41 protein-coding genes, 1 tRNA gene and 1 rRNA gene (1 of these 43 running past the window's edge) are annotated in these 46,123 nt (G+C 63.5%); 14 read left to right on the top strand and 29 right to left on the bottom strand.

What is annotated here, in order from left to right; all coding sequences use genetic code 11:
* Positions 1 to 978 carry the 3' portion of a calcium:proton antiporter gene (locus tag ACEUCR_RS16565; RefSeq protein ID WP_408791498.1) on the top strand. The gene continues 120 nt to the left of window position 1, outside the view, so the window shows 978 of its 1,098 coding nt (coding positions 121-1,098); its start codon lies beyond the left edge, outside the window; the stop codon is at positions 976 to 978.
* A 259-nt stretch (positions 979 to 1,237) separates the two neighbouring features.
* On the opposite strand, the gene hutH is transcribed toward ACEUCR_RS16565, so the two are convergent.
* The 11 genes from hutH to ftsY all read right to left on the bottom strand — a co-directional run bounded on the left by hutH (position 1,238) and on the right by ftsY (position 14,572).
* A complete protein-coding gene (gene hutH / locus ACEUCR_RS16570) occupies positions 1,238 to 2,770 on the bottom strand; it encodes a histidine ammonia-lyase (protein ID WP_408791500.1) in 1,533 nt (510 codons plus the stop codon).
* Between the two features lies 1 nt (position 2,771).
* Positions 2,772 to 4,481 (bottom strand): urocanate hydratase, encoded by a 1,710-nt coding sequence (hutU, locus tag ACEUCR_RS16575; RefSeq protein ID WP_042000600.1) that lies wholly within the window; start codon positions 4,479 to 4,481, stop codon positions 2,772 to 2,774.
* 36 nt (positions 4,482 to 4,517) lie between these two features.
* A complete protein-coding gene (hutG, locus tag ACEUCR_RS16580; RefSeq protein WP_408791502.1) occupies positions 4,518 to 5,441 on the bottom strand; it encodes a formimidoylglutamase in 924 nt (307 codons plus the stop codon).
* Positions 5,434 to 6,669: an imidazolonepropionase gene (gene hutI / locus ACEUCR_RS16585; protein WP_111874354.1), complete on the bottom strand. Its 1,236-nt coding sequence runs from the start codon at positions 6,667 to 6,669 to the stop codon at positions 5,434 to 5,436. The genes hutG and hutI overlap by 8 nt, the downstream gene beginning before the upstream one ends.
* Positions 6,670 to 6,833: 164 nt before the next feature.
* Entirely contained in the window at positions 6,834 to 8,156 is a 1,323-nt protein-coding gene (locus tag ACEUCR_RS16590) for a YjiH family protein (RefSeq protein WP_408791504.1), read from the bottom strand.
* A gap of 208 nt (positions 8,157 to 8,364) precedes the next feature.
* Positions 8,365 to 9,069 carry a histidine utilization repressor gene (gene hutC, locus ACEUCR_RS16595; RefSeq protein WP_408791505.1) on the bottom strand — a complete coding sequence of 235 codons (705 nt, stop codon included), beginning with the start codon at positions 9,067 to 9,069 and terminating at the stop codon, positions 8,365 to 8,367.
* Between the two features lie 11 nt (positions 9,070 to 9,080).
* Positions 9,081 to 9,740: a carbonate dehydratase gene (can, locus tag ACEUCR_RS16600; RefSeq protein ID WP_042000585.1), complete on the bottom strand. Its 660-nt coding sequence runs from the start codon at positions 9,738 to 9,740 to the stop codon at positions 9,081 to 9,083.
* A 124-nt stretch (positions 9,741 to 9,864) separates the two neighbouring features.
* Positions 9,865 to 10,719: an RNA polymerase sigma factor RpoH gene (rpoH, locus tag ACEUCR_RS16605; protein ID WP_042000582.1), complete on the bottom strand. Its 855-nt coding sequence runs from the start codon at positions 10,717 to 10,719 to the stop codon at positions 9,865 to 9,867.
* Between the two features lie 444 nt (positions 10,720 to 11,163).
* Complete coding sequence (gene ftsX / locus ACEUCR_RS16610; protein ID WP_042000579.1) at positions 11,164 to 12,117, bottom strand: permease-like cell division protein FtsX; 954 nt, start codon at positions 12,115 to 12,117, stop codon at positions 11,164 to 11,166.
* Positions 12,117 to 12,785 carry a cell division ATP-binding protein FtsE gene (ftsE, locus tag ACEUCR_RS16615; protein ID WP_042000576.1) on the bottom strand — a complete coding sequence of 223 codons (669 nt, stop codon included), beginning with the start codon at positions 12,783 to 12,785 and terminating at the stop codon, positions 12,117 to 12,119. Before ftsE ends, ftsX begins: the two co-directional genes overlap by 1 nt.
* An 80-nt stretch (positions 12,786 to 12,865) precedes the next feature.
* Positions 12,866 to 14,572, bottom strand: coding sequence for a signal recognition particle-docking protein FtsY (gene ftsY / locus ACEUCR_RS16620; protein WP_408791507.1), 1,707 nt, complete (start codon positions 14,570 to 14,572; stop codon positions 12,866 to 12,868).
* Positions 14,573 to 14,682: 110 nt separating this feature from the next.
* Between ftsY and rsmD the strand changes: the two genes are divergently transcribed.
* Entirely contained in the window at positions 14,683 to 15,291 is a 609-nt protein-coding gene (rsmD, locus tag ACEUCR_RS16625) for a 16S rRNA (guanine(966)-N(2))-methyltransferase RsmD (RefSeq protein WP_408791509.1), read from the top strand.
* A complete protein-coding gene (locus ACEUCR_RS16630) occupies positions 15,288 to 15,587 on the top strand; it encodes a DUF1145 domain-containing protein (RefSeq protein WP_408775418.1) in 300 nt (99 codons plus the stop codon). Before rsmD ends, ACEUCR_RS16630 begins: the two co-directional genes overlap by 4 nt.
* A gap of 43 nt (positions 15,588 to 15,630) precedes the next feature.
* Here the strand turns inward: ACEUCR_RS16630 and ACEUCR_RS16635 are convergent, their stop codons facing one another.
* Both ACEUCR_RS16635 and fabR read right to left on the bottom strand, forming a co-directional pair.
* Entirely contained in the window at positions 15,631 to 15,996 is a 366-nt protein-coding gene (locus tag ACEUCR_RS16635) for a YijD family membrane protein (RefSeq protein ID WP_042000562.1), read from the bottom strand.
* Positions 15,997 to 16,028: 32 nt separating this feature from the next.
* Positions 16,029 to 16,649 carry an HTH-type transcriptional repressor FabR gene (fabR, locus tag ACEUCR_RS16640; protein WP_408791511.1) on the bottom strand — a complete coding sequence of 207 codons (621 nt, stop codon included), beginning with the start codon at positions 16,647 to 16,649 and terminating at the stop codon, positions 16,029 to 16,031.
* Between the two features lie 149 nt (positions 16,650 to 16,798).
* On the opposite strand from fabR, the gene ACEUCR_RS16645 reads away from it, so the two are divergent.
* Positions 16,799 to 17,917, top strand: a complete 1,119-nt coding sequence (locus ACEUCR_RS16645) for a fatty acid desaturase (RefSeq protein WP_042000556.1) — start codon at positions 16,799 to 16,801, stop codon at positions 17,915 to 17,917.
* A 470-nt stretch (positions 17,918 to 18,387) separates the two neighbouring features.
* Here the strand turns inward: ACEUCR_RS16645 and ACEUCR_RS16650 are convergent, their stop codons facing one another.
* From ACEUCR_RS16650 to ACEUCR_RS16660, 3 genes are all read right to left on the bottom strand, one after another.
* On the bottom strand, positions 18,388 to 19,638 hold the full coding sequence (locus ACEUCR_RS16650; protein WP_408791523.1) for a phospholipase D-like domain-containing protein: 1,251 nt from the start codon (positions 19,636 to 19,638) through the stop codon (positions 18,388 to 18,390).
* Between the two features lie 258 nt (positions 19,639 to 19,896).
* Entirely contained in the window at positions 19,897 to 21,321 is a 1,425-nt protein-coding gene (locus tag ACEUCR_RS16655; protein ID WP_042000552.1) for an MltF family protein, read from the bottom strand.
* A 114-nt stretch (positions 21,322 to 21,435) separates the two neighbouring features.
* Positions 21,436 to 21,732 (bottom strand): YfcZ/YiiS family protein, encoded by a 297-nt coding sequence (locus tag ACEUCR_RS16660; RefSeq protein WP_392443523.1) that lies wholly within the window; start codon positions 21,730 to 21,732, stop codon positions 21,436 to 21,438.
* 297 nt (positions 21,733 to 22,029) lie between these two features.
* On the opposite strand from ACEUCR_RS16660, the gene ACEUCR_RS16665 reads away from it, so the two are divergent.
* A complete protein-coding gene (locus ACEUCR_RS16665) occupies positions 22,030 to 22,992 on the top strand; it encodes a LysR family transcriptional regulator (RefSeq protein WP_042000547.1) in 963 nt (320 codons plus the stop codon).
* A gap of 377 nt (positions 22,993 to 23,369) precedes the next feature.
* Here ACEUCR_RS16665 and ACEUCR_RS16670 read toward each other — a convergent pair whose 3' ends face one another.
* Both ACEUCR_RS16670 and ACEUCR_RS16675 read right to left on the bottom strand, forming a co-directional pair.
* On the bottom strand, positions 23,370 to 23,963 hold the full coding sequence (locus ACEUCR_RS16670) for a YhgN family NAAT transporter (protein ID WP_408791513.1): 594 nt from the start codon (positions 23,961 to 23,963) through the stop codon (positions 23,370 to 23,372).
* Between the two features lie 93 nt (positions 23,964 to 24,056).
* Positions 24,057 to 24,302, bottom strand: a complete 246-nt coding sequence (locus ACEUCR_RS16675) for a YecH family metal-binding protein (protein WP_042000541.1) — start codon at positions 24,300 to 24,302, stop codon at positions 24,057 to 24,059.
* Positions 24,303 to 24,507: 205 nt separating this feature from the next.
* Here ACEUCR_RS16675 and ACEUCR_RS16680 point away from each other — a divergent pair, with 205 nt between their 5' ends.
* Positions 24,508 to 25,791: a dicarboxylate/amino acid:cation symporter gene (locus tag ACEUCR_RS16680; RefSeq protein WP_042000538.1), complete on the top strand. Its 1,284-nt coding sequence runs from the start codon at positions 24,508 to 24,510 to the stop codon at positions 25,789 to 25,791.
* A gap of 68 nt (positions 25,792 to 25,859) precedes the next feature.
* Here the strand turns inward: ACEUCR_RS16680 and ACEUCR_RS16685 are convergent, their stop codons facing one another.
* Together ACEUCR_RS16685 and ACEUCR_RS16690 are read right to left on the bottom strand one after the other, a co-directional pair.
* The gene (locus tag ACEUCR_RS16685) at positions 25,860 to 26,174 is read right to left on the bottom strand and encodes a putative signal transducing protein (protein WP_111874362.1); all 315 of its coding nucleotides are present in this window, start codon (positions 26,172 to 26,174) and stop codon (positions 25,860 to 25,862) included.
* Positions 26,175 to 26,183: 9 nt separating this feature from the next.
* Positions 26,184 to 27,086, bottom strand: coding sequence for a LysR family transcriptional regulator (locus tag ACEUCR_RS16690; RefSeq protein ID WP_042000532.1), 903 nt, complete (start codon positions 27,084 to 27,086; stop codon positions 26,184 to 26,186).
* 96 nt (positions 27,087 to 27,182) lie between these two features.
* On the opposite strand from ACEUCR_RS16690, the gene ACEUCR_RS16695 reads away from it, so the two are divergent.
* The gene (locus tag ACEUCR_RS16695; protein WP_111874363.1) at positions 27,183 to 28,247 is read left to right on the top strand and encodes an HlyD family secretion protein; all 1,065 of its coding nucleotides are present in this window, start codon (positions 27,183 to 27,185) and stop codon (positions 28,245 to 28,247) included.
* Positions 28,247 to 29,803: a DHA2 family efflux MFS transporter permease subunit gene (locus ACEUCR_RS16700; protein ID WP_042000526.1), complete on the top strand. Its 1,557-nt coding sequence runs from the start codon at positions 28,247 to 28,249 to the stop codon at positions 29,801 to 29,803. The genes ACEUCR_RS16695 and ACEUCR_RS16700 overlap by 1 nt, the downstream gene beginning before the upstream one ends.
* 14 nt (positions 29,804 to 29,817) lie before the next feature.
* Here the strand turns inward: ACEUCR_RS16700 and ACEUCR_RS16705 are convergent, their stop codons facing one another.
* Positions 29,818 to 30,444 carry a lysoplasmalogenase gene (locus ACEUCR_RS16705; RefSeq protein ID WP_042000524.1) on the bottom strand — a complete coding sequence of 209 codons (627 nt, stop codon included), beginning with the start codon at positions 30,442 to 30,444 and terminating at the stop codon, positions 29,818 to 29,820.
* A 194-nt stretch (positions 30,445 to 30,638) separates the two neighbouring features.
* Between ACEUCR_RS16705 and ACEUCR_RS16710 the strand changes: the two genes are divergently transcribed.
* On the top strand, positions 30,639 to 30,779 hold the full coding sequence (locus ACEUCR_RS16710) for a hypothetical protein (RefSeq protein WP_162625856.1): 141 nt from the start codon (positions 30,639 to 30,641) through the stop codon (positions 30,777 to 30,779).
* A 133-nt stretch (positions 30,780 to 30,912) separates the two neighbouring features.
* Here the strand turns inward: ACEUCR_RS16710 and ACEUCR_RS16715 are convergent, their stop codons facing one another.
* The 6 genes from ACEUCR_RS16715 to ACEUCR_RS16740 all read right to left on the bottom strand — a co-directional run bounded on the left by ACEUCR_RS16715 (position 30,913) and on the right by ACEUCR_RS16740 (position 39,024).
* Positions 30,913 to 33,465, bottom strand: a complete 2,553-nt coding sequence (locus ACEUCR_RS16715; RefSeq protein ID WP_042000521.1) for a TRAP transporter permease — start codon at positions 33,463 to 33,465, stop codon at positions 30,913 to 30,915.
* Positions 33,466 to 33,577: 112 nt separating this feature from the next.
* Entirely contained in the window at positions 33,578 to 34,549 is a 972-nt protein-coding gene (locus ACEUCR_RS16720; RefSeq protein ID WP_111874374.1) for a TAXI family TRAP transporter solute-binding subunit, read from the bottom strand.
* Positions 34,550 to 34,957: 408 nt separating this feature from the next.
* A complete protein-coding gene (locus tag ACEUCR_RS16725) occupies positions 34,958 to 37,123 on the bottom strand; it encodes a S9 family peptidase (RefSeq protein WP_408791515.1) in 2,166 nt (721 codons plus the stop codon).
* Between the two features lie 211 nt (positions 37,124 to 37,334).
* Complete coding sequence (locus ACEUCR_RS16730) at positions 37,335 to 37,778, bottom strand: DUF411 domain-containing protein (RefSeq protein WP_042000515.1); 444 nt, start codon at positions 37,776 to 37,778, stop codon at positions 37,335 to 37,337.
* A 69-nt stretch (positions 37,779 to 37,847) separates the two neighbouring features.
* A complete protein-coding gene (locus ACEUCR_RS16735) occupies positions 37,848 to 38,168 on the bottom strand; it encodes a hypothetical protein (RefSeq protein ID WP_042000512.1) in 321 nt (106 codons plus the stop codon).
* Between the two features lie 133 nt (positions 38,169 to 38,301).
* Positions 38,302 to 39,024 (bottom strand): SDR family oxidoreductase, encoded by a 723-nt coding sequence (locus ACEUCR_RS16740; RefSeq protein WP_408747811.1) that lies wholly within the window; start codon positions 39,022 to 39,024, stop codon positions 38,302 to 38,304.
* Positions 39,025 to 39,156: 132 nt separating this feature from the next.
* On the opposite strand from ACEUCR_RS16740, the gene ACEUCR_RS16745 reads away from it, so the two are divergent.
* The 5 genes from ACEUCR_RS16745 (at position 39,157) to ACEUCR_RS16765 (ending at position 44,157) form a co-directional block, all read left to right on the top strand.
* Positions 39,157 to 39,999: a LysR family transcriptional regulator gene (locus ACEUCR_RS16745; RefSeq protein ID WP_408791517.1), complete on the top strand. Its 843-nt coding sequence runs from the start codon at positions 39,157 to 39,159 to the stop codon at positions 39,997 to 39,999.
* Between the two features lie 39 nt (positions 40,000 to 40,038).
* The gene (gene kefF, locus ACEUCR_RS16750) at positions 40,039 to 40,635 is read left to right on the top strand and encodes a glutathione-regulated potassium-efflux system oxidoreductase KefF (RefSeq protein WP_042000504.1); all 597 of its coding nucleotides are present in this window, start codon (positions 40,039 to 40,041) and stop codon (positions 40,633 to 40,635) included.
* Positions 40,635 to 42,491 carry a monovalent cation:proton antiporter-2 (CPA2) family protein gene (locus ACEUCR_RS16755; RefSeq protein ID WP_042000501.1) on the top strand — a complete coding sequence of 619 codons (1,857 nt, stop codon included), beginning with the start codon at positions 40,635 to 40,637 and terminating at the stop codon, positions 42,489 to 42,491. Before kefF ends, ACEUCR_RS16755 begins: the two co-directional genes overlap by 1 nt.
* Positions 42,488 to 42,874 carry a SirB2 family protein gene (locus tag ACEUCR_RS16760; protein WP_111874369.1) on the top strand — a complete coding sequence of 129 codons (387 nt, stop codon included), beginning with the start codon at positions 42,488 to 42,490 and terminating at the stop codon, positions 42,872 to 42,874. The genes ACEUCR_RS16755 and ACEUCR_RS16760 overlap by 4 nt, the downstream gene beginning before the upstream one ends.
* A 302-nt stretch (positions 42,875 to 43,176) precedes the next feature.
* Complete coding sequence (locus ACEUCR_RS16765; protein ID WP_042000496.1) at positions 43,177 to 44,157, top strand: helix-turn-helix transcriptional regulator; 981 nt, start codon at positions 43,177 to 43,179, stop codon at positions 44,155 to 44,157.
* A 1,678-nt stretch (positions 44,158 to 45,835) separates the two neighbouring features.
* On the opposite strand, the gene ACEUCR_RS16770 is transcribed toward ACEUCR_RS16765, so the two are convergent.
* A tRNA-Asp gene (locus ACEUCR_RS16770) sits at positions 45,836 to 45,912 on the bottom strand.
* A gap of 98 nt (positions 45,913 to 46,010) precedes the next feature.
* A 5S ribosomal RNA gene (gene rrf / locus ACEUCR_RS16775) occupies positions 46,011 to 46,123 on the bottom strand; the annotation flags it as partial.

A 46,123-nucleotide genomic window follows, 5' to 3' on the forward strand; every position in this document is an offset into this window, starting at 1 on the left:
GTGTCACTGGCCCTGCTTGCCATCGTGACCTGGGCCATCTTCTCCGTCGTGCGTCACTCCGACGCCCTGGCCATCAAGCTGGGGGAACCCTTCGGTACCCTGATCCTGACCCTGTCGGTCATCTCCCTGGAAGTGGTGATGATCTCCTCCGTGATGCTGACCGGCGAGCCCAACCCCACCATGGCCCGCGACACCATGTTCGCCGTGGTGATGCTGGTGAGCACCGGGCTGGTTGGCTTCACCCTGCTGTTTGGCGGCTGGCGCTATCACACCCAGAACTTCAATCTGGACGGGGTCAAATCCTATCTGGTGGCCATCATTCCCCTGGCACTGCTCTGCCTGGTGTTGCCGAACTTCACCCAGGGCGGCACCCTGGGCGGGCTCTCCAAGGCCATGTCCTGGATGCTGATCATCATTTCCATCCTGCTCTATGGCGTCTTCCTGCTGATCCAGACCCGCAGCCACAGCCACTTCTTCGTCGACAGCGACCACGAGGATCACGAGGAACACCACGGCCCGCTGCAGAGCAACGTCTATCACACCCTGCTGCTGCTCGCCTACCTGGTGGTGGTGATCCTGCTGGCCAAGACCCTGGCCATCCCCATCAACTACGGGGTCCATGTGATGGAGGCCCCGGCGGCCCTGGGCGGCTTCATCGTGGCCTGTATAGTGCTGGCCCCCGAGGCGGTCGGCGCCATCAAGGCCGCCTTCAACAACCAGTTGCAGCGGGCCATGAACCTCTACTTCGGATCCGTGCTGGCCACCATAGCCCTGACGGTGCCCTCTGTGCTCTTCATCGGCGCCCTGATGGGGCAGGAAGTGCGCCTGGGCCTCTCCCCTGCCGACATGGTGCTGCTCGTCACCACGCTCATGGTGTGCAAGGTGACCTTCAGCAGCGGCCGCACCCACGCCCTGCACGGCGCCACCCATCTTGTGCTGTTTGTCGTTTACCTGTTCTTGATGTTTGAACACGGATAAGGCTGCCAGCACTCACCCCGGTGCTGTTCGTGGTTTATCTGTTCCGGATGTTTGAACACGGATAAGGCTGCCAGCACTCACCCCGGTGCTGTTCGTGGTTTATCTGTTCCGGATGTTTGAACACGGATAAGGCCGTCAATCCCTATCTGCTGCCACTCCGCGCTGCCCGCTTCCGATGGCCCCGACGCGGGGCGCGAGAGACGGAAATGAAAAGACCGCCCCATGGGCGGTCTTATTTATGGTTTGCTCAGACTCGGGTTCAGAGGCTGGGCAGGGTCCCGGCCGGGATCAGATCGTTGTAGCTGGCGGCGCCCAGCAGGGCGGCGGCGGCCTCGATGTCCGGCGAGAAGTACCTGTCCTTGTCGTAGAAGCTGACCTCTTCACGCAGTCGTCCCTTGGCCAGCTCGATGAGCTCGGTGCTGCGCAGGGGCGCGCGGAAGTCCAGGCCCTGGGCTGCGGCGAGCAGCTCGACCGCCAGTATGCCGCGGGTGTTCTCCGCCATGTCCGCCAGACGGCGACCGGCGAAGGTGGCCATGGAGACGTGGTCCTCCTGGTTGGCGGAGGTGGGCAAGCTGTCCACCGAGGCCGGGTGCGCCAGGGTCTTGTTCTCGGAGGCCAGCGCCGCCGAGGTGACTTGGGCGATCATGAAGCCGGAGTTGACGCCCCCATTGTTCACCAGGAAGGCGGGCAAGCCCGACATGCGGGAATCGATCAGCAGTGCCATGCGTCGCTCGGACAGGGAGCCTATCTCGGCGATGGCCAGGGCCAGGTTGTCGGCGGCGAAGGCCACCGGCTCTGCGTGGAAGTTGCCGCCGGAGAGGATCTCCTCGTCCTCGGCGAACACCAGGGGGTTGTCGGAGACCGCATTGGCCTCGCACACCAGCACCTCGGCAGCCTGACGGATCTGGGTCAGGCAGGCACCCATCACCTGGGGCTGGCAGCGCAGGGAGTAGGGATCCTGCACCTTCTCGCAGTTGTGGTGGGACATGCCGATCTCGCTGCCGTCCACCAGCAGGTGGCGATAGCAGGCGGCCGCATCGATCTGGCCGCGCTGGCCGCGCACCTCATGGATGCGAGCATCGAACGGACGGCGGCTGCCAAGCGCCGCCTCCACGCTCATGGCGCCTATAGTGATGGCACCGGCGAACAGATCCTCGGCATGGAACAAGCCTTCCAGCGCGAACGCCGTGCTCGCCTGGGTGCCGTTGAGCAGGGCCAGCCCCTCTTTCGGTGCCAGGGCGATGGGCTCCAGGCCCGCAATCTTGAGGGCAGTGGCGGCGTCGATCAGCTCGCCCTTGTGGCGGGCCTTGCCTTCACCTATCAGCAGGCAGCTCATGTGGGCCAGGGGCGCCAGATCGCCGGAGGCGCCGACGGAGCCCTTCTTCGGCACCACGGGATACACCTCGGTGTTGATGAGGCGCATCAGGGCCTCGAGCACCGTCAGCCGAATGCCGGAGAAGCCGCGGGCGAGCGAGTTGACCTTGAGCACCATCATCAGCCGCACGGTGGCGTCATCCATGTACTCGCCGATGCCGGCGGCATGGGAGAGCACGATGGAACGCTGCAGCTCGTCCAGCTGCTCCACCGGAATGCGGGTGTTGGCCAGCAGGCCAAAGCCGGTGTTGATGCCGTAGACCACCCGGTTTTGCTCGATCACCTTGGTGACCACGGCGGCGGAGGCGTGGATCCCCGCCAGGGCAGCCGGATCCAGGCTGACGTGTACCGGCTCGCGGCTGACACGGCGCAGGGTGGCGAGGCAGAGTTTGCCCGGTTGCAGATTGAGTTCGAACATCTTATTTCACCCCTTTGCCGGTCGCGTCGATCATCGGCAGATCCAGTTTCGCCTCGTGGGCACAGTTGATGGCAATCTCGTAGCCGGCGTCGGCGTGACGCATCACCCCGGTGGCCGGGTCGTTGCGTAGCACGCGGCCGACCCGCTTGGCGGCATCGTCGGTACCGTCACAGACGATCACCACGCCGGAGTGCTGGGAGAAGCCCATGCCCACACCACCACCGTGGTGCAGGGAGACCCAGGTCGCGCCGCCGGCGGTGTTGAGCAGGGCGTTGAGCAGCGGCCAGTCGGAGACGGCATCGGAGCCATCCATCATGGATTCGGTCTCGCGGTTCGGGCTCGCCACCGAGCCCGAATCCAGATGGTCACGGCCGATGACGACAGGCGCCTTCAGCTCGCCATTCTTCACCATCTCGTTGAAGGCCAGGCCCAGGCGCACCCGATCCTTGACACCGACCCAGCAGATCCGCGCCGGCAGGCCCTGGAAGGCGATGCGCTCGCGGGCCATGTCGAGCCAGTTGTGCAGGTGGGGATCGTCCGGGATCAGCTCTTTTACCTTCTGATCTGTCTTGTAGATGTCTTCCGGGTCGCCGGAGAGCGCCACCCAGCGGAACGGGCCAATACCCTCGCAGAACAGCGGGCGTATGTAGGCCGGCACGAAGCCCGGGAAGTCGAAGGCGTTTTTCACCCCCTCCTCCAGCGCCATCTGGCGGATGTTGTTGCCGTAATCCAGCGTGGCGGCGCCGCGGGATTGCAGGGTCAGCATGGCTTCGACCTGACGGGCCATGGAGCGGCGAGCCGCCACGTTGACCTCATCCGGTGCGCTCTTTTGCAGATCGCGCCATTGGGCCACGCTCCAGCCCTGGGGCAGGTAGCCGTGTACCGGGTCATGGGCGGAGGTCTGGTCGGTCACCACGTCCGGCGTGATGCCGCGAGCCACCAGCTCGGCGAAGACGTCGGCGGCGTTGCCGAGCAGGCCGACGGAGACGGCGGTACCGCTGCGTTTGGCCTCCTCGACCATGGCCAGCGCCTCATCCAGGCTGTGGGCCTTCTTGTCGACGTAGCGGGTACGCAGACGAAAATCGATACGGGTCTCGTCGCACTCCACGGCGATCATGGAGAAACCGGCCATGGTGGCGGCCAGAGGCTGGGCGCCACCCATGCCGCCGAGCCCGCCGGTCAGGATCCATCGCCCTTTGGGCTCGCCATTGAAGTGCTGGTTGGCCACCGCGAAGAAGGTCTCGTAGGTGCCCTGCACTATCCCCTGGGTGCCGATGTAGATCCAGGAGCCGGCGGTCATCTGGCCATACATCATCAAACCCTTTTTATCGAGCTCGTTGAAGTGCTCCCAATTGGCCCAGTGGGGCACCAGGTTGGAGTTGGCGATGAGCACCCGCGGCGCATCCTTGTGGGTCTGGAACACCCCGACCGGCTTGCCGGATTGCACCAGCAGGGTCTGATCGTCCTCGAGCCGGGTCAGCACCTCGACGATCTTGTCATAGCAGGCCCAGTTGCGGGCGGCGCGGCCGATGCCGCCGTACACCACCAGGGACTGGGGATGCTCGGCAACATCCGGATCCAGGTTGTTCATCAGCATCCGCAGTGGCGCTTCGGTGAGCCAGCTCTTGGCGGTCAGCTGGGTGCCGTGGGGGGCGCGGATGACCCGGCTCGGGTCATGGCGGGGATCCTGTTTCTGATGATGCTCGGACATGTGACGCTCCTTGTGCGCTCTGGGGCTCTCGCCCGCTTACTTGGTCAATTGGTGGATCAGACGGGCGGCCACGCGGGCACTGATGCCGTCCCGATCCAGACTCGGGTTCAATTCAGCCAGATCGGCGAGGCGCAGCTTGCCGCTGGCACGGATCTCGGCGATCAGGGGTTCTATCAGACTCAGGGCAACCCCATGGGCGGCGGGGGCGCTCACCCCGGGCATCTGGCCCGCGGGCAGCACGTCGAGATCGATGGTGAGGTAGAGGTGATCCACCTCCGCCATGAAGGCGTCCAGACCCAGGATCAGGCTCGGCAACGCCCGCGCCGTCATCTCCTCGTCCTTGACGATCCACACATTCAGATCCTCGGCGCGGGCAAACAACGCCTGGGTGTTGGCGGTCTCGGCCACCCCGAGGCAGGCGTAGCGAAACGCCGTGCCCTGCAACTGGCACTGCTCGGCAATCTGGAAGAAGGGGGTGCCCGAGCTCGCCTGGGGCGCCTTGCGGCGCAGGTCCAGGTGCGCATCGAAGTTGATGATGCCGATGCGGCCACGACCAACCAGATGACGATTGAGGCCGCTCCAGCTGCCGAAGGCCACCTCATGGCCTCCCCCCAGCACCAGGGGGAACTGGCCATCGGCCAGGAGGGCGGCAACACCCTCGGCCAGCCGCTCATGGGCGGATTCCAGATCCCCGTCCTGGCAGAGGACATCCCCCGCATCCCAGGCAGGGAGGCGACCATGCCAGGCGGTATTGGCCAGGGCCTTGCGGATATGCAGGGGCCCCTCGACGGCGCCGACCCGCCCCTTGTTGCGACGCACCCCTTCGTCACAGGCAAAGCCCAGCAGGGCGATGCCCTTGGCCGAGCCCGGCTGCCAGGGCTGCACCTTGTCGTGCCAGCGCAGGGCGAGTTCGCCATCTTCCGGATCGCAACGACCCTGCCAGACGCTCATATCAACCATGGATCGTCTCCTCGCCATTGACCACGCGGCAGACCGGCTGCTCGACACCGACCAGATAGCTGAGCTCGGCGGGATGGGCACAGCTCCACACCACGAAATCCGCCGCCATGCCGACCCGCAGCTGTCCCAGCCGCTCCTGTTCCCCCAGGGCGCGGGCGGCGTGACGGGTCACCCCGGCCAGGGCCTCTGGCGGGGTCAGGCCAAACAGGGTGCAGGCCATGTTCATGGCCATGCGCAGGGAAACGATCGGAGCCGTACCCGGGTTGATGTCGGAGGAGACCGCCATGGGCACATGGGCGCGGCGCAGGGCCTCGACCGGCGGCAACCTGGTCTCCTTGAGGAAGTAGAAGGCAGTGGGCAGCAGGGTGGCAACCACGCCGCGATGGGCCAGGGCATGGATGCCGTCCCCATCCAGATACTCGAGGTGATCCACCGAGAGGGCGCCGAAGTTGGCGGCCAGGGTGCTGCCCCCCAGATTGGAGAGCTGATCCATGTGCCCCTTCACCGGCAGGCCGTACTGGGCCGCGGCAAGGTAGACCTGTTCGGTCTGGGCCAGGGAGAAACCGATGTGTTCGCAGAACACATCCACCGCATCGGCCAGTCCCGCCTCGGCGGCGGCCGGAATGATCTCCTGGCAGATGGTCTCGACCCAGGAGTCGGGATCGTCCCTGTATTCCGGCGGCACGGCGTGGGCGGCCAGCAGTGTGGTCTTGACCCGGATGGGCAGGGACTGGCCGAGGCGACGGGCGACCCGCAGCATCTTGAGTTCGTCCGCCAGGGTGAGGCCGTAACCGGACTTGATCTCCAGGGTGGTGACCCCTTCCCGCATCAGCGCCTTCACCCTTGGCAGGGCGAGATCGTAGAGACTTTCTTCGCTCGCGGCCCGGGTCGCCTTAACGGTGGAGAGGATGCCGCCACCGCGCCTGGCGATCTCGGCATAGGGCACCCCCTTCTGGCGCAGTTCGAACTCCTCGGCCCGGCTGCCGGCGAAGACGAGGTGGGTGTGGCAGTCGATGAGACCCGGAGTCACCAGCTTGCCCTTCATGTCTTGCCAGTGGGCGGGGAAACTGCCCTTGAGCTCATGCATGGGGACCAGCCCATGGATCAGGCCGTCGCGCACGCCGATGGCGTGGGGCTCCAGCAGGCCATAATCGGCCAGATCCGGCCTCATGGTCGCCGGCAGCACATTGAGCCAGACCCGCTCGCAGTTCAACAGTTCCTTGTTCATATCGCCCCCACAAATGTATATACAATACGTTATAGCCTATCTCGAACCAAAAATACAGTAGCGAGATCACATCTTGGCAACACTGAATTTACTTGAGTATAGCCATGAAAAAGCCCACCTGACGGTGGGCACATATTCATGCTAATATGTATATACAATTTAATTCAAGCGAGCCAACCCAGGGCGATGGCGACCTTGCCCAGTCCCCCGGCCAGCAGCAGGCCAAGCAGAGTGCGGATCAGCCAGATAACCAGCAGCTGACCCACCCCGAGGGGAATACGGGTGGCCAGGATGCAGGGGATGGAGGCGGACAGGAAGAGCACGGAACTGACCGACACCACGGCCGCCACGAAGCGCACCAGCAGATCCGCATCCTTGAGCAGGATGGCGGGCAGGAACATCTCCGCCAGACCGGCCGCCAGGGAGCTGGCCGCCACCATGGGCTCATTCATATCCATCAGCCAGGTGAAGGGCAGGAAGATCCAGCCGATGACGTCGAACAACGGCGTGTGGTTGGCCAGCAGCAGCCCCATCAGGCCCACCGAGAGGATGGAGGGCACCACGGCCGCCGCCATCTGTACCCCGTCACGCAGGTTGTCCAGCAGCTGGCGCCAGATCGCCGGTGCCTGGCGCGACTGACTCAGGCCCGCCGCCATGCCCGCCTGCCAGCGATTCATGCCGGCGGGCAGGGGCTCGTCCTCGCCCCCCTCATCATCGAGCCGGGAAATGGGCGGGATCCGGGCCGTGATGGCGGTGATCAGGAAGGTAATGACCAGGGTCGACCAGAAGTAGAAGTTCCAGTGAGGCATCAGGTCGAGGGTCTTGGCGACGATGATCATGAAGGCCGCCGACACTGTGGAGAAGCCGGTTGCTATGATGGCGGCTTCGCGCAGGCTGTACTTGCCCGCCAGATAGACCCGGTTGGTGATGAGCAGGCCCACCGAGTAGCTGCCGACGAAGGAGGCCACCGCATCGATGGCCGAGTGACCCGGGGTGCGCCAGAGGGGACGCATGATGGGCTGCAGCAGGACGCCGATCAGCTCCAGCAGACCGAATCCCAGCAGGAAGGTGAGCGCCAGGGCACCGATGGGGACGATCAGGCCCACCGTCATGGCCAGCTTGTCGAACAGGAAGGGAAGACTGCCCGGCGCCATCAGCCAGGCAGGCCCGACACCGCTCAGATAGACCAGGGCCAGCCCCAGGCCGAGCAACTTGAACAGGGTCAGCACCCTGTCGATGGGACGGGCTCGCCAGCGGCCGTTCCACAGGGGCGCGCAGGCGCCATAAATGATGAGCCCCATCACCAGACTCACCGCCAGGGTGCGCTGGGCCACCAGCTGGCTCGCCAGATGATCCACCAGTATGGTGCTCTTGCCCCCCCATTCGAAGGGCACGAAGAAGCTGCCGATCCCCAGGATCGCGGTAAGGATCAGCTTGAAGGCCGCACCGGCCCCCGTGCTGGGCGCCATGACCTGTTCCCTTTCCATCTTGTCTCTCCCTGTTTTTTGACTCACCCATGCGGTCACCCGGGAGGGTTACCGCAAATGTATATACATATCTACACCAGATTGCCGGGGAGGACAAAACAAAAAATTAACAAGGATTAAACATGGGGAACCATGACGGATCCCGACGGGATCCCGCAATCGGGAAATTAAAAAGGCCCGCGAGGGGCCTTGGGCTGTGATTCCTGGTTCAGGACATGCGGGTCTGGGACCTCAGCTTGTAGCGGGATCCCGGCGACAGCAGCCTGGCATAGGAGACCAGGGCCCCGTCGGACCAGGTACGACGATGGAGCAGCAGGCAGGGGGTATCGACCCGCACCTGCAACAGGCCCGCCTCACCGGCGCTCGGCAACACGGCCTCGACCACGTGTTCCATCTCGGAGAGGGGACACTCCTCCATCAGATAGCGGTTCGGGGTCTGGCGGGTGAAGTCCTGCTCGCCGTAGCCGGGCAGCTGCCTGGCATCGACGAAGCGCTCCTCCAGCTGTAGCGGCTCCCCATCGGCCTGATGGACGATCAGGCTGTGGAAGATGGGGGCACCGACCCGCAGGCCAAGCTGCACCGCCACCTTCTCATCGGCGGCCTGACGTTCGAGCCGGATCACCCGGGCGCTGTACTCGGCCCCCTGCTCCGCTATCTCGTCCGCTATGTTGCGAATGGCAAGCAGGGTCGACTCGGTGCGCCTGTCCGCCACGAAGCTGCCGGAGCCGGCGGTGCGGTTGAGCCAGCCTTCGGCCACCAGTTCGCGCAGGGCCTTGTTGACCGTCATCCGGCTCACGGCAAACTGCTCGCACAGGGCGGCCTCGGTCGGGATCCTGTCTCCCGCCTCATAGTGGCGGGAGCGGATGCCGTCGAGCACGTGTTGCTTGATCTGCAAATAGAGCGCAGGGGCCAACGGCAGCGTCCTCAGCGACGGCGATGGGGCGGACGCTTGTCCGGCCAGGCGCGATAGACATCGGGGATCTGATCCGGCCCGCTGATGCAGAGATCCAGATCGTGCAGCAGACCATCCTTGATGCCGTAGATCCAGCCGTGCACCGCCAGCTCCTGACCCTTGCGCCAGGCGTTCTGGATGATGGTGGTGTAGCAGACGTTGGCAACCTGCTCGGCCACGTTCAGCTCGCACAGGTAGTCGAACCGCTCGTGTTCATCCTCGATGGCCTCGAGCTCTTCACCGTATTTGTGGTAAACGTCCTTGATGTTGCGCAGCCAGTTGTCGATGAGGCCCAGCTCCTGGTTCTGCATCGCCGCCTTGACGCCACCGCAGCCGTAGTGACCGCAGATGATGATGTGCTTCACCTTGAGCACCTCGACCGCATATTGCAGCACCGAGAGGCAGTTGAAGTCGGTGTGCACCACCAGGTTGGCGACGTTGCGGTGGACGAAGACGTCTCCCGGCAGCAGTCCCATCAGCTGGTTGGCGGGTACCCGGCTGTCGGAGCAACCGATCCAGAGGTATTCGGGGGCCTGCTGGGCGGAGAGGGTAGCGAAGAAATTCGGGTCCTCGGCCTTGATCCGCTCCGCCCACTCGCGGTTGTTGGTAAACAGGTCGTTCAACAGTTTCACTATCTGCTCTCCCTACTGTGGCAGTGGCGGCAACATAACATACACAAGGGTAACCAAGGCAAGGCCGACCAGATGCTCTCGAAACAAAAACAGGGCCATCAGGCCCTGTCTTGTCGATGAAGCATCACGCCACCATGGCGTCTTTCAGCTTCTTGAGGGCATTTTTCTCAAGCTGGCGAATTCGCTCGGCGGAGACGCCGTAGCTGTCGGCCAGCTCCTGCAGCGTGGTCTTGTTGTCATCATCCAGCCAGCGGGCACGGATGATGTGCTGGCTGCGCTCATCCAGGGTCGCCAGGGCCGAGCCCAGACGGCGGGTGGCATGGCTGTCCCAGTTGTCGTTCTCTATGGTGGCGGCGAGATCGGACGACTTGTCTTCCAGGTAGTGGACGGGGGCGAAGCCGGCTTCGTCATCCTCGTCACCCACCAGATCGAACGCCTGATCGTAATTGCTCATGCGCGCTTCCATCTCGGTCACATCGCTGACCGAGACGCCGAGTTCGTCGGCCACGGCGCGGGCCTCGTCGTGGCTGAACCAGCCCAGACGTTTCTTGGATTTGCGCAGGTTGAAGAAGAGCTTGCGCTGGGCCTTGGTGGTCGCCACCTTGACCATGCGCCAGTTACGCAGCACGTATTCGTGAATTTCGGCCTTGATCCAGTGCACGGCGAAGGAGACCAGACGCACCCCCACACTGGGGTCGAAGCGCTTGACCGCCTTCATCAGGCCGATATTGCCTTCCTGTACCAGATCAGCCTGGGGCAGGCCGTAGCCGGCATAACTCTTGGCAACGTGAACGACAAAGCGCAGGTGCGACATGACCAGCTGACGAGCAGCCTCGAGATCGCCATCCTGCTGCAACCGCATCGCCAGCTCACGCTCCTCTTCCGCGCTGAGCACGGGGATCGCGTTAACGGCCTGGACATAACCTTCCAGACTGCCTTGGGGGATAAGGGCCATAGTGCGTTGCAATGAAGTTCCCATCTTTTACCTCTTACTCTTGCGTCGCGCCAGTCTAGCACCCTCAGTCGGGCTGTCCAGGCGGGGGCGACCATTCTGCGGCCTGAGTCAACAACTGAACCAGGTCAGAACCCGGCTCATCTTAGGATCACGGGATGAATCATCAATGAACAGTCAAAAAAAAGGGGTCACAGTGAAGGACCCCCGAAAAGTAGCATGCTAAGTCCATTGTTGCGGAGCTCGCAACCTTCACATGCTTGCCAAGTCTGACGAGCGGGGGTCTTACGCCACACCCGTATAAGTTCGATTTTAAGACTGTGTTATTTCGATAAGGTTCAATGGATCTCGGGAAGATCCTGGCGATCATTGACGTCCAGATTACTCCCTGAACGCGAGCTGTGCCAGAAAGGGTCATTTTTTTACTTGATCCAGCTCGCAAAATCCAGTGAATATTTGTCGATTCCTTGCTCAGGAAGGCTCTATGTCGCGGATATGGCGATGCACGGAGAACCAGGAGGCGATCAAGCCCAGCAGGGCGCCCAGCAGGATCAGGTTGATCCCGTCGACCGCCCCCATGCCCACCAGCCGGAAATGGCTGTTGTAGAGGCCGGCCAGCTCCTTGACCACCCCCTCGCTCCAGATCACCATCACCTCGGTCAGCCACCAGGCCAGCATGCCGCCGATCACCCCGTACCAGATGCCGGTATAGAGGAAGGGCCTGTGGATGAAGGCATCAGTCGCCCCCACCAGCTTGAGCACCTCAATCTCGGAGCGCTGGTTCAGGATGTTGAGCCTGAGGGTGTTGCCGACGATGAGCAGCACGGCGCACAACAGCAGGGCGGCGATACCCGTGATGGTGTGGCGCAGCAGGTTCATGATGCCCTGCAACCGGGTCAGCCATTGCAGGTCCAGCTTGCCCTGCTCTATGCCGGGCTCGTTCTCCAGCTTGGCCAGCAGTTCGGCAGCCCCTTCCGGATTCTGCCAGCGGGGATCCGGGATCACGCTCAGCACGGGGGGCAGCGGGTTGCTGTCCAGGTAATCGAGCGCATCGCCAAAGCCCGAGATCTCGCGAAATTCCTTGAGGGCCTGATCCCGGCTCATGTAGGTCACCGAGGCCACCTCGGGGTAGAGCTGGATCCGCTGCCTGAGCTCCTGGATGTTCTGCTCCGGCAGATCCTTGCGCAGATAGAGGGAGATCTGGGAACTGTTCTGCCAGTTGCCCTCCACCAGCTCGGCGTTCTTGAGCAGCACATGGAAACAGGAAGGCAGTGCCAGGCTGACCCCGAGCACGGCCAGGGTCATCAGGGAGGCGAGCGGATTGCGCCACAGCTCCCCCAGGCTGGCGAAGGCCTGACGCAGATGATCGACCCAATACATGACGAAGCGACGCAGCAGTGGCTGCTTGTGACGCACGATAGCCATCAGTTTTCCTCCTGCGGGGAGTGCATCCGTCCCGCCTTGAGGGTGAAGGTGCGATAGCGCATGCGGGCGATGAGGCCAAGGTCATGGGTGGCGATGAGCACGGAAACGCCGAAGCTGTTGAACTCCTCGAACAATCGCATGATGTCCATGGAGAGCTGGGGATCCAGGTTGCCGGTCGGCTCATCCGCCAGCAGCAGGGGCGGCTTGTTGACGATGGCGCGGGCGATGCCGACCCGCTGCTGCTCGCCGCCGGAGAGCATGCGCGGCTGGTAGCGCTCCTTGCCAAGCAGACCCACCTTGTCCAGGGCTGCGGCGACCCGCTTGTTGATGTCTCCATGGCTGTAACCGTCGATCACCAGGGGCAGGGCCACGTTGTCGAACACGGTTCTGTCCATCAGCAGGCGGTGATCCTGGAAGATCATGCCGATCTGACGGCGCACATAGGGGATCTGGCGCCGCTGGATCCGGCTCACATCCTCCCCGTGAAAGAAGACGCGGCCATCGGTGGGCCGCTCCATCACGCTGATCAGCTTGAGAAGGGTGCTCTTGCCCGCCCCGGAATGACCGGTCAGGAAGCCCATCTCCCCCTTGCGCAGGTGAAAACTCACCTTCTGCAGCGCCTGATGGCCGCCGCTGTATACCTTGCTGACCTGATCAAAACGAATCATCTCTGGTCCCTGAAGCTTGAGCTGGCCCCGGCTAGGGGGCGCTGGAGAGAGCAAGGGCCGCCCATGGACGGCCCTTCGGCTTATTCGTCGCGGCTAAACAACGCCTCGATAAAGTCATTGGCGACGAAGGGGCGCAGATCGTCGATCCCCTCGCCCACCCCGATGAAGCGGATCGGGATCTGGAACTTGTCCGCCACCGCGAAGATGACCCCCCCCTTGGCGGTGCCGTCCAGCTTGGTGAGGGTGATGCCGGTCAGACCCACCGCCTCGCTGAACAGCTTGGCCTGGCTCAGGGCATTCTGGCCTGTGCCCGCATCCAGGGTCAGCATGATCTCGTGGGGCGCCTCCTCGTCGAGCTTCTTCATCACCCGCACCACCTTCTTGAGCTCTTCCATCAGGTTGCTCTTGTTTTGCAGGCGGCCGGCGGTGTCGGCGATCAGCACGTCAGCCCCGCGGGAGCGGGCGGCCTCGATGGCATCATAGATGACGGAGGCGGAATCGGCCCCCGTGTGCTGGGCGATCACCGGGATATTGTTGCGCTGACCCCACACCTGCAGCTGCTCGACGGCGGCGGCGCGGAAGGTATCACCGGCGGCCAGCATGACGCTCTTGCCCTCGGCTTGCAGCTGCTTGGCCATCTTGCCGATGGTGGTGGTCTTGCCCACCCCGTTCACGCCCACCATGAGGATCACATAGGGCTTCTTGCCGGAGTCGATCACCAGGGGCTGTTCGACTTTCGCCAGCATCTCGCCCATGTCCTGCTTGAGCAGGCCGTAGAGGGCTTCGCCATCCTTGAGCTGCTTGCGACTGGCGTGCTGGGTCAGGTTGTTGATGATACGGGTGGTGGTGTCCACGCCGAGATCTGCCGTCAGCAACTGGGTCTCCAGCTCTTCAAACAGCTCATCGTCGATCTGCTTGCCGCTGAACAGGCCGAAGAAGCCTGAGCCGATATTCTCCTTGGTGCGGACCAGACTGCGCTTGAGGCGGGCGAAGAAACCCTCACGCTGCGGCTTGACCTGGGTGTCATCGTCCACTTCCGCGGCCAGGGGCAACGCAGCCAGTTCGGCGGCAACGCGGGCAGCCTCCTGTTCGGCGGCAAGGCGGGCAGCCTCCTGCTCGGCGGCAACGCGGGCAGCCTCCTGCTCGGCGGCAACACGGGCAGCCTCCTGCTCGGCGGCAACGCGGGCAGCCTCCTGCTCGGCGGCAACACGGGCAGCCTCCTGCTCGGCGGCAACGCGGGCAGCCTCCTGCTCGGCGGCAACGCGGGCAGCCTCCTGCTCGGCGGCAGCGCGGGCAGCCTCCTGCTCGGCGGCAACGCGGGCAGCCTCCTGCTCGGCGGCAAGGCGAGCGGCCTCCTGCTCGGCGACAACGCGGGCAGCCTCCTGCTCGGCAGCAGCGCGGGCAGCCGCTTGTTCTGCGGCAACGCGGGCAGCCTCCTGCTCGGCGGCAACACGGGCAGCCTCCTGCTCGGCGGCAACGCGGGCAGCCTCCTGCTCGGCGGCAAGGCGGGCAGCCTCGGCCGCCTCGTCACGGGCCAGCAGGTCAGGGTTGACGATGACCGGCTCCAGATCGCTGGCGCACTCCTCAATCACCAGGGGGCCGGCGCTCTCCTCCTCGCCAACGGGCGTCGCATCCGGCGCCGGGGAGACGGGGGTGTCACTCGATTGGGAGGGGACGTCGCTGGCGCCGTCGCTGACAGTCTCTGATTGGGGTGTCTCCGGTTGGACAACCTCGGCCTCTTCTTTCTTGCGGCCGAACCCCAGCCAGGAAAACAAACCTTTTGCCATCTAAAAATACTCACTTCGTTGGCTGACTGCTAAGATAGCCGTCCCTCGGCGGGTCGGCATAAAAATGAACCGCCTTATACTATCACTTTATTTTCTGACGACGAAACGCGATGCCCAGAGTGAAATCCAGCAGCAAACGCCCGGGAACCCAGGGTAAATCCGGCTTTGTCCGCATCATCAGCGGCCAATGGCGCGGTCGAAAACTGCCGGTGCAGGATGTGGAGGGACTCAGGCCCACCACGGACCGAGTCAAGGAGACCATCTTCAACTGGCTGGCTCCCCATGTGCGCGGCAGCCGCTGCCTCGACCTGTTCGCCGGCAGCGGCGGGCTGGGGCTGGAGGCGCTGTCCCGCTACGCCGAGCAGGTGACCCTGGTCGAGATGGACAGGGGCGCCGCCGAGCAGATCAAGAAAAACCTGCTCACCCTGGGGTCCAGCCAGGGCCAGGTGATCCAGGCCGATGCCGTGAGCTGGCTGCAAGGCCCGGCCACCCCGTTCGACCTGGTGTTTCTCGATCCGCCGTTTCGCCGCGAACTGCTGCCCCAGGTGTGCGACCTGCTGGAGGCGCGCGGCTGGCTGGCGCCGGACGCCCTCATCTATCTGGAGCGGGAGAAGGAAATGCAGGATCTGCCGCTGCCCGGCACCTGGCAGTGCCTCAAGGACAAGCAGGCCGGCCAGGTCTGTTATCAGCTCTATCAGCGTGAGGGGAACCAAGCATGAAACGCCTGCTGACGCTATTGGCCATGGGACTCACTCTCAGCTTCTGGTGCGGAGTCTTCCTCAGCCTGCTGGCCCCCTTGCCCGGCCAGCTCAACCAGATCCTGCCCCTCTGCGGCGTCGTCGTCGCCCTGATGCACTGGCTCCAGGCCGGGATGATCCGCTCCGCGTGCAAGCCCTACTTCACCGTGACCCGGACCGAGCTGGTACTGGTGCTGGTGTTCGGGGTGTTTGCCATGGGAGAGATCCGTGCCCGCCTCAAGGCCATCATAGCCGCGGGGGGCAAGCCGCAGTCATAGCCGCAGGCTTGCTCCCCTCCAGTCTGTCTGCAAGGCCTGCTCGTCAGGCCTTCTCTTTTTTGCCGACGCTGATCCCCAGCTTGATGGAGAGCGCGGCCAGCAGCAGCAACATCATGATGAGCGAGAAGAAGTTGCTGCCCAGCTCCGGGTGCTGCACCTTTTCCAGCGCCGAATGACCGAACACCCCTATCAGGAAGCAGAGCAGGACGCAGACCGGGGTGTTATCCTCCATGGGCTCGCTCACATAGCAGCGATAGAGCTGATGGGCCGCCAGCAGGAAGGCGATGATGGGAAAGAAGGAGAAGGGCACGGGGTCGGAAACCAGCACGGAGAGGCTGGCATCGCCACAGATGCCCACCAGCAGGGCCAGCAAGAGCGGCTGCTTGGGGATGGTGTTGACGTCATGCATGGGGAAACTCCTGTTGATTCCGGGAATATGACTCAGATCAGGCCATCGCGGCGGCGCTGGTTCTGCACCTCGGCCCCGATGGCAATCATCCGCAACTGGCGCACGGTACGCTCGGCCAGGGCCTTGCACTCCTCACGGCTCAAGTCGAGGGCATCGGCACCGGCGCTGAAGACGATGGTCACCATGGCTTCGGCCTGGATGTAGGCCTCTTCCCTCGGCGCCCCCGAGGTGGCCTCCAGATAGTCGGTCAGCTCGGCGATGAAGTGCTGGATCTCTCGGGCCACCGCCTGGCGAAAGGCGGCCGAGGTGCCGGAGCGCTCCCGCAGCAGCAGCCGAAAGATATTGGGATTGTTCTCGACGAACTCCATGAAGGTCATGACGGAGGTGCTGATGACGCCGCCGCCACCGGCGATGCGCTGGCGCGCCTGACGCATCAGCTGACGCAGGGTCAGGCCACCCTCATCCACCAGGGTCAGCCCCAGCTCTTCCATGTCGCGAAAGTGACGATAGAAGGAGGTGGGCGCTATACCGGCCTCCCGCGCCACTTCCCGCAGACTCAGGTTGGAAAAGCTGCGATTGGCACACAGCTGGCTAAATGCCGCCTCGATCAGCGTACGCCGGGTCTTTTCTTTCTGTTGTGCGCGAATACCCACGAAAACAATCACCTTCCACTTGTCGAGGCCAAATGATAACCCGAAGGCGGGCGCGGATCAGGTTTGTCTGCGACTTTTTTACCATTGACCCGCCGCCGGGTTGCACAGAGAATAGCTAACAGCTGTTAGCTGAAAAGGACCCCTTCAGGATGGAACGCCCACCTATCATCATCACCAACACCCTGCTGTTTGCCCTCTCCGGGCTGACGGCACTGATCGCCGTGCCCTGGTACGGTCTGACCCACGGCTTCGATGCCTGGCAATGGGCCAGCTTCCTCCTGCTGTTCTGCTATTGCGGTATCTCCATCACCGCCGGATACCACAGGCTCTGGTCCCACAAGGCTTACAAGGCGCATCCGGCGCTGCAATGGCTGTTCGCCATCGGTGGCGCCCTCGCCTTGCAAAACTCGGCGCTGCACTGGTCCTCGGACCACCGTCGCCATCACCGCCATGTGGACCACGACCAGCAGGATCCCTACTCCGCCAGCCGCGGTTTCTGGTACTCCCACATCGGCTGGATGCTGCGGGAATACCAGCGCGATACCTACCACGACTACAGCAACGTGCGGGATCTGCAGAACAACCCCGTCGTCGCCTTCCAGCACAGGCACTACCTGGCGCTGACCCTGGCCACCAACATCGGCATCCCGCTGCTGCTGGGGCTGATGCACGGCGATCTGCTCGGCATGCTGCTGCTGGCGGGGGTGCTGCGCATGGTGATGACCCATCACACCACCTTCTTCATCAACTCTCTGGCCCATATCTGGGGCAGCCAGCCGTTCACGGATCGCAACAGCGCCCGGGACAACGGCATCCTCGCCTTCTTCACCTTCGGCGAGGGCTATCACAACTACCACCATCTGTTCGAGAACGATTATCGCAACGGCATTCACTGGTGGCAGTTCGATCCGACCAAGTGGCTCATCCGCGGCGCCGCCTGGCTGGGATTGGCCAGGGATCTGCGCACCTGTCCCGAGGAACGCATCGAGCAGGCGCGGTTGCAGATGCAGCTCAAGCGGGCCCATGCCAGGTTGCAAAAACGCGAAGACATGGAGATGTGGCAGGCACTGCTGCAGGAGGAGTACGACAAGCTGAGCCAGCAGCTGCAGCACTACTACGCCAGCCGCAAGCGTCTGCTGGAGCAGCGCAAGCGCAAGGCGCTGGCCCGCTACGACGCCCTCAAGCTGCAGCTCGAGTACCGCAGCCTCAAGGGCGGTTTTCGGGTCAGTCGCCGCAACTGGCATCGCCTGCTCGCCAACCTGAGCTGACCCATGACCCCAGCACCAGAAGGCCTCATCGCGAGGCCTTCTCTCTTTGTGTCGCCAGGGCAGGTCCGGCGGCGGACATAAAAAAATGGGGCGACATCTGGATGTCACCCCCTCGCAAATAGCATGTTCCATTTGGAATCAGACTCATCGACCTGCCTCCCCTCTCCGGGTTTCCGCTCCCAAAGAGACGAGCCGCCATGCGTTCGCACGGGGTGGGCCGACGCTTCCTCTTCCCCAACCCGGCAAGCCGGATTGGTTGTCCTTGCAACTGAAATCTTACCCAGTTCATCGTGAGAAAAACGTTTAACCTTGGCCGGATTCCGCCAACGGGCCTGAAATCCTGGTGTCACATCTCAATTTTCTTTTTAAAAACATATGGTTGGTTTTCACTCATTGGCAGTTTTGCCGCCGCACTCCCCCAATGGCTTACAAGGTTTTGCGAGATCTCGCACAAGGGGGGGATGAAAGCGCTACAGCCAGGGGCGCAGCGGCAGCCAGTGGCTCAGACGGGCAACCAGGCGGCGCCACCAGGGGGAGACGGGATCCGGCTCGCTGGCGGCACGCCGCCACTGCTCCAGCCAATCGTGCAACTCGGCGCAGAGGGGCGGACAGTGCAGGCGCAGCATCAGCTCGGTGTTGAGGTGCAGGGAGCGCGGATCCAGGTTGAAACTGCCGAGCAGGGCCTCCCGCTCCCCCAGCAGGATCAGCTTGGCGTGCAGGCTGAACCCGCTGCTGGCGGGCAGTTCGGCCAGGGCGATCCCCTGGCGCAGCAACCAGGGCTTGAAGCGATGATAGGCACCATGCACCAGGGGCACGTCCGTGCTGGCCAGGGAGTTGGTGAGCAGGCCGATGGCGATCCCCTGGGCCCGCAGTCGCTGCAGCTCACGGCGCAGGCCCCGGGTCAGGATCAGGTAGGGGCTCACCAGCTGCAATCCGCCCCGGGACTCGGCGAGCCGGCGCCACAGATAGCGGGCAGTGCCCGGCCGGGAGACCAGCCCCTTGCCGGGTCGATCGAACAGCACCTCGGCACGCCCAGGATGCCACGCCGGCTCAGGGGCAGGCTCAAACAACGAGGCGGGCAGGTCATAGATGGCGGACGTGGCGGGGTCGCAGAGGGTGAGCAGGAACTCGTTGACCACGGTCGCCTCCGTGGTCCCGATGCGACGGCGCAGCAGATGGCGGATGGGCTGGCTCCAGCGGCTGCCCCAGAACTGGACGAACCCTTGCTCCAGCTGCTGGCAGAGGGCGCCGCGACACCCCAGATCCAGATCGAGGAACTGGGATCCGCCCCCCAGACCGAAGTAGGCATCCCCAATGTTGCGTCCCCCCAGGATCCCCCGGCTGCCATCGACCAGCAGCAGCTTGTTGTGCATCCTGTGGTTGAGGCGCCGAAAACTGAGGCAGGCCTCCAGCGCCAGCGCCAGGGGGCGCCAGCCCCGTAGCCAGAAGGGATTGAACAGCCGCACCTCGATCCCGGGTTCGAACGCCAGCATCTCCAGGAAACGGTTGTCGCCGGCGTAGAGATCATCGATGAGCAGCTGCACGCGCACGCCGCGACGGGCGGCGCTCAGCAGCTCTGCCAGCAGCAGCTTGCCGCTGCCATCCTCGGCCCAGCTGTAATACTGGGCCTGGATCCGGCTGCGCGCGCCGCGGATCAGGGCAAGCCGCTGCCTCAGGGCCTGGGCCGGCTCGGCGATCAATGCAAACTCCCCCTCCTTCACCGCGCCTCCTCTTGCATGTTGGGTCAGGCAGAGCATAAAGCGCCCCTCCCTGCCTGTCTTCCCCGCCGTCATCGCCCTGTCACACGGCTCGTTCATATAGTGGCAGCACGACCAGCAACAAGGAGTTTCTTATGGACCTCAGTCAGCGGCCGTCACGCCCCCCATACAGCCCACCCCGCCATCAGCCGCTGTGGTCGCTGCCTCCCTGGTTCCTGCTGCATCGGGATCAACCCGGAGGCCAGTGACGCCAGCGGCGACTCAACGCCTGGCCGTGGTGGCCTCGATGGCGGCGGCCTTGCCCTCTATCTGGGGCAGGCTGAAGCGGTAGGCCACATAGTACTTGTAGATGGTGCCCACATAGTTGATCGGCCCCTGGCCCACCTCCTTGGCCACCAGCTGCTCCACGTTGCCGAACCAGATATCGGGATCCAGCCCCTGACCTGCGGCCTTCTCCCTCAGGCTCTGCAACCGGTTGGGCCCGGCGTTGTAGGCCGCCAGCGCCAGCAGGTGACGGTTGAGCACGTCGATCTTCGGATCCTGGAAGTAGGTATCGAGCAGGAAGCGCAGATAGCGGCAGGCCGCCTCCACATTGCCCTCCAGGGACGCCAGTCTGGCGCCCCGTATCCCCACCTCGGCACCGGCCACCGGCCTGAGCTGCATCAGGCCAATCGCCCCGCCCGGGGAACGGGCCGCCGGATCCAGCCCGGACTCCTTGTAGGCCAGGGCCGCCAGCATCAGCCAGTCCAGCTGATACTGGCGGGCATACTGCTCCAGCACGGTGCGGATCCGGGTCAGGCGGGCCAGCCGTTCGGTGGCGAGCAGGTTGCTCATGGGATCGACCTGGCTCAGCAGGCGGCGCAGCATGAGGTCGCTGTAGAGGCGGCGGCTGTCGGTCTGGGCCAGATAGCGGTTGGCCGCGTCGAGCAGGCCTGTGCTGTATTTGGGCAGGGCCCAGGCACTCTTGCCGTTGTCCCGCAGGGGCACCAGCTTGTGCGCCTTGAGGCCGGGCAGCAGATCGAGCCAGATCCGTCCCTTGAAGCTGTCGGTCACCGTCAGCGGGATCAGGCCGGCGGACACCATCTCCAGCAGATCGCCATCCTGCAGGTATTCGGGTACGGTTTCGATGTAGACGGGGGGCAGGCCGAGCTCCCGCAGCAGGCGATTGAGCTGGCCCAGACTCTCGTGGTAACTGGAGCTCTCCCGCACCCAGATGCGGCGGCCGGAGAGCTGGGTGATGCGATTGAAGCCTGGCAGGCTGTTCTGGCTCACCACCCACTCCTCGATGGGGGTGATCACCGGCTGGGTGAAGCTCACCTGCTCGCCCCTGGCCTGGGTCACGGTCAGGTTGGCCGCCACCAGATCGCCGCGCCCCTCGGCCAGATAGTCGAGCAACTTGTCCTGGCGCACCGGCACATAGACCACCTTGAGCTTGATGGGATCCCTGGCCAGATAGGTCTGATTGAGCCAACGCTCGAACCCCTGCAGCTGATTGACCAGCACGCCGCGCTCCGACCCCTTGTCGAAGAAGAAGAAGCCGCGCTCATAGACCACCAGGGCCCTCAGCTCCTTGCGCTGCAATATGCTGTCGAGATCGCCGGGCTGGGGAAGCAGGTGCGGCTTGAGATCCGCACCCAGCAGAGGAAATACCCACAGGGCCAGCAGGGCCCAATACCATAGCCGCATCGATCCGCCTTCTTGTCATCGGCCCGCTCCGGCCGTTCGTGATGACTAACTATAGGACGCGACCGACGGCAAACTGGTCGACTCGGCCCCCGGAAGGGCCTGGGGCTGGGCGTCTCAGAGCGAGCGGGAGCGCATCTCGAAGATCAGCTTCTCGGCGGTGCAGGTAAACTGCAGTCTCGCCTTGAGCTCGACCCCATCCACCCCCTGAGCCAGGGTGTGACTCAGCTCGACCTCGGCGCACACCTGCCGGGCGAGGGTCTCGTAGCCGGCCAGCTTGGCGAGGGCCGCCGCCTCGGTCGGCGCCGCTATCACCAGATCCAGCACATCATCGCCTTCGCCAATGATGGTGCCTATCTCGGCGAAACAGCCGCAGCTGTCGCAGGTCTCTTGCACTTTATCTTCTACCGACATGATGACACTCCTACTTCACATGGATGATTCATGGCCCAAGGCCAGCGGATGACAGTTGTAACAAATGAGACGATGACCCGACTTGGGCGAAATCAAGAGTGGCGCAATTAGGACATGGGTACCATAAAAAAATACGGCGACCCAGGGTCGCCGTCGCAAGTTGGTGCTACTCGTCCCTCAACCGTCACCTCCTGTGACAGCCGGCACAAGGCCAGAGACGGCAGTCAGGATAGGAGCCTGGAGATATGAAAACAAATGGTATAAATTCATCTTAGAATTGAAGGAGATTCATAACCCATGTTTCTGGAACAGCTGGCCCGCACCGATCTCAACCTGCTCATCATATTGCAAGTGCTGCTGGAGGAGCGCAACGGCAGCCGGGCCGCCCGCCGCCTGCACCTGAGCCAGTCCGCGGTCAGCAAGGCCCTGGGACGGCTGCGGGAGACCTTCGACGATCCCCTCTTCATCCGCTCCGCCTATGGCCTGGATCCCACTCCCCGCGCCCTGGCACTGCAACAGCAGCTGCAGCCCGTCCTGCTCTGCCTCGACACCCTGCTGCAGCCCCCGGCCTTCAACCCTGAGAGTTCGGAGCGGGAGTTCGTCATCGCCAGCATGGACAGCGCCTTCACCCTGTTCGCCCCCCTCTACCTCAATGAGCTCAAGCGCCGCGCTCCCAGGATACGGCTGCGCTACGAGGAGTGGACCGAGCACAGCCTGACCGAGATGGGCCAGGGCCAGGTGGATATCGCCATCACGGTGCGGGAGAACTGCCTCACCTCGGACTTTCGCCAGGACACGCTGCCGGGCACCATCTGCCAGCGGCTGCTCGCCATCGACAACCTCACCTGCCTGGTACGCCAGGGCCACAGCGCCCTGACCGAACCCCGCTGGGATCTGGCCCGCTACCTCGCCTATCCCCACGTGCAGACCTACTGCGAGGGGCGGGATCGCTGGATGCTGGATCACAAGCTGGCGGAGCAGGATCTGCAACGGCGCATCGAGGCGACCGTGCCCTCGTTCGAGGCGGCCCTGCGCATGAGCATGCACTCTGACATGATAGTGACCCTGTCACGGCTCTATGCCCGCCATGCCACCCAGGTCTACCCCCTGGTGCAGCTGGCGCTGCCCATCGCCCTGGACAGCATCTCCCACCTCCTGATCTGGCATCAGAGCCACGAGGCCGACCCTGGCCATCGCTGGCTGCGAGAGACCCTGCTCACCCTGATCCTCGACAAGCTCGACAAGCCGGAAGCGGCATGAAGATCGAACACGTCAGCCTGACCATCGCTGGCTGCGGGAGACCTCGCTCATCCTCATGACCCTCGACAAGCTCGACAAGCCGGAAGCGGCATAAAGATCGAACACGTCAGCCTGACCATTGCTGGCTGCGGGAGACCCCGCTCATCCTCATGACCCTCGACAAGCTCGACAAGCCGGAAGCGGCATGAAGATCGAACACGTCAGCCTGACCATCGCTGGCTGCGGGAGCCCCCGCTCATCCTCATGACCCTCGGCAGGCTCGACAAGCCTGAAGCGACATAAAGATCAAACACGGCCGCCTGCTCCGGGAGAGCCCGAACAGCAGGAGCCCGGCACTGGGCCGGGCTCCTTGTCGTCATCGCCTGTCGCCATGGGGCTCAGCCCGTCACCTGCAGGTAGTGATGCACCCCATCGAGCAGCATCTGCACCGAGATCATCACCAGCAGCATCCCCATCAGCCGCTCCACCGCCGTGAGTCCTCGCTCACCCAGCAGCTTGTTGAACACCTCGTAGAACATCAGGATGACGGCGCTCGTCCCCCAGGCCATCAAGAGAGCCAGCGACCAGTCCGTCATGCGCGTCGGCGCCTGGTTGGCCAGCAGCAGCAGGGAAGCCAGGATGGAGGGGCCCGCGATCATGGGGATCGCCATGGGCACCAGGAAAGGCTCCTCCCCCGCGGCCAGGCCGGTCACGCCGCCGGGCCCGGGGAAGATCATCTTGATGGCGATGAGGAAGAGGATGATGCCACCGGCGATGCTCACCGCCTCCTGACGCAGGTTGAGAAAGCTCAGGATCTGCTGACCGGCAAACAGGAAACCCATCATGATGGCCAGGGAGAACAATAGCTCGCGCATCATCACCTTGCGCCGGCGCTTGGGGTCTATGTGACGCAGGATCGACAGAAACACCGGCAGATTGCCGAGGGGATCCATGATGAGAAACAGCATGACGGCGGCGGAGAAGGTATCCATGGCACTTCCGGGACGTGGGGAAAAGAGGAGGGAATATAGCAAAGGGGAGAAGCCGCGGCGAGCCCGCGCCCTCTCCCCTTGCTAGCGGCCATCTCAGCCGTGGTGGCAGATCCTGTCGGCCCGGGTCTGGAACCCCTGTTCATCCTCGACGAACTTGCCCCGGGCGCGCAGCAGGGCGATCAGCCCGTCGGCATCCAGGTCCCTGGCGCTGCAGGTGTGGTAGCGGGCCTGGGCGCCAAATCGCGCCGCCATCGCCGACTTGAGGCTCTCCTCGCTGAACTGGCCTCCCCTGGCCAGCATCATCTCCATCACCTCATGACCATGAATCGAGTCGGACATCTCTCACCTCTGAATGAATATATCGGATGTCAATTACAGCCGGCCTCGGGGCGCCACTCCTTGATGTGCGCCAAGAAAAGCCCAATTAATCATCCGCCAGGCTGGCTCCGCCGCCGACTTTGTCGATAATGTGGCAACCGGACGAGGGGATCGCTACACTGGCGCCCTTTTCGCCACCACGACTGAAGATAAGGACATTGGCGTCATGCTGCTCCATGGACGGGCCCGCAAGCCCTGGCGGATCTGGACCCGTCGCCCCCTCTGGCTCAAGACCCTGATCGGCATGCTGCTCGGCATCGGCCTCGGCATGGGGTGGAGTGAGCAGGCACTGCTGCTCAAACCCGTCGGCACCCTGTTCGTCAACACCATACAGATGCTGATGGTGCCCCTCATCTTCTGCTCCATCATCGCCGGGCTGACCGGCCTGCTGCGGGGCAGGGTCCTGGACAGGATCGGCCTCAGGGCCATCGGCTACTACCTCTGCTCCACCGCCCTGGCCATCTGCATCGGCCTGATGATGGGCTGGCTGCTCGAGCCCGGGGTCGGCGCCGACATGGGCCCCTACCAGAGGCCCGAGACGCTCCAGGATCTGACCCTGGCCACGGCGCTGGCCCAGCTGGTGCCACGCAACCCCATCCAGGCCATCGTCGATGGCAAGATACTCCAGGTGATCGTGTTCGCGGTGGCCCTGGCCCTGGCACTCAATGCCAGCGGTCGCCGTGGCCGGCCGGCCATCCGCGCCTTTACCTCCCTGGCCGACGGCATGTTCACCCTGACCCAGATGGTGATGTCCCTCGCCCCTTACGGGGTCTGCGCCCTGATGGCCTGGATGACGGGGCGCTATGGCGCCGCCATCATGCTGCCCCTGCTCAAGGTGATCGGCGCCGTCTACCTCGGCTGCCTGCTGCACCTGCTCGGCGTCTACAGCGGCCTGTTGCTGCTGCTGGCTCGCCTCAACCCCCTGCACTACTTCAAGAGCATACTGGATGCCCAGGCGGTGGCCTTCACCAGCAGCTCGAGCGAGGTCACCCTGCCCGTCAGCCAGAGCTGTGCCGAACACAGACTGGGGGTATCCCCCCCCATCGCCGCCAAGGTGCTACCCATCGGCGCCACCATCAACATGGATGGCACCGCCCTCTATCAGGGGGTCACGGCCCTGTTCGTGGCCCAGGCCTTCGGGGTGGACCTGCATCTGTTCGACTACCTGATCATCATCAGCATCGTCACCCTGGCCAGCATAGGGACTGCCGGCACCCCGGGCACAGGCCTGATGCTGCTGACCCTGACCCTGACGGCGGTGGGCCTGCCCCTGGAAGGGGTGGCCCTCATTGCCGGCATAGACCGCATCCTCGACATGGCCCGCACCACGGTCAACGTCTCAGGGGATCTGCTGGTCTCGGTGCTGATCGGTCGGCGCGAGGGCGAGCTGGATCTGGCTGTCTATCAGGATCCCAGGGCAGGAGAGGAGATAGACTTCAGCGCCCGCTGATCCCTGGCGCCCTCTGTTGTCGCGGGAGCCAGGTGTGATGACCACGCCCGCGCCTCAGGCGAGGGGGTTCACTCGTCGTGGGGATCATGGTGGCAGCGCCAGCAGATCTCGAAGTTGGCCTCGTTCTCCTCGCCACACTGGCCGCAGAGCCAGCCGTTGCCCTGGCGCTGTTGATAGCGCTCTATCACCCGTCCGGCCCGGCTGCGATCCTGTTCACGCACCATCAGGGTCACCTGCAACAGGTCGATCGGCAATTCGCCGATGGCCCCTCCCAATCCCTCGCCGCTCAGCCGGACCGGGATCCCTTCCACCTCCAACGCCCCCTTGAGGGCATGCGCCTCCAGGGTGTGGGAGGCGCGATACAGATTGAACCAGTTATCCATCTTGCTCCTTCATAGCAACTTGTCGATGCCGAACTCTTCCCCATGCTGCACCATGAAATCGATAAAGGCACGCAGCTTGCGCGGCATCAGTCGCCGCTCCGGGAACAGCAGGTAGAGAGAAACCCTGGGTTGACGCCACTCGGGCAACAGGGTGACCAGGGTTCCCGCCGCCAACTCGTCGTGACAGAGCATGGCGGGCAGGGAGGCCAGCCCCAGCCCCGCCTTGGCCGCCTCTCTGGCACAGGTAATATTGTTGACCACAAAGCGCGAGGGCGGATCCACCAGCACCTCCTCCTCGCCACGCTCGAAGCGCCATTGGTGGGCGAGAAAGCCGCTGCTGACCCGGATCCGCTCATGGTTCGCCAGATCCAGGGGCCCCTCGATGGGGCCATGACCGGCTAGGTAATCGGGGCTGGCGCAGAGGATCCGCTCGGTACTCCACAGGCGGCGCGCCGCCAGGTTGGAGTCCAGCATGTCACCGACCCGCACCACGGCATCCAGCCCCTCGCTGATGGGATCCACCACACGGTTGGTCAGATCCAGCTCCACCCTGAGGGCAGGATAGGCTTGCAGAAAGCACGCTATCATGCGGGCGACCACCAGCTGCCCCGTCTCGATGGGCACCGCCAGCTTGAGCAGGCCGGTCACCTCCTGCTGGCTGGCACTGAGCATCAGCTCGGCCTCGGCCAGCTCGTTGACCGCCTTGCTGCAACGCTGATAGTAGGCCTCCCCCTCCTCGGTCAGGGTCAGCTGCCGGGTGGAGCGATAGAGCAGTCGTACCCCGAGTCGCTGCTCCAGCTCGGCGATGCGCCGGCTCACCGTCGCCTTGGTCATGCCCAGCTCCTGGGCGGCCGCGGTGAAGGATCCCTTGTCGACGATCCGCACCAGAATGAGTGCCGCGTTCAAGTCCATTGTTGCACCAGTGAAACTGTATTTCTCATGAAACGATACTAATCGAAACAGTGACCCGATGTTAGCCTGTTCACCTTCAGTTCAGGAATCCACATCATGAGTCAACAAAAGAAGATCCCCCTGCTGGCCGCCCTGATCTTGCTGGTGCTGGCCCTGCTGTTCGCCGCCTACTGGTATGGTTATGGCCGCCACTTCGAGCGCACCGACAATGCCTACCTGCAGAGCGAAGTGACCGGCATCGCCACCAAGCTGCCCGGCTACATCGCCGAGGTGCTGGTGACCGACAACCAGACCGTCAAGGCGGGTCAGCTGATCGCCCGCATCGACGATCGTGAGTACCGCACCCGGCTGGCCGAGGCGCAGGCCAACCTGGCCCTGAGCCGGGCCGAGGCGGTCAACCTGGAGGCGACCCGGGTCCAGCAGCTGAGTCTGATCCGTCAGGCCGAAGCCAAGGTGAAGGAGGCGAGCGCCGACGTGATACGCGCCCGGCAGCAGGTCAGCCGGATTGGCAGGCTCAACACGGCCCACTACAGCTCCCAGGACAGCCTGGATGAGGTGAAGGCCAACCTGCAGGTCAGCCAGGCCAGGCAGCAGGATGCCGAAGCCGGCCTGCAATCGGCCCGGGATCACCTGGCCGTGATCATCTCGGAGCGCCAGCAGAAGCAGGCCCAGATCGACTTGAGCCAGGCCCAGCTGGCCCAGGCCAGGCTGGATCTCGATGACACCGAGCTGCGGGCACCGGCCGACGGCGTCATCGGCAAGCGCAGCCTGCGGGAAGGGCTCTATGTCCAGTCCGGCATGCAGGTGGCCAGCCTGGTGCCCCTGGACGGGGTCTGGGTCGAGGCCAACTTCAAGGAGACCCAGCTGGCCCATATGATGCCAGGTCAGCGGGTGGAGCTGGTGCTCGATGCCTACCCGGATCAGCCGATCGAAGGGGTGATCGACAGCCTGGCCCCGGCTACCGGCGCCAAGTTCGCCCTGCTGCCGCCGGAGAACGCCACCGGCAACTTCACCAAGATAGTGCAGCGGGTGCCGGTCAAGATCCGCATCCCGGCGCCGGGCGCCCTGGCGGGCAAGCTCAGACCCGGCCTCTCCACCGAGGTGATAGTGGATACCCGCACCGGCGGGGACGACCCTGAGCCCAGACTGGCGGCCAACTGATGGAAGCCATACCGCGTCGCAACTGGATCGCCGTCATGGGGGGGCTCATCGGCGCCTTCATGGCCATTCTGGACATCCAGATCACCAATGCCTCCCTGAAGGATATTCAGGGGGCCCTGTCGGCCACCCTGAGCGAGAGCTCCTGGATCTCCACCTCCTATCTGGTGGCGGAGATGATCGCCATCCCCCTGAGCGGCTGGCTCAGCCGGGGCCTGAGCGTGCGCCGCTACCTGCTGTGGACCACGGGAGCCTTCATCGTCTCCTCCGTGCTCTGCTCGTTCAGCTGGAACCTGACCAGCATGATAGTGTTTCGCGCCATGCAGGGCTTCACCGGCGGCGCCCTCATCCCCATGGCCTTCTCCCTTATCATCAGCCTGCTGCCCCTGCACAAGCGGGCCACCGGCATGGCGCTGTTCGGCCTGTGCGCCACCTTCGCCCCCGCCATCGGTCCGACCCTGGGCGGCTGGCTCACCGAACAGCTCTCCTGGCACTACATCTTCTACCTGAACGTGCCGCCCGGTTTGCTGGTGATGGCCATGCTGGCCCATGGTCTGGACAAGAAGCCGGTGGACTGGGCCATCATGCGCCAGGTGGATCTGGTGGGCATACTCACCATGGCGGTGGGGCTGGGGCTGCTGGAGGTGGTACTGGAAGAGGGCAACAGGGAGGACTGGTTCGGCTCCAGCTTCATCGTGCGGCTCACCCTCATCTCGGTGGTGGCCCTGGTGTTCTTCGTCATCAGCCAGCTGCTCAGGCGCCATCCCCTGGTCAACCTGCGGCTGCTGCACAACCCGCGCTTCGCCCTGGCCTGCTTCGCCTATCTGGTGCTCGGCATGGCCTTGATGGGGTCCATCTATGTGCTGCCCCTCTACATGACCCAGATCCACAACTACAACGCCCTCGAGATAGGAGAGGTGCTGATGTGGATGGGGCTGCCCCAGCTGCTGGTGCTGCCCCTGGTGCCCCGGCTGGTCCACAAGGTGGATCCCCGCTACCTGGTGAGCTTCGGCTTTCTCATCTTCGGGGTGAGCTGCTTCATGAACGTCAACATGAGTGCCGACTACGCCGGCCCCCAGCTGATCCAGTCCCTGATAGTGCGGGCCCTGGGGCAGCCCTTCGTCATGGTGCCCCTCTCCCTGATCGCCACCGCCAGCCTGACCCAGGAGGAGATCCCCTCCTCCTCCACCCTGCTCAACGTGTTGCGCAATCTGGGAGGGGCCTTCGGCATCGCCATCATCGCCACCCTGCTCGACAACGATACCCGCATCCATGCCAGCCAGATCGCCAGCACCCTGGCGGCCAGCAGCATAGAGGGGCAGGCCTACCTGCTGAACCTGACCAACAGCATGCTGGCCCAGGGCAGTGACCCCGCCATCGCCAGGCAGCAGGCCAATGCCGTGCTGAGCGGCACCATACTGAGGGATGCCGCCATCATGGCCTACAACCAGGTGTTCTACGTGATGGGGATCTTCTTGCTGGTCGCCAGCGCCCTGGTGCTGTTCCTCAGATCCCCCGCCCCCCAGGCGGCAGACGCAGCCCCCGTGGAAGCCCATTGACCCTGCAGGGTCATCTAGCTCGCCAGGGAGGCGGCAATCAGAAACTGCGCGGCGAAGTAGCTGCTCATCACCCAGGCGGTGGCATGGGGGAAGGGGCGGCGGAAGCGGTTGATGGCCAGCAAGGCATCGGAGCAGAGAAACAGGAGGGCGCCCACCAGGGCGGCGGCGCTGCCGGCGGTGAGGGAGGCGCGCCAGGCCGCCGCGGCGACCCAGACCAGCGCTATCATCATCAGGGTGTAACAGAGCAGGGGCCAGCGCATCGACCCCAGATGCGGGCGCAGCACCCCGAAGTAGACACAGGCCACCAGGATCAGCAGCAGGCCATCCACCAGGTTGAGCACCAAGGGCCCCTGGGCCAGCCCGACGATGTAGCACAGATGTGCGACAAGAAATGCCGCCAGCCCTTGCAGGAATCGGTCGACCGGCAGCATCAGCATGATGTCCCCCAGCAGGGAGAGGCAGAGGCCGAGCAGGATCCAGGCATGGGAACCGTTGTGGTCGTCGCCGTGATAGCCGAACGCCAGGGCCACGATCAGCAGCATGGTCAGGGGCTTGCTCAGGTAAAACTGGCGGGGATCCGCGCCGTAAGCGGCCTTGATATGCCACCAGGCAGACGCGATGATCATCACACTCAACCACATGCCGGAATACCTCTTCCCCGTAAAGACAATGGCCCGGCGATCCTCAGGCCCAGCGCCGCGCTAGGGTAGCAAATTCCCCCCCTCGGGGGCAGAGGGCGAGACGCGAATGAGCAGGATAAGCCTAAAGTCTAATTGTCATCCCCACCCCCATGGGGCATAAGGGGGCTTCTGGAGGAACACCCATGGAAGAGCCAATGAAAAACTACCTGCCCGCCATCGACATCATGATGTGCCACCTCGGCATCAGCTTCGAGCAAGCCTGTGAGCAGCTCGGCCTGAGCCTGAGCGAACAACAGACCCTGAGTGCGATACAGCGCCAGGAGTTGCAGGACTGAACCCTGCCGCCCGGGCCCTGCCGGGACACGCATTCGACGAGGCGCCTGCGGGCGCCTTCTCTTTGCCCGCCTCCCCCGGCCGCCATAAAAAACGGCGCCGAAGCGCCGTTGTCATGACCATGGAGCAGTGCGCTCAGAGCGCCTGCTGCCGCCTGCGTTGCAGCAACACGATCAGGCCGAACAGCAGGAAGCCAGGCAGCCACATCAGCTCCTTGCGCCAACCGTCGGTCGGGGCTCTCACCGCGACTATCTGCTGATCAAACTGCAGGTTGGCATCCGCCGCCGGGCTGCCGAACGCCACGTTGTCGATCAGCGTCTTGCCATCCTGCTCGTACAGGGTCAGCCCCAGGGCCGCCAGACGCTCCTCGCCGGTGGCGCCCTGAGGCACCGCCAGCAGCAGGCTGTACTCCCTGTGCTTGCCGACCGCATCTTCCCCGGCCACCCGCAGGCGCAGGGTACTCTCGGCCGCCACATCCCCCAGCGTCTGGGCCAGCTGGGCCGGCGGCGTATCGCGGTAGGGGTTGTGCACCATGTCCATCCAGAAACCGGGGCGGAACAGGGTGAAGGCCACCAGCAGCAGGGCCAGGCTCTCGTACCAGCGGCTCTTCACCAGGAAGAAGCCCTGGGTCGCCGCCGCGAAGATCAGCATGGCGATGGTCGCCACCACGAAGATCAGCACCCCGTGGGCGAAGTCGACGTCGATCAGCAGCAGATCCGTGTTGAAGATGAACAGGAAGGGCAGCGCCGCGGTACGCAGGCTGTAGTAGAACGCCGTGATCCCGGTCTTGATGGGGTCGCCCTTGGAGACGGCCGCCGCCGCGAACGACGCCAGCCCCACCGGCGGGGTCACGTCCGCCATGATGCCGAAGTAGAACACGAACAGGTGGACGGCGATGAGGGGGACTATTAGGCCGTTCTGCTGGCCGAGGGTCACCACCACGGGGGCCAGCAGGCTGGAGACCACTATGTAGTTGGCGGTGGTCGGCAGCCCCATGCCGAGGATCAGGCTCAGTAGGGCGGTCAGCATCAGCATCAGCAGCAGGTTGCCCATGGAGAGCACCTCCACCAGATCCGCCAGCACCAGGCCCACCCCGGTCTGGGAGACGGCGCCCACTATGATGCCGGCGGTGGCGGTGGCGATGCCGATGCCGATCATGTTGCGGGCACCGGCGATCAGTCCCTCCCTCAGGTCCACCACGCCATCGCTGAAGGCACCGTAGTCATGCTTGCCATCGGTGCGCAGCCAGTTGAGCAGCGGCCGCTGGGTGAGCAGTATCACCACCAGCATGACGGTACCCCAGAAGGCGGACAGCCCGGGGGAGAGGCGCTCTATCATCAGGCACCACACCAGCACCACCACCGGCAGCAGGAAGTGCAGACCGGAGAGCAGCACGGAGCGGGTCTTTGGCAGCTCGGTCAGCGGCTTGTCCGGATCTTCCGTCGGCAGCGGCTCGTTGCTGGCGGCGATCTTGAGCAGACCCACATAGACCAGCACCAGCAGCAGGCCAATCCCCTCCAGGGCATAGTCGCCCAGGGCGGGTTTGAGCCAGCCCAGGCCATAGTAGACCGCGAGCGACAAGCCGCTGATGAGGAAGGCACCGAAGGCGAAACCAGTCAGGCGACGCAGCCAGGGCCTGGGTACATGGCCGCCGATGGGCTGCATGCCGAGTTTCAGCGCCTCCAGGTGGACTATGTAGAGCAGGGCTATGTAGGAGATGGCCGCCGGCAGGAAGGCGTGCTTGATGATCTCCACATAGGGGATGCCCACGTACTCCACCATCAGGAAGGCCGCGGCCCCCATCACGGGCGGCATGATCTGGCCGTTGACCGAGGAGGCCACCTCGACCGCCCCCGCCTTCTCCGAACTGAAACCGACCTTCTTCATCATGGGGATGGTGAAGGTGCCCGTGGTGACCACGTTGGCGATGGAGGAGCCGGAGATGAGGCCGGTCAGGCCGGAGGCCACCACGGCCGCCTTGGCGGGACCGCCACGCAGGTGACCCAGCATGCTGAAGGCGAGCTGGATGAAATAGTGGCCGGCGCCGGCCCGCTCCAGCAGGGCACCGAACAGCACGAACAGGAACACGAAACTGGTGGAGACCCCGAGGGCGATGCCGAACACCCCTTCGGTGGTGATCCACTGGTGATTGGCCAGGGCGGTGAAACTGACCCCGCGATGGGCCAGCAGACCCGGCATCCAGGGGCCCGCCAGGCTGTAGATGAGGAAAATCAGGGCGATCACGGCCAGGGCCGGGCCCAGGGCACGACGGGCGGCTTCCAGCAACAGCGGAATGCCGATGCAGGCGGTGACCAGATCGGCGGTGGTGAGGTTGCCGGGGCGCTGGGCCAGATCCTGATACATGACGAACAGGTAGGAGGCGGCGCAGGCGGCGACCAGGCCGAGGACTATGTCGGCGACCGGCACCCTGTCCCTGGGCGAGCGGCGAAAGGCCGGAAACACCAGATAAGCCAGCAGCAGGGCGAAGGTGAGGTGAATGGCCCGGGTTTCGGTGTCATTGAGGACGCCAAAACCGACCAGAAACGGCAGAGGGGAGGCAATCCACAGCTGGAACAGCGACCAGCCGAGGGCCAGTACCGTGATGATCCAGCCCATGGCGCCGACGGGCAGGCGAGCCCCCACGTCCTGTGCGATGAGTTCTTCTGTCGAGAGTGCTTTGTCTTGCATAGGGTGAACTTTTGCCAAGGGTTACAACAAGAACAACACTCGCCAGCCCGCTGGGAGACCAGGCGCTGACGAGTGTCGAGATACCGCTAACGTGACCCGGCAGGGTCCCTGATTACAGCCAGCCGCGCTCTTTATAGTAGCGGGCCGCGCCTTCATGCAGCGGAGCGGAGAGACCGACCTTGATCATGTCGGCTTCTTTCAGATCCGCGAAGGCCGGGTGCAGACGCTTGAAGCGATCCAGGTTGTCGAACACCGACTTCACCAGCTGGTAGACCACTTCCGGATCGGCCTTGGCACTGGTGGAGAGCACGGCCTTGCCACCGATGGACGGGGTCGGCTGGTCGTTGCCCTTGTAGAGACCACCCGGGATCTCGGCCTTGGTGTAGTAGCTCTTCTCGGCCAGCAGCTTGTCGATCTCGGCGCCGGTCACGGGCACCAGCACGGCGTCCGTGGTGGTGGTCGCTTCCTGGATGGCACCGTTCGGGTGGCCCACGAAGTAGCTCATGGCGTCGATGTTGTTGTCACCGAGGGCGGACGCCTGCTCGGCCGGTTTCAGTTCGGAGACCAGGCTGAACGCCGACTTGTCCCAGCCCTTGACTGCCATGATCTCTTCCATGGTGTCACGCTGGCCCGAGCCCGGGTTGCCGATGTTGACGCGCTTGCCTTTCAGATCGTCGAAGCCGGCGATCTTGGCATCGCGGCGAGCCAGTATGGTGAACACCTCGCTCTGCAGGGAGAAGACGGCACGGATATCATCCATGGCACCCTCGGCCTGGAAGGGGGGCAGACCTTTCATCGCCTTGAACTGATGGTCGGACTGCATGATGCCGAAGTTGAACTCACCGCTGCGGATACCGTTGACGTTGGCGACGCCGCCACCGCTGGCCGGCGCGTTGCACTTGATCTGGTGATCGGCGCTACCCCGGTTGAGGAAACGGCAGATTGACTGACCCGCAACATAGTAAACGCCGGTCTGACCGCCGGTGCCTATGGTCACGAAACGCTCTTGCGCCTGCACGGCACCACCGAAGGAGGTAGCGGCCAGCACGGCAGACATGGCGCACGCCAAGGATAATCCTTTCATGTTTTCCATCCTTTTTTCATTGGTTTTTACATCACCCGACTCCCGGGTGAAATCAAAGGGGCGGCCCTCAGCACCAGGCTGGTCCGTCTCGACTCCGATATGGAAATGGTGTCCACCAGAGGTGGCGGCACCAAGGTTGTCACTCGTCCTGCGACCAGACGCCAGCATCCTGCCGACCGAAGAAGATTTACCTGATTTATCAAGCAAATCAAAAATAACGCACTCAGATTTTAACCACACACCGTCAACATAAATCAAACAGCAGTGCAAAAACGCCTATAGAAATAGCGTAATTTATGACATGAGTCATCCTATTCTCCCCCTCGCCGGGGAAAGCGGGATTCTCATGAGTCATAAACGTTAACAAATGGTGCGGCCCGATCCGATCGGGCCGCGACTGACTGGCATTCAGCCCTGCCCGGCCGTCTCCGGTTGGGCCAGTTGCAGCACGAAGGCGAACTCCAGGGCGATATCCTCATAGGCCTTGAAGCGGCCGGATTTTCCGCCGTGACCCGCCTCCATGTCGGTATGGAGCAGCAGCTCGTTGTCATCCGTCTTCAGATCCCGCAGCTTGGCGACCCACTTGGCCGGCTCCCAGTACTGAACCTGGGAGTCGTGCAGACCCGTGGTGACCAGCAGGTTGGGGTAAGCCTGGGCCTTGACCTGGTCATAGGGGCTGTAACCGAGCATGTAGTCGTAATAGACCTTCTTGTTCGGATTGCCCCACTCGTCGTACTCCCCGGTGGTGAGGGGGATGGACTCGTCGAGCATGGTGGTCACCACGTCGACGAAGGGCACCTGGGCCACCACGCCGCGATAGAGCTCGGGGGCCTGATTGATGACGGCCCCCATCAGCAGGCCGCCGGCGCTGCCGCCCATGGCATAGACCTGATCCCGGGCGCCATAGCCCTGGGCCACCAGGGCCTGGGTCACGTCGATGAAGTCATGGAAGCTGTTCTGCTTGTGCAGCAGCTTGCCATCCTCGTACCACTGGCGACCCAGCTCCTCGCCGCCACGCACATGGGCGATGGCATAGACGAAGCCGCGATCGAGCAGGGAGAGGCGCGCCGAGCTGAAGTCGGGATCCATGCTGGCGCCATAGGAGCCGTAGCCGTAGACCAGCAGCGGCGCCTTGCCCGCCTTGAACAGGTCCTGGCGATAGACCAGGGAGACGGGCACCTTGACCCCGTCCCGGGCCGTGACCCAGAGCCGCTCGCTCTTGTAGCGCTCCGCCTTGAAGCCTGCCACCGCCTGCTGCTTGAGCAGGGTACGCTTGCCGCTGGCCATGTTCAGCTCGAATGTGGAGGTGGGCGTGGTCATGGAGCTGTAGCCGTAGCGCAGCAGCTCGGTATCCGGCTCCGGGTTGTAGGCCAGGCCGGTGACATAGGCGGGGTCGTCGAAGGCAATCTCTTTCTGCTCGCCGCTCTGCCAGTTGATCTGCCGCAGCCGGGTCAGCCCCTGGCTGCGCTCCTCGACCACCAGCCACTGCTTGAACAGGGCATAGCCTTCCAGCAGCACGTCGGCCTGGGGCGCCACCACCGGCTGCCAGCGATCGACCGGGCTCTCCCTGGTCTCGTAGAGGCCGAAGTTCTTGCCGTCCTTGTTGGAGCGCACATAGAAGCGGCCCCGATAGTGATCCAGGCTGTATTCGTGCTCCGGCTGGCGCTTGAGGAACAGCCGCGGCGCCTGCTGCGGATTAGCGGCATCGATGAGCCAGGCCTCGTCCGAGGTGGTGCTGGAGAGGGAAATGACGATGAAATCTTCCGAGGTGGTCTCGCCGATGCCGACGTAGAAGGTGTCATCCTTCTCCTCATAGACCAGCTGATCTTTGGCGGGATCCGTGCCGAGCACATGGCGGTAGACCTGATAGGGCAGCAAGGTCTGCGGGTGCTTGCGCACGTAGAACAGGGTCTTGTTGTCCGCGGCCCAGACGATGTTGCCCGAGGTGTTCTCCAGGGTGTCGTCGGCCCACTGGCCGCTTTGCAGATCCAGGAACTGCACCCGGTACTGACGCCGGGAGAGGTAATCCTCCGCCACCGCCAGCCAGCGGTTGTCCCGGCTCACTTCCAGGGCGCCCAGCTCGTAGAAGTCATGCCCCTCGGCGCGCTGGTTGCCGTCGAGCAGGGTCTGCACCTGCTCGCCCGCCACCGCCTGGCGGGTATGGATGCCGTACTCCTTGCCCGGCTCGAAGCGGGTCTGGTAGCGATAGCCGTTCTTGACGTAGGGGACGGAGGCATCCTGCTGGGGAATACGCGCCACCATCTCCTGATAGAGCCGGGCCCGCAGCGGGGCGCTCGGGGCGAGCCGGGCCGCCGTGTAGGCATTCTCGGCCTCGAGATAGGCCAGCACCTCGGGGTTCTTGCGTTCGTCGTCCCGCAGCCAGTAATAGTTGTCGACCCGGGTATCCCCATGCTTCTTCAGGCTCTTGGGATGCTTGGCCGCCTTGGGCGGCTGGGGGGCGGTATCTGTCATCGACACATCTGTCATGGGCATGGGGGACTCATCATTGGCGTGGGAAGCCGCGCCTGCGCCGAGCGCAGCCAGCAGCAGGAGGCAGCGGGAAAAGCTGAACATGTCGCATCCTTGGCGATTTAAGGGGTTATCCGGGGAACTGTCGCCCCCTTGATCGGTCAACAATCTGCCCCTTGTCACGCCAGGTTGCAAGGGGCGGTCATGAAAAAGGCCGCTCTCTGGCGAGAACGGCCCTGATCGGGAGCCCGGATGAGGCAAGATTCACTCAGGTGTGCCTCACATGGGGGAAATCCTCACCCGGTCTCCCCCGGGATCAGCCCGGGTAGCTGGCCCAGACCGCGGTCTGACCCGCCTCGTCTATGGCCAGCACCTGGTAGGCTTGGCCCGGGATATCCATGCCGGGGGCGCTCTGGGGCATGCCCGGGATCGTCAACCCGCGGATGGCCGGTTTCTGCTCCAGCATGCGCCGCACGTCGGCGGCGGGCACGTGGCCTTCCACCACATATCCGTCCACCAGGGCGGTATGGCAGGAGGCCAGTTGCGGTGTCACGCCATGCTGCACCTTGATGGGTTCGAGCTGCTCTGTGTTGACCACCTTGAGCTCGAAACCATTGTCCTGCATGTGCTTGACCCACTGCTCGCAGCAGCCGCAATACTGGGATTTGTAAACCGTCATCGGCTCGGCGGCCAGGGCGGACAGGCTGGTGCCCGCCACCATCAGCGCCAGCCAGAGGGCTGGGATCTTCTCTCTGGACATAGGGACCTCGTCTGATGTTGTGTCGATTCGAACTGGAAACCCGGGACCCCGGCAGGGGTCAGGATCACATCAGAGAGAGCGGGGTGGGCGCTCGAGTCGCTCCAGCGGCGGCTGGGGCACATAGAGGGAGGGGGAGAGAAAGTCGGGGGCGGCCGGAGCCAGCGCGGCCAGGATCAGGCTATCGCTGCTTACCAGGCTCATGGCCAGCACGGTCGTGAAGCTGCCGCAGGGCATGGCCTTTTCCAGGCTGCGTTCGGACTCGCTGCAATGGGGAGTCAGGGTACAGAGATCCGCGGCGGCCCGGCTGCCAAACGACATCAGCACCAGCAGCAGACCCCAGAGGGGCAACCAGCGGCGGGCGTGGTCGAATTGGCGGGGGGTCAGCAACATGGGCGGCTCTGAGGCAGAAGATGGCTCATGCTAACCCGCCCCCCCGGGGTAAGGTCAAGGGCGCCGACGGGGCAACCCTTGATCGGGATCAGGCCGCAGGCAAGTTGGTGCCACGGCTCGTCCATCCAGGCTGTCAGGGCTGCTGGCGGGTTGCGGCCAGCACTATCTCGCGCACGCAGACGCTGGCCGGCTGTCGCCAGGCGTAGAGCGCGGCCTCGGCGATCACCTCGGGGGCGATGACGCCACCCATGCTCTCCTTCCAGCCGTGGTACCCCGCCTTGATCTCCTCGTCCGTGGTGTGGCTGAGCAGCTCCGTCTCCACCGCGCCCGGCGCTATGGTCACCATGCGTACCCCCAGATCGGCCACCTCTTCCCGGATGTTCTCGGTCAGGGCATGGACGGCGAACTTGGTGGCACAGTAGGCGGCGTGATTGGGGAAGGTCTTGCGCCCGGCGATGGAGCTGATGTTGATGATGGTGCCGCTGCGCCGCGCCTTCATTCCGGCCAGCACGGCATGGACGCCGTTGAGCACCCCCATCACATTGATGTTGAGCATCTGCTGCCACTGGGCCGGATCCTGGCTGTCGGCCTGGCCGAGCAGCATGACGCCGGCATTGTTCACCAAGCAGCCGACCGGGCCGAACCTGGCCTCTGCCTGCTCGATGGCGGCTTTAAATGCGGCAGTATCCGTCACATCGAGTGACAGGCAGAGGCTCTCTGGCAGGGCCAGGGCCTCCATGGGGGCGACCCGGCGCGCCAGCAGCAAGAGGGGATGGCCGGCGGCCGAGAAGGCGCGGGCTATGGCGGCACCAATGCCGGAGGAGGCGCCGGTCACGACGACGAGGGGCTTGGACATGGGTTCTTCCTTATGTTTCTGACGAGATGAAAGGAGTGGTCAGCGCTGAGTCCATTCACTATAGTCGCGCCATCCATCGGCGAAAAATATAGAATTCCGCTGACCATCATACGCAATACCTATGGCACCCCCATGCTCGACCTGAGACTGCTGCGCTTTTTCATCGCCATCTACGAACAGAAGAACATCACGGCGGCGGCGGCCTGCTGCCATGTCAGCCAGCCCTCCCTCTCCGCCGGTCTGCGCCAGCTGGAAGAGAGCCTGGGGGACAGCCTGTTCCTGCGGGGCAAGCGAGGGGTCGAGGCCCTGCCCCCCGCCCACTACCTCTACCCCCATGCGGTGAAACTGGTGGAGGAGGCCCGTCGCCTGCCGGAGCTGTTTCGCCAGAAGGCGAGCCTGGCCCGGCTCAACCTCGCCGTGATGCCGGACTTGAGCAAGCGTCGCCTCGCCGGCCTGCTGCACCGCATCCAGGGCCACCTCCCCTCCCTGGATCTCACCCTGTCCGACCATGAGACTCCGGCCGACGCCCGGTTGACCCTGGATGTGCTGCGACGGGAAGACGAGATCTTCCTGCCCCTGTGGGAGGAGGACTATGTCTTGTGCGTGCCCGCAGCTCACCCCTTCGCCCGGCGTGATCGGGTCGAGCTTCACGAGCTGCAGGATCAGGATTTCATCGAGTGCCCTCCCTGCGAGGCGCACCAGCAGACCCTGGGCCTGCTCGCCTGCGACCGGCTCACCCTCAACCTGGTGGCCAGAGCCCAGAGCAAGGGACTGGTACTGGCCCTGGTCCTGGCGGGGGTCGGCATCAGTTTTTTGCCAGACGGCCTGATCGAAGAGGAGCCCGCCTTGCGCTGCGTCCCCCTGCACGGGCCGCGGCTGTTTCGTCGTATCGGGCTCTGCTATCCGGCCCGTCAGACCCTGAGCCCGGCCCTGGCCGCCCTGATCCCCGAACTAGCCGCGCCGCCGGCTTCTTGATAAGTTTCCACCCAACTCCATGCCCCAGGTCATGACCCTATGAAACGCATTCTGGTGATCTTCTCTCACCCCGCCCTGCAGCGATCCAGGGCCAATCGCGAGCTGCTGCTGGCCATCTCGAACCTGGAAGGGATACGGGTCCACGACCTCTACCAGCACTATCCCGACCTGTTGATCGACGTCAAGCGCGAGCAGGCCCTGCTCGCCGAGCATGACATCATCGTCTTCCAGCACCCCCTCTACTGGTACTCCTGCCCCGCCATCATGAAGGAGTGGCTGGACCTGGTGCTGGAGTACGGTTACGCCTATGGCCCAGAGGCCAATGGCCTGGCGGGCAAGCAGTGGCTCTCCGCCATCACCACGGGAGGGGCCCCCGAATCTTATTGCGAGGCGGGTTACAACAGCAGCCCGCTGCTCGATTTCCTGCGCCCCTTCAGCCAGACGGCGCGGCTGTGCGGCATGCACTGGCTGCCCCCCTTCGTGCTCCACTCCTTTCACAAGCTCAAGGATCCCGAGGCATTGCGCCGCTGCGGCCAGGACTACCGCCAGCTGCTGCTGGCCCTGCGCGACGAGCGGCTCAGCCCGGCCCAGCTGGCCGGGGTCGACTACCTGCGCGATCTGCTGGAGGCCATCTGATGGGACACGGCATACTGTTTGACGCCTTCATCTACCTCTCCGCCGCCGTCATCGCCGTGCCCCTGGCCAAACGCTGGGGCCTGGGGTCCGTGCTCGGCTATCTGCTAGCGGGCATAGTGATAGGGCCCTTCCTGCTCGGCCTGGTGGGGGAGCGGCAGGACGTGATGCACTTCGCCGAATTCGGCGTGGTGCTGATGCTGTTTCTGGTCGGTCTGGAGCTCAAGCCCGCCCTGCTCTGGCAGCTCAAGGGACCCATACTGGGAACCGGGGGCCTGCAGGTCATACTGTCGACCGCCGCCCTGGCCGGGGTCGCCGTTCTCGTCGGTCTGCCCTGGCAGCAGGGGGTGGCCATCGGCCTCATCCTGGCGCTCTCCTCCACCGCCATCGTGCTGCAGAGTCTGCAGGAGCGTAAGCAGATGCAGAGCGAGAGCGGCCGCTCCGCCTTCGCCGTGCTCCTGTTCCAGGACATCGCCGTCATCCCCATACTGGCGCTGCTGCCCCTGCTCGCCATGGCGCCGATCACCCAGAGCGATGAGAGCGGGCTGACGGGCTGGCAACACGGCTTGCTGGTGGCCGCCGCCATCGCCGGCATAGTGTTTGGCGGCCGCTACCTGATGCGCCCCGTGTTTCGCGCCATCGCCCAGTCCCACATGCGGGAGATCTTCGTGGCCGCCGCCCTGCTGCTGGTGATCGGCATCGCCGTCCTGATGGAGTCGGTGGGGCTCTCTCCCGCCCTCGGCTCCTTCCTGGCCGGGGTGGTGCTCGCCGACAGCGAGTATCGCCACGAGCTGGAGGCAGACATTGACCCCTTCAAGGGCTTGCTGCTTGGCCTCTTCTTCATGTCGGTGGGTGCCGGCATCAACTTCGGTCTGTTTGCCGAACACCCCATCCTGATCCCGACCCTGGTGATAGGGCTGATGGCCCTCAAGTGGCTGGTGCTGATGGTGATAGGCCTGCTGCTGCGGGTCTCGCCGAGCCAGCGCTGGACCTTCTCCCTCGCCCTGGCCCAGGGAGGGGAGTTTGCCTTCGTGCTCTTCTCCTTCGCCAGCCAGAACCGGGTGCTCCCCCAGGAGATGATCGCCCTGCTGACCCTGGTGGTGGCGCTCTCCATGGCGCTGACGCCTCTGCTGCTGATCCTCAATGACAGGGTGATCCAGCCCTGGTTCGACTATCGCAGCCAGCCAGACGCGCCCGAGCACGAGCAGCCCCAGGCCCTGGACAATCCGGTGATCATTGCCGGTTTCGGTCGCTTCGGTCAGATAGTGGGCCGCCTGCTGCACGGCCACGGCATAGGCACCACCATACTGGAGCAGGATGCCAGCCAGATAGAGACGCTGCGCAAGTTCGGTTACCAGGTGTTCTATGGGGATGCGAGCCGGCTCGACCTGCTGCACGCCGCCGGTGCCCACAAGGCCAGACTGCTGGTACTCTCCATCAATGATCCCGTCACCTCCCTCGCCGTCATCGAGATGGTGAAGAAACACTTCCCGCACCTTAAGATACTGGCGCGGGCCCAGGACAGACCCCATGCCCACAATATCCTGCGCACCGGGGTCGACAATGTGTTCCGCGAGACCCTGGGCTCGGCGGTGGATCTGGGGGTGGAAGCCCTCACCAACCTGGGTTTTCGGGCCAATCAGGCCTGGCGTGCCGGGCAGATGTTCAAGCGCCATGACAACCGGTTGCTGCGCGAGCAGGTGAATTACCTGGATGACGAACACACTTATATCAACAAGAGCCTGCAGTACCGGGACATTCTCTCCGACCTGCTGCGAGACGATCAGCTCGGGCCGGAGCATGTCCATGCTCACAACTGGAATAGCGGCCTCCCCAACCAAGACAAGGAAGCAAGATGATTGCCTATTACCCCCTGCTCAAACATCTCCACATGACCCTAGCCGTCATCAGCATACTGCTGTTCATCTACCGCTGGGCCCTCGCCATCAACGAGCATCCCCTGCTGCAGCGCCGCTGGCTCAAGATACTGCCCCATGTCAACGACACCCTGTTGCTGCTGGCCGGGATCCTGCTGGCGGTCACCCTGCAGATGAGCCCGGGCTCCCAACCCTGGCTGATGGCCAAGATCATCGCCCTGGTGGTCTACATCGGCCTCGGAGCCATGGCGCTCAAACGCCCCGACCGCAAACAGAAAGTGATCGCCGGGATCGCCGCCCTGCTGGTGTTCAACTACATCATGGGCGTCGCCATCAGCAAATCCCCCTGGGCCTGGCTCTCCTGACGGCAAGGGGGGCCTGGCCCCCCTCCACCCAGCCTACCCGCCTCCCCTCCAGCGCTCGACATCGCGCCTCCTGACGCCCTCCTCGTTTCGAAAACAGCCGCGACCGTCCCCGGTTCAGGGGTGAACGCGCACTAATTTTCAGTGCCTATCGCGCGATGAATCACTAATAAACCGATTTAAATCATTACCTTAACTGGAGCTGTATGAAAATGGCGACACTTGTCGCAGCAAAACTTGCGACATAGACTGTCGCAACAGGTGTCTAGGATACACTCAACACTAATCCAGTGAAGGCAAGCACCATGAGCAAGAAGCTGTTACGACAACTGACCTTGGCGCGTTGCATCCCGCACCGCCCCTATAAACTGACCGCCAGCCAACTGCAGGTTAAGTTGGAAGAAGAAGGCATACATGTCAGTCTGCGGACCGTGCAACGGGACCTGGAAGAGATGTCCGGCATGGGCCTGTTCGACCTCACCTCGGACGAACGCAGCAAGCCTCACGGCTGGTGTTTTGAACGCCATGGCCTCAACGACTTTGCCAATATCATGCCGCTCTCCCTCGCGGTCGCCCTCAAGACCTGGAGCGATCAGGCCAGCCAGTTGCTGCCGGCGAGCGTACTGACCGAACTCAATCCCCTGGTGGACAAGGCCAGCCAGGTGATCCGCGACAGCCAGAGCGAACTGGCAGAACGCTGGCTCGAGAGCGTGCACCAATCTCCACGCCCCTTCGCCGGCAACCCGGAGATCCGCCGCAGTACCCTGATCCGCGATGCCCTGTGGCGTGGCCGCAAGTTCAGCGCCGAGATCCAGCGTGTCATCAAAGAGCGCACAGTGTGGCTCTGCTACGACCGCATCAACCCGCTCGGCATCCTGAACCAGGCCGATGGTCCGACCCTGCTCTGTACCCTGTCCGAGCTGGATCCCAAGGTGTACGGCATACCGTTCGACCATATCAAGGATGTGGAGCTGACCAACTTCAGCGCCACCCAGCCAAAGGATTTCAATATCCAACGGTTGATCCGCGAGCAATCCTACCAGGGCGTCAGCGGCCCCATCCGCTTCGTCGGACGCATCGATGCCAACAGTGCCACCCTGGCAGATGGCCAGATACCAGGGCATAACCCGCGCATGACCCGCTACGACAAGCGCAGCGTGGTGGTGGAGACCGAAGTACAGGACACTCCGGAGTTCCGCAACTGGCTCAACAACATGGAAGGCAACCTGGAAGTACTGGCGCCGGAGTCCCTGCGCAAGGCCTACCCGACCACCAGGGCCAACTAATGGCAAGGCAGTGAAGCCCGGACGCCAGCCCTTACAGCGCATGGTCAGCCGGCACATCAGCCAGACCATCATCCCACACCCCGGCAGGCCCGCTTGCCGGGGTGTTTGGTGACTGGCATCGGCGCTTTCGCCATAGTGAGCAGCAAAGATCTCGAGACGGTTACCTGTGCCTGCCAATGGCTATCTCGGCCTGCTGATCATCCTGGCCATAGTCATATCATCTGCTGAAATAACGCTCAGCCGGATTCAATAATATTTTAATATCTATACGCAGTGTTAAGTTCCTCTTGAAACCAAAAATGCCCTTCTTTTCCCTTGTGAGAGATCGTCCATACCCCCTGTAGGATTCGGCTACTTCATGCCGTACGCCAAGCCACTCATCGAGTGGCCAAGTTTCAATGGAAACCAACTAACATGCTGATTCAAATCGATAAAATAGGAGAATCATCATTTTATAAAACCGTTTTCGCATTCTGACGCTCCCATTACCCTCTTGTTAGCCTGCCTGGTTCCCTTATTATCTATTTCACAAGGACGGCGCGGGCATCTACGGATGCATGCCCAGAAGAATAAAGGACTAGCCAAAGGACACCTCGGGATGAGGTAGGATGACCAGGAGGTTATCCACCAGGACGGCAAGGATCACCACAGGATGTGGTTATGGACACCTCCAGGACGGAGAGGCATAACCCGGATGGTTATAGGTCTGGACGACTTGGAAGCGCCACTGGATGTGGCTAGGACGAGCTTCAGGATGAAGACGAGGTAGTCAGGATGGCTATCTGTCAGGATGACGCAAGGACACCACTGGATGTGGTAACGGACACCTCCAGGATGGAGAGAGTGCGGCAATCAGGATCGGTTGCCTAGTCAGGAAGACTCAAGGACACCTCGAAGGATCGAGAAGAGGAAATCCAACGGATTTGGATACAGTCAGGGAATGCAGGGAGCATTTGCAGTTCATGGACTGGACGACACGACTTAAGGGGACGGCACAGCCGTCCCCTTTTCTTATCTGCATTGCCCCGAACCACTCCTTACCCATCAATGCGCCACTGTACTGACCGTTGGCTGAGCTCACGGCGGGATGTCGGCTCATTATGTTTATAGGGGTTTCTGACCATCAGACTCTGGCCAGACCCGCCAAGGATATTGGCATAGCCACCACAAGCTCCCCCTCATCAGCACAGCCTCTCTCAGCGAGAGCCTGTTCTCATCCTGCTGGTGACACGCTCACGCAGCACAATGCCTCCCTTATGGCTCTACCAGAGCATCAGAGGAGGAACCATCATCTGGCAAGAAGTACCCTGGCAAGCAAAAAGGCCTTCAGACCTTCCCACCTCTCAAATGAATGGCGGCGAACCTAGGGAAGGCGTGTGGCATGGGACCGAGGAACAAGTGGCAAGCCACTGATACCCTTGGATCATTAGTGGTGATAACGGTGGAGTTTCAGGGGTTTGAAATGAAAAGAAGCCCAGTCTTTCGACTGGGCTTCTTGTTAGTGGCACCGCGGACGGGGAGACGGACAGAGCCTGCCTCATGCACAAGGGGCCAAAGGCAGGGAGCGAGTTGCCAGTGGCGAGTCGCAACCCTGGCGGTTGTCTCTTGTTTCCTTATCCCGTTCGCAAAAGCCAGATAGCAAAAAGGCCTTCCCGAGAGGGAAGGCCTTTCAAATTAGTGGCGGAGCGGACGGGACTCGAACCCGCGACCCCCGGCGTGACAGGCCGGTATTCTAACCGACTGAACTACCGCTCCGCATTCGGTTAGCTTTCGCTAAATCATCTGCTGCTTCTTTATGAGGTGTCATCCTCGCAGCCAGCATCGTGATTTTGCACGTCGCTGTTTAATTGGGTGCCTGGCAGTGTCCTACTCTCGCATGGCGAATGCCACACTACCATCGGCGCTACCGCGTTTCACTTCTGAGTTCGGCATGGGATCAGGTGGTTCCACGGCGCTATGGCCGCCA

The organism is Aeromonas bivalvium, from assembly GCF_046078285.1.
In the GTDB taxonomy this organism is placed as follows: Bacteria; Pseudomonadota; Gammaproteobacteria; order Enterobacterales; family Aeromonadaceae; genus Aeromonas; species Aeromonas bivalvium.

What these genes read in the sequence shown, in the direction of transcription:
- hutH (WP_408791500.1), bottom strand. Translation starts at nt 2,770, where the DNA reads ATGTTCGAACTCAATCTGCAACCGGGCAAACTCTGCCTCGCCACCCTG.
- hutU (WP_042000600.1), bottom strand. Translation starts at nt 4,481, where the DNA reads ATGTCCGAGCATCATCAGAAACAGGATCCCCGCCATGACCCGAGCCGG.
- hutG (WP_408791502.1), bottom strand. Translation starts at nt 5,441, where the DNA reads ATGGTTGATATGAGCGTCTGGCAGGGTCGTTGCGATCCGGAAGATGGC.
- hutI (WP_111874354.1), bottom strand. Translation starts at nt 6,669, where the DNA reads ATGAACAAGGAACTGTTGAACTGCGAGCGGGTCTGGCTCAATGTGCTG.
- ACEUCR_RS16590 (WP_408791504.1), bottom strand. Translation starts at nt 8,156, where the DNA reads ATGGAAAGGGAACAGGTCATGGCGCCCAGCACGGGGGCCGGTGCGGCC.
- rpoH (WP_042000582.1), bottom strand. Translation starts at nt 10,719, where the DNA reads ATGGGAACTTCATTGCAACGCACTATGGCCCTTATCCCCCAAGGCAGT.
- ftsX (WP_042000579.1), bottom strand. Translation starts at nt 12,117, where the DNA reads ATGGCTATCGTGCGTCACAAGCAGCCACTGCTGCGTCGCTTCGTCATG.
- ftsE (WP_042000576.1), bottom strand. Translation starts at nt 12,785, where the DNA reads ATGATTCGTTTTGATCAGGTCAGCAAGGTATACAGCGGCGGCCATCAG.
- ftsY (WP_408791507.1), bottom strand. Translation starts at nt 14,572, where the DNA reads ATGGCAAAAGGTTTGTTTTCCTGGCTGGGGTTCGGCCGCAAGAAAGAA.
- rsmD (WP_408791509.1), top strand. Translation starts at nt 14,683, where the DNA reads ATGCCCAGAGTGAAATCCAGCAGCAAACGCCCGGGAACCCAGGGTAAA.
- ACEUCR_RS16630 (WP_408775418.1), top strand. Translation starts at nt 15,288, where the DNA reads ATGAAACGCCTGCTGACGCTATTGGCCATGGGACTCACTCTCAGCTTC.
- ACEUCR_RS16635 (WP_042000562.1), bottom strand. Translation starts at nt 15,996, where the DNA reads ATGCATGACGTCAACACCATCCCCAAGCAGCCGCTCTTGCTGGCCCTG.
- ACEUCR_RS16645 (WP_042000556.1), top strand. Translation starts at nt 16,799, where the DNA reads ATGGAACGCCCACCTATCATCATCACCAACACCCTGCTGTTTGCCCTC.
- ACEUCR_RS16655 (WP_042000552.1), bottom strand. Translation starts at nt 21,321, where the DNA reads ATGCGGCTATGGTATTGGGCCCTGCTGGCCCTGTGGGTATTTCCTCTG.
- ACEUCR_RS16660 (WP_392443523.1), bottom strand. Translation starts at nt 21,732, where the DNA reads ATGTCGGTAGAAGATAAAGTGCAAGAGACCTGCGACAGCTGCGGCTGT.
- ACEUCR_RS16665 (WP_042000547.1), top strand. Translation starts at nt 22,030, where the DNA reads ATGTTTCTGGAACAGCTGGCCCGCACCGATCTCAACCTGCTCATCATA.
- ACEUCR_RS16670 (WP_408791513.1), bottom strand. Translation starts at nt 23,963, where the DNA reads ATGGATACCTTCTCCGCCGCCGTCATGCTGTTTCTCATCATGGATCCC.
- ACEUCR_RS16675 (WP_042000541.1), bottom strand. Translation starts at nt 24,302, where the DNA reads ATGTCCGACTCGATTCATGGTCATGAGGTGATGGAGATGATGCTGGCC.
- ACEUCR_RS16680 (WP_042000538.1), top strand. Translation starts at nt 24,508, where the DNA reads ATGCTGCTCCATGGACGGGCCCGCAAGCCCTGGCGGATCTGGACCCGT.
- ACEUCR_RS16685 (WP_111874362.1), bottom strand. Translation starts at nt 26,174, where the DNA reads ATGGATAACTGGTTCAATCTGTATCGCGCCTCCCACACCCTGGAGGCG.
- ACEUCR_RS16690 (WP_042000532.1), bottom strand. Translation starts at nt 27,086, where the DNA reads ATGGACTTGAACGCGGCACTCATTCTGGTGCGGATCGTCGACAAGGGA.
- ACEUCR_RS16695 (WP_111874363.1), top strand. Translation starts at nt 27,183, where the DNA reads ATGAGTCAACAAAAGAAGATCCCCCTGCTGGCCGCCCTGATCTTGCTG.
- ACEUCR_RS16700 (WP_042000526.1), top strand. Translation starts at nt 28,247, where the DNA reads ATGGAAGCCATACCGCGTCGCAACTGGATCGCCGTCATGGGGGGGCTC.
- ACEUCR_RS16705 (WP_042000524.1), bottom strand. Translation starts at nt 30,444, where the DNA reads ATGTGGTTGAGTGTGATGATCATCGCGTCTGCCTGGTGGCATATCAAG.
- ACEUCR_RS16710 (WP_162625856.1), top strand. Translation starts at nt 30,639, where the DNA reads ATGAAAAACTACCTGCCCGCCATCGACATCATGATGTGCCACCTCGGC.
- ACEUCR_RS16715 (WP_042000521.1), bottom strand. Translation starts at nt 33,465, where the DNA reads ATGCAAGACAAAGCACTCTCGACAGAAGAACTCATCGCACAGGACGTG.
- ACEUCR_RS16720 (WP_111874374.1), bottom strand. Translation starts at nt 34,549, where the DNA reads ATGAAAGGATTATCCTTGGCGTGCGCCATGTCTGCCGTGCTGGCCGCT.
- ACEUCR_RS16725 (WP_408791515.1), bottom strand. Translation starts at nt 37,123, where the DNA reads ATGTTCAGCTTTTCCCGCTGCCTCCTGCTGCTGGCTGCGCTCGGCGCA.
- ACEUCR_RS16730 (WP_042000515.1), bottom strand. Translation starts at nt 37,778, where the DNA reads ATGTCCAGAGAGAAGATCCCAGCCCTCTGGCTGGCGCTGATGGTGGCG.
- ACEUCR_RS16735 (WP_042000512.1), bottom strand. Translation starts at nt 38,168, where the DNA reads ATGTTGCTGACCCCCCGCCAATTCGACCACGCCCGCCGCTGGTTGCCC.
- ACEUCR_RS16740 (WP_408747811.1), bottom strand. Translation starts at nt 39,024, where the DNA reads ATGTCCAAGCCCCTCGTCGTCGTGACCGGCGCCTCCTCCGGCATTGGT.
- ACEUCR_RS16745 (WP_408791517.1), top strand. Translation starts at nt 39,157, where the DNA reads ATGCTCGACCTGAGACTGCTGCGCTTTTTCATCGCCATCTACGAACAG.
- kefF (WP_042000504.1), top strand. Translation starts at nt 40,039, where the DNA reads ATGAAACGCATTCTGGTGATCTTCTCTCACCCCGCCCTGCAGCGATCC.
- ACEUCR_RS16755 (WP_042000501.1), top strand. Translation starts at nt 40,635, where the DNA reads ATGGGACACGGCATACTGTTTGACGCCTTCATCTACCTCTCCGCCGCC.
- ACEUCR_RS16760 (WP_111874369.1), top strand. Translation starts at nt 42,488, where the DNA reads ATGATTGCCTATTACCCCCTGCTCAAACATCTCCACATGACCCTAGCC.
- ACEUCR_RS16765 (WP_042000496.1), top strand. Translation starts at nt 43,177, where the DNA reads ATGAGCAAGAAGCTGTTACGACAACTGACCTTGGCGCGTTGCATCCCG.